Source organism: Streptomyces sp. NPDC048734 (assembly GCF_043198675.1).
Taxonomy (GTDB): Bacteria; Actinomycetota; Actinomycetes; order Streptomycetales; family Streptomycetaceae; genus Streptomyces.
Map to the genome: position 1 here is coordinate 53,651 of NZ_JBICUZ010000006.1, position 53,423 is coordinate 107,073.

Annotated in this window: 48 protein-coding genes and 11 pseudogenes; 23 read left to right on the plus strand and 36 right to left on the minus strand. The window is 70.3% G+C overall.

The annotated features are described in order from the left end of the window. Nucleotides 1-155: 155 nt before the first annotated feature. The 3 genes and pseudogenes from ACGFQC_RS17395 to ACGFQC_RS17405 form a co-directional block, all read left to right on the plus strand. Nucleotides 156-875 carry a hypothetical protein gene (locus ACGFQC_RS17395; RefSeq protein WP_363091624.1) on the plus strand — a complete coding sequence of 240 codons (720 nt, stop codon included), beginning with the start codon at nt 156-158 and terminating at the stop codon, nt 873-875. A gap of 160 nt (nt 876-1,035) precedes the next feature. After that, nucleotides 1,036-1,825, plus strand: a pseudogene (locus tag ACGFQC_RS17400) (IS481 family transposase); the annotation flags it as partial. Nucleotides 1,826-2,289: 464 nt separating this feature from the next. Further along, nucleotides 2,290-2,418, plus strand: a pseudogene (locus tag ACGFQC_RS17405) (IS5/IS1182 family transposase); the annotation flags it as partial. A 109-nt stretch (nt 2,419-2,527) separates the two neighbouring features. Here ACGFQC_RS17405 and ACGFQC_RS17410 read toward each other — a convergent pair. Both ACGFQC_RS17410 and istB read right to left on the minus strand, forming a co-directional pair. Then, on the minus strand, nt 2,528-3,262 hold the full coding sequence (locus tag ACGFQC_RS17410; RefSeq protein ID WP_363091623.1) for a leucine-rich repeat domain-containing protein: 735 nt from the start codon (nt 3,260-3,262) through the stop codon (nt 2,528-2,530). Nucleotides 3,263-3,323: 61 nt separating this feature from the next. Further along, nucleotides 3,324-4,121 carry an IS21-like element helper ATPase IstB gene (istB, locus tag ACGFQC_RS17415; RefSeq protein ID WP_363091622.1) on the minus strand — a complete coding sequence of 266 codons (798 nt, stop codon included), beginning with the start codon at nt 4,119-4,121 and terminating at the stop codon, nt 3,324-3,326. A gap of 386 nt (nt 4,122-4,507) precedes the next feature. Here istB and ACGFQC_RS17420 point away from each other — a divergent pair, with 386 nt between their 5' ends. Beyond that, nucleotides 4,508-4,810 (plus strand): hypothetical protein, encoded by a 303-nt coding sequence (locus ACGFQC_RS17420; RefSeq protein WP_363091621.1) that lies wholly within the window; start codon nt 4,508-4,510, stop codon nt 4,808-4,810. Between the two features lie 56 nt (nt 4,811-4,866). Here the strand turns inward: ACGFQC_RS17420 and ACGFQC_RS17425 are convergent, their stop codons facing one another. The 7 genes from ACGFQC_RS17425 to ACGFQC_RS17455 all read right to left on the minus strand — a co-directional run bounded on the left by ACGFQC_RS17425 (nt 4,867) and on the right by ACGFQC_RS17455 (nt 13,355). Beyond that, nucleotides 4,867-6,084, minus strand: a complete 1,218-nt coding sequence (locus ACGFQC_RS17425) for an FAD-dependent monooxygenase (protein ID WP_363091620.1) — start codon at nt 6,082-6,084, stop codon at nt 4,867-4,869. Further along, nucleotides 6,081-7,478, minus strand: a complete 1,398-nt coding sequence (locus ACGFQC_RS17430; protein ID WP_363091619.1) for an MFS transporter — start codon at nt 7,476-7,478, stop codon at nt 6,081-6,083. The genes ACGFQC_RS17425 and ACGFQC_RS17430 overlap by 4 nt, the downstream gene beginning before the upstream one ends. Then, nucleotides 7,475-7,957 (minus strand): DUF1275 family protein, encoded by a 483-nt coding sequence (locus ACGFQC_RS17435; protein WP_393288326.1) that lies wholly within the window; start codon nt 7,955-7,957, stop codon nt 7,475-7,477. Before ACGFQC_RS17435 ends, ACGFQC_RS17430 begins: the two co-directional genes overlap by 4 nt. 42 nt (nt 7,958-7,999) lie before the next feature. Next, the gene (locus tag ACGFQC_RS17440) at nt 8,000-10,516 is read right to left on the minus strand and encodes an FtsX-like permease family protein (RefSeq protein WP_363091618.1); all 2,517 of its coding nucleotides are present in this window, start codon (nt 10,514-10,516) and stop codon (nt 8,000-8,002) included. After that, nucleotides 10,513-11,334: an ABC transporter ATP-binding protein gene (locus tag ACGFQC_RS17445; protein WP_363091617.1), complete on the minus strand. Its 822-nt coding sequence runs from the start codon at nt 11,332-11,334 to the stop codon at nt 10,513-10,515. The genes ACGFQC_RS17440 and ACGFQC_RS17445 overlap by 4 nt, the downstream gene beginning before the upstream one ends. A gap of 132 nt (nt 11,335-11,466) precedes the next feature. Further along, entirely contained in the window at nt 11,467-12,141 is a 675-nt protein-coding gene (locus ACGFQC_RS17450; protein ID WP_189561692.1) for a response regulator transcription factor, read from the minus strand. Then, nucleotides 12,138-13,355 (minus strand): sensor histidine kinase, encoded by a 1,218-nt coding sequence (locus tag ACGFQC_RS17455; RefSeq protein WP_363091616.1) that lies wholly within the window; start codon nt 13,353-13,355, stop codon nt 12,138-12,140. The genes ACGFQC_RS17450 and ACGFQC_RS17455 overlap by 4 nt, the downstream gene beginning before the upstream one ends. Before the next feature lie 118 nt (nt 13,356-13,473). On the opposite strand from ACGFQC_RS17455, the pseudogene ACGFQC_RS17460 reads away from it, so the two are divergent. The 3 genes and pseudogenes from ACGFQC_RS17460 to ACGFQC_RS17470 all read left to right on the plus strand — a co-directional run. Then, a pseudogene (locus ACGFQC_RS17460) lies at nt 13,474-13,833 on the plus strand (hypothetical protein); the annotation flags it as partial. Between the two features lie 164 nt (nt 13,834-13,997). Beyond that, nucleotides 13,998-14,213, plus strand: coding sequence for a hypothetical protein (locus ACGFQC_RS17465; RefSeq protein ID WP_363091615.1), 216 nt, complete (start codon nt 13,998-14,000; stop codon nt 14,211-14,213). A gap of 440 nt (nt 14,214-14,653) precedes the next feature. After that, nucleotides 14,654-15,070, plus strand: a complete 417-nt coding sequence (locus ACGFQC_RS17470; RefSeq protein WP_363091614.1) for a hypothetical protein — start codon at nt 14,654-14,656, stop codon at nt 15,068-15,070. A 197-nt stretch (nt 15,071-15,267) separates the two neighbouring features. On the opposite strand, the gene ACGFQC_RS17475 is transcribed toward ACGFQC_RS17470, so the two are convergent. Together ACGFQC_RS17475 and ACGFQC_RS17480 are read right to left on the minus strand one after the other, a co-directional pair. Then, nucleotides 15,268-18,045 (minus strand): ADP-ribosylglycohydrolase family protein, encoded by a 2,778-nt coding sequence (locus ACGFQC_RS17475; protein ID WP_363091613.1) that lies wholly within the window; start codon nt 18,043-18,045, stop codon nt 15,268-15,270. 293 nt (nt 18,046-18,338) lie between these two features. Continuing rightward, complete coding sequence (locus ACGFQC_RS17480; protein ID WP_363091612.1) at nt 18,339-19,646, minus strand: hypothetical protein; 1,308 nt, start codon at nt 19,644-19,646, stop codon at nt 18,339-18,341. A gap of 498 nt (nt 19,647-20,144) precedes the next feature. On the opposite strand from ACGFQC_RS17480, the pseudogene ACGFQC_RS17485 reads away from it, so the two are divergent. Further along, nucleotides 20,145-20,591, plus strand: a pseudogene (locus ACGFQC_RS17485) (HNH endonuclease family protein); the annotation flags it as partial. A 175-nt stretch (nt 20,592-20,766) separates the two neighbouring features. On the opposite strand, the gene ACGFQC_RS17490 reads toward ACGFQC_RS17485, so the two are convergent. After that, nucleotides 20,767-21,642 carry a hypothetical protein gene (locus ACGFQC_RS17490; RefSeq protein ID WP_363091610.1) on the minus strand — a complete coding sequence of 292 codons (876 nt, stop codon included), beginning with the start codon at nt 21,640-21,642 and terminating at the stop codon, nt 20,767-20,769. 450 nt (nt 21,643-22,092) lie between these two features. Here ACGFQC_RS17490 and ACGFQC_RS17495 point away from each other — a divergent pair, with 450 nt between their 5' ends. Then, a complete protein-coding gene (locus ACGFQC_RS17495; protein WP_393288330.1) occupies nt 22,093-22,869 on the plus strand; it encodes a hypothetical protein in 777 nt (258 codons plus the stop codon). A gap of 70 nt (nt 22,870-22,939) precedes the next feature. Here the strand turns inward: ACGFQC_RS17495 and ACGFQC_RS17500 are convergent, their stop codons facing one another. Then, entirely contained in the window at nt 22,940-23,812 is an 873-nt protein-coding gene (locus ACGFQC_RS17500; protein WP_363091608.1) for an IS3 family transposase, read from the minus strand. Here ACGFQC_RS17500 and ACGFQC_RS17505 point away from each other — a divergent pair. Then, nucleotides 23,800-24,693, plus strand: coding sequence for a GMC family oxidoreductase (locus tag ACGFQC_RS17505; protein ID WP_363091607.1), 894 nt, complete (start codon nt 23,800-23,802; stop codon nt 24,691-24,693). The two genes, ACGFQC_RS17500 and ACGFQC_RS17505, sit on opposite strands and share 13 nt — an antisense overlap. 476 nt (nt 24,694-25,169) lie before the next feature. Here the strand turns inward: ACGFQC_RS17505 and ACGFQC_RS17510 are convergent, their stop codons facing one another. From ACGFQC_RS17510 to ACGFQC_RS17565, 12 genes and pseudogenes are all read right to left on the minus strand, one after another. Beyond that, nucleotides 25,170-25,952 (minus strand): aminoglycoside phosphotransferase family protein, encoded by a 783-nt coding sequence (locus ACGFQC_RS17510; RefSeq protein WP_363091606.1) that lies wholly within the window; start codon nt 25,950-25,952, stop codon nt 25,170-25,172. A 52-nt stretch (nt 25,953-26,004) separates the two neighbouring features. After that, on the minus strand, nt 26,005-26,217 hold the full coding sequence (locus tag ACGFQC_RS17515; protein WP_363091605.1) for a hypothetical protein: 213 nt from the start codon (nt 26,215-26,217) through the stop codon (nt 26,005-26,007). A gap of 173 nt (nt 26,218-26,390) precedes the next feature. Next, a complete protein-coding gene (locus ACGFQC_RS17520; RefSeq protein WP_363091604.1) occupies nt 26,391-26,927 on the minus strand; it encodes a hypothetical protein in 537 nt (178 codons plus the stop codon). 344 nt (nt 26,928-27,271) lie between these two features. After that, nucleotides 27,272-27,751, minus strand: a complete 480-nt coding sequence (locus tag ACGFQC_RS17525) for a hypothetical protein (protein WP_363091603.1) — start codon at nt 27,749-27,751, stop codon at nt 27,272-27,274. A gap of 419 nt (nt 27,752-28,170) precedes the next feature. Continuing rightward, nucleotides 28,171-28,404, minus strand: a complete 234-nt coding sequence (locus ACGFQC_RS17530) for a hypothetical protein (RefSeq protein ID WP_393288333.1) — start codon at nt 28,402-28,404, stop codon at nt 28,171-28,173. Continuing rightward, nucleotides 28,395-28,727: a DUF952 domain-containing protein gene (locus tag ACGFQC_RS17535; protein ID WP_363091601.1), complete on the minus strand. Its 333-nt coding sequence runs from the start codon at nt 28,725-28,727 to the stop codon at nt 28,395-28,397. The genes ACGFQC_RS17530 and ACGFQC_RS17535 overlap by 10 nt, the downstream gene beginning before the upstream one ends. A gap of 168 nt (nt 28,728-28,895) precedes the next feature. Then, nucleotides 28,896-29,042 carry a hypothetical protein gene (locus ACGFQC_RS17540; RefSeq protein WP_363091600.1) on the minus strand — a complete coding sequence of 49 codons (147 nt, stop codon included), beginning with the start codon at nt 29,040-29,042 and terminating at the stop codon, nt 28,896-28,898. 78 nt (nt 29,043-29,120) lie between these two features. After that, complete coding sequence (locus ACGFQC_RS17545; RefSeq protein WP_363091599.1) at nt 29,121-29,834, minus strand: VOC family protein; 714 nt, start codon at nt 29,832-29,834, stop codon at nt 29,121-29,123. Nucleotides 29,835-29,907: 73 nt separating this feature from the next. Next, nucleotides 29,908-30,705 carry a transposase gene (locus tag ACGFQC_RS17550; RefSeq protein ID WP_393288410.1) on the minus strand — a complete coding sequence of 266 codons (798 nt, stop codon included), beginning with the start codon at nt 30,703-30,705 and terminating at the stop codon, nt 29,908-29,910. 99 nt (nt 30,706-30,804) lie between these two features. After that, nucleotides 30,805-31,002 (minus strand): annotated as a pseudogene (locus ACGFQC_RS17555) (transposase); the annotation flags it as partial. Between the two features lie 26 nt (nt 31,003-31,028). Continuing rightward, nucleotides 31,029-31,823, minus strand: a pseudogene (locus ACGFQC_RS17560) (MFS transporter); the annotation flags it as partial. 237 nt (nt 31,824-32,060) lie between these two features. Further along, nucleotides 32,061-32,703: pseudogene (locus ACGFQC_RS17565) on the minus strand (IS5 family transposase); the annotation flags it as partial. A 487-nt stretch (nt 32,704-33,190) separates the two neighbouring features. Here ACGFQC_RS17565 and ACGFQC_RS17570 point away from each other — a divergent pair. Further along, complete coding sequence (locus ACGFQC_RS17570) at nt 33,191-33,631, plus strand: ALF repeat-containing protein (RefSeq protein WP_363091597.1); 441 nt, start codon at nt 33,191-33,193, stop codon at nt 33,629-33,631. Between the two features lie 227 nt (nt 33,632-33,858). Continuing rightward, nucleotides 33,859-34,635, plus strand: a complete 777-nt coding sequence (locus ACGFQC_RS17575) for a hypothetical protein (protein ID WP_363091596.1) — start codon at nt 33,859-33,861, stop codon at nt 34,633-34,635. A 48-nt stretch (nt 34,636-34,683) separates the two neighbouring features. Here ACGFQC_RS17575 and ACGFQC_RS17580 read toward each other — a convergent pair whose 3' ends face one another. Both ACGFQC_RS17580 and ACGFQC_RS17585 read right to left on the minus strand, forming a co-directional pair. After that, complete coding sequence (locus ACGFQC_RS17580) at nt 34,684-34,920, minus strand: transposase (RefSeq protein WP_393288336.1); 237 nt, start codon at nt 34,918-34,920, stop codon at nt 34,684-34,686. 561 nt (nt 34,921-35,481) lie between these two features. Next, nucleotides 35,482-36,117, minus strand: coding sequence for a VanZ family protein (locus tag ACGFQC_RS17585; protein ID WP_363091594.1), 636 nt, complete (start codon nt 36,115-36,117; stop codon nt 35,482-35,484). A gap of 156 nt (nt 36,118-36,273) precedes the next feature. On the opposite strand from ACGFQC_RS17585, the gene ACGFQC_RS17590 reads away from it, so the two are divergent. The 9 genes and pseudogenes from ACGFQC_RS17590 (at nt 36,274) to ACGFQC_RS17630 (ending at nt 43,056) form a co-directional block, all read left to right on the plus strand. Then, complete coding sequence (locus ACGFQC_RS17590) at nt 36,274-37,452, plus strand: histidine kinase (protein ID WP_363091593.1); 1,179 nt, start codon at nt 36,274-36,276, stop codon at nt 37,450-37,452. After that, the gene (locus tag ACGFQC_RS17595) at nt 37,449-38,096 is read left to right on the plus strand and encodes a response regulator transcription factor (protein ID WP_363091592.1); all 648 of its coding nucleotides are present in this window, start codon (nt 37,449-37,451) and stop codon (nt 38,094-38,096) included. Before ACGFQC_RS17590 ends, ACGFQC_RS17595 begins: the two co-directional genes overlap by 4 nt. Before the next feature lie 32 nt (nt 38,097-38,128). Further along, nucleotides 38,129-38,407: pseudogene (locus ACGFQC_RS17600) on the plus strand (DUF1062 domain-containing protein); the annotation flags it as partial. A 214-nt stretch (nt 38,408-38,621) separates the two neighbouring features. Further along, a complete protein-coding gene (locus ACGFQC_RS17605; protein WP_363091591.1) occupies nt 38,622-39,047 on the plus strand; it encodes a hypothetical protein in 426 nt (141 codons plus the stop codon). 66 nt (nt 39,048-39,113) lie between these two features. Continuing rightward, the gene (locus tag ACGFQC_RS17610) at nt 39,114-39,941 is read left to right on the plus strand and encodes a sugar nucleotide-binding protein (protein WP_363091590.1); all 828 of its coding nucleotides are present in this window, start codon (nt 39,114-39,116) and stop codon (nt 39,939-39,941) included. A gap of 165 nt (nt 39,942-40,106) precedes the next feature. Further along, entirely contained in the window at nt 40,107-40,553 is a 447-nt protein-coding gene (locus ACGFQC_RS17615) for a hypothetical protein (protein WP_363091589.1), read from the plus strand. Between the two features lie 86 nt (nt 40,554-40,639). Beyond that, a complete protein-coding gene (locus ACGFQC_RS17620; protein ID WP_363091588.1) occupies nt 40,640-41,176 on the plus strand; it encodes a methyltransferase in 537 nt (178 codons plus the stop codon). A 322-nt stretch (nt 41,177-41,498) separates the two neighbouring features. Continuing rightward, nucleotides 41,499-42,338 (plus strand): DUF4397 domain-containing protein, encoded by an 840-nt coding sequence (locus tag ACGFQC_RS17625; RefSeq protein WP_363091587.1) that lies wholly within the window; start codon nt 41,499-41,501, stop codon nt 42,336-42,338. A gap of 10 nt (nt 42,339-42,348) precedes the next feature. Then, nucleotides 42,349-43,056 (plus strand): class F sortase, encoded by a 708-nt coding sequence (locus ACGFQC_RS17630; protein ID WP_363091586.1) that lies wholly within the window; start codon nt 42,349-42,351, stop codon nt 43,054-43,056. Here the strand turns inward: ACGFQC_RS17630 and ACGFQC_RS17635 are convergent. The 7 genes and pseudogenes from ACGFQC_RS17635 to ACGFQC_RS17665 form a co-directional block, all read right to left on the minus strand. Beyond that, nucleotides 43,053-43,987, minus strand: a pseudogene (locus tag ACGFQC_RS17635) (IS630 family transposase); the annotation flags it as partial. The gene ACGFQC_RS17630 and the pseudogene ACGFQC_RS17635 sit on opposite strands and share 4 nt — an antisense overlap. 251 nt (nt 43,988-44,238) lie before the next feature. After that, nucleotides 44,239-44,835: an isochorismatase family protein gene (locus ACGFQC_RS17640; protein ID WP_363091661.1), complete on the minus strand. Its 597-nt coding sequence runs from the start codon at nt 44,833-44,835 to the stop codon at nt 44,239-44,241. 40 nt (nt 44,836-44,875) lie between these two features. Then, the gene (locus tag ACGFQC_RS17645) at nt 44,876-45,787 is read right to left on the minus strand and encodes an urease accessory protein UreD (RefSeq protein WP_363091585.1); all 912 of its coding nucleotides are present in this window, start codon (nt 45,785-45,787) and stop codon (nt 44,876-44,878) included. Next, a complete protein-coding gene (gene ureG / locus ACGFQC_RS17650) occupies nt 45,784-46,482 on the minus strand; it encodes an urease accessory protein UreG (protein WP_363091584.1) in 699 nt (232 codons plus the stop codon). The genes ACGFQC_RS17645 and ureG overlap by 4 nt, the downstream gene beginning before the upstream one ends. A gap of 38 nt (nt 46,483-46,520) precedes the next feature. Further along, nucleotides 46,521-47,195, minus strand: coding sequence for an urease accessory UreF family protein (locus ACGFQC_RS17655; protein ID WP_363091583.1), 675 nt, complete (start codon nt 47,193-47,195; stop codon nt 46,521-46,523). A gap of 76 nt (nt 47,196-47,271) precedes the next feature. Further along, nucleotides 47,272-49,119 (minus strand): urease subunit alpha, encoded by a 1,848-nt coding sequence (locus tag ACGFQC_RS17660; RefSeq protein WP_363091582.1) that lies wholly within the window; start codon nt 49,117-49,119, stop codon nt 47,272-47,274. Beyond that, nucleotides 49,103-49,765: an urease subunit gamma gene (locus ACGFQC_RS17665; protein WP_363091581.1), complete on the minus strand. Its 663-nt coding sequence runs from the start codon at nt 49,763-49,765 to the stop codon at nt 49,103-49,105. The genes ACGFQC_RS17660 and ACGFQC_RS17665 overlap by 17 nt, the downstream gene beginning before the upstream one ends. 368 nt (nt 49,766-50,133) lie before the next feature. Here ACGFQC_RS17665 and ACGFQC_RS17670 point away from each other — a divergent pair. Further along, a pseudogene (locus ACGFQC_RS17670) lies at nt 50,134-51,170 on the plus strand (IS3 family transposase). Nucleotides 51,171-51,330: 160 nt separating this feature from the next. Here the strand turns inward: ACGFQC_RS17670 and ACGFQC_RS17675 are convergent. Both ACGFQC_RS17675 and ACGFQC_RS17680 read right to left on the minus strand, forming a co-directional pair. Next, the gene (locus ACGFQC_RS17675) at nt 51,331-51,534 is read right to left on the minus strand and encodes a cold-shock protein (protein WP_030052720.1); all 204 of its coding nucleotides are present in this window, start codon (nt 51,532-51,534) and stop codon (nt 51,331-51,333) included. 243 nt (nt 51,535-51,777) lie between these two features. Next, nucleotides 51,778-52,110, minus strand: coding sequence for a MerR family transcriptional regulator (locus ACGFQC_RS17680; RefSeq protein WP_363091579.1), 333 nt, complete (start codon nt 52,108-52,110; stop codon nt 51,778-51,780). An 887-nt stretch (nt 52,111-52,997) separates the two neighbouring features. On the opposite strand from ACGFQC_RS17680, the pseudogene ACGFQC_RS17685 reads away from it, so the two are divergent. Then, nucleotides 52,998-53,262, plus strand: a pseudogene (locus ACGFQC_RS17685) (hypothetical protein); the annotation flags it as partial. Between the last annotated feature and the right edge of the window lie 161 nt (nt 53,263-53,423).

The window sequence follows — 53,423 nt, forward strand, 5'->3', positions numbered from 1 at the left end:
CGATCCCTCCACCCGGACGCTTTCGATCGCGAGAGCCTGCGTCCGGGGGCCCCGCCCCCCCCCCCCCCCCCGCCCCCCCCCCCCGCGCCGGGCGCCCCCCCCCCCCCCCCCCCCCCCCCCCCCGGCCTCCATCCCTGAAAGAGGAGGGGGACACGATGGATGATCGCCTGTCGAGAGCGTGCGTCAACCTGAGGGTTGCACCGGTGAAACTGCTGGACGCCTTGTGCTCCCTGTCGGGGCGCCCTGCACCGCCCTCCGGTCCTCATCCGGCACGGCGCGTCTACGGGCGCGTACTTCACGCAGCGACCTCGCTGCCGCTGGGCGCGCTGCAACCGGGCGACGTGAGCGCGGCCACCGAGGTGCGCGCCGGCCTCCTGAACGCCCACGTCCCGCCCCTGTCGGACGCGGTCGCCCGTTGCATCCAGCACACGGTCGACGACCTGGGGCCCGCCGACCTGTGGACGCTGGCACGCTGTACCGCCATGACCCGCGACGACCTCGCGCGGGGCGCCACCGCATCTCTGGCGCAAGAACGCCTCGAACAGCCGGACTCTCTGGACGACATCGCCGCGCAGGTCATCGTGGACGAAATCGCTGAACGGACCCCATGCCGGTGGGGCCGTCACCACAGCGACACGGCTCGTGCCGCGCTGTATCGGACTCCGGCCGACCTCGCCGATGTCCTCCTGGAAGTGTCGGAGTCCTCCCCGACGCCCCTGGCCTGGAGCACCGACGACAACGTGAGGCGTTCCTCTAGCGTGATTGGCGGAGTGGTCCACGACGTACTGGTCCAGAACGCGGAGAACCCACCCTCCTCCGCACAGCCCGTCTGGCACCACCCCTCACCCCCTCCCGCACACACTGCCTGGCAGTGACGCATCACGAACGGACCGACCGGCCGCGCTTCCCACGGTTGCGGGCCCTTCCCTTCCGCGCTCGCGGCACGGCACGCCGCCGAGTGCGCGATCACGGCCCTCGCCGCCGGGAAATGCAGCCTATGAGAGGCGTCGGCAGGTGAATCCGTGCCGATTCCGGACCACCCCACACCGCGCCCCCCCACGGCTGCCGAAGCACGGATCTGCGCGCTGCGGCACGAGCGGAAGCTCGGCCCAGCACGATCGCCCCGGTCTTGGGCATACCCGCCTCCACAGTGCACCGCGTCCTGACCCGCCACGGCCTGAACCGGCTGCGCTGGATGGACCGGCCCACCGGGCAGGTCATCCGCCCTTATGAACGCTTCCGCCCTGGCGAACTCGTCCACGTCGACATCAAGAAGCCCGGCAACATCCCCGACGGCGGTGGCCACCGCACCATGCCCCGACAACAGGCCATGGCCAACCGGCAGTCCACAACCGACGCGCGTAAAGGCGGAAGCCCGGTGATCGGTTACAGTTTCGTTCACACCGTCGTCGACGACCACTCCCGGCTCGCCTGCGCGAGGTCCTGACCGGACGAGCGCGAGGAGACCGCCGCCGCCTTCTGGCAGCGCGCGAACACCTTCTTCACCGAGCACGGCATCACCGTCGAACGCGTCCTGGCCGACAACGGCTCCTGCTACAGATCCACACTGTTCGGACAGACCCTGAGTGCCGCAAGCATCATCCACAAACGCACCCGGCCCTACCGTCCGCAAACGAACGGCAAGGTGGAGCGCCTGGATCGCACCCTGCTCGACGAATGGGCGTACGTGCGCCCGTACTCCAGCAACGCTGAACGCACCGAAGCCCTGGCGGTTTTCCTGCACGCCTACAACTATCACCGGTGCCACACCACGCTCGATGGCCAGCCACCCATCAGCAGCGTCAACAAGCCTGCGGGTCAATACGCCTGGGTCTCCTCGCCGCCTTGTAGACGCGTCCGGCGCGGCCGCCGGTCACTCAGCCAGCGTGGCCGCCCACTGGGTGAGGATCTTGACGTACCGCGCCGGGTCGAGCTGGTGCATCACGTGCAACGCGTCCGGCACGGCCTCGTAGTCGACCTTCACCCCCGCCGACTCCATCAACCGCCTGGCCTGCGCGGCCTGCTCGTCGGAGAGTGCCCCCGAGCCGGTCGCCGGTCTCCGGGTCGATGCCGCGCGTGTGGTGCATGAGGAGTACCGGCGTCTTGACCTGGCTCAGCATGCGCTCGTGCGGGCAGTTCAGTCCGACGGTCCTCTCCCAGAAGGTCCGCGCCCACTCCGGGTCGCACTCCTTGAGGTGCTGCGGGATCTCGTCTGCCACGAAGTGCCGCGCCATCGGCGACGACGCGGCGCCGGCCGCGCGGCGGTAGCCCTCCCAGTCGCCCACGCTCCACACGATGAAGGCCACCGTCATCGCCGACCACCGAGGCCGGACCCTGTGGGTCGATGGCCTGCGACCGGGGCCGATGCACGATGTGGCCGCGGCCCGCGCAGCAGGTATCACTGGTGGCTTTGTTCATCTCCAGCGACAGCGTTTGTTGACGAGTTTCAGCGGCGTTCAGTGATCAACTCGCTTGTGCTTGTTCATGAGAAATAGCGGCACTGTGGCGAGAGGTGGTGTCGTCTCTGTCACGTCAGGACGACGCACCCCCGCCGCTCCAGCTCGCTGAAGAGCGGTAGCGAGGGATCGACCTCGTTCCAACGCAGATCCAGCTTCTCCAGCGATGGCATCAGGGCGAGCCAGTCGGGCAGCTGGTCAAGGCGGTTGCTCCGCAGGTCGATCTGCCGCAGGCGCGGGAGGTCGGCCAGTGACTCTGGCACCCCAGTCAGAGAGTTCTCGCGTAGGTCCAGGTGGCGTAGTTCGCGCAGGCCGGCTACCGACATCGGCAAGTGCTCGATCTCGTTCCCCCGGAGCCATAGCTCACGCAGGTTGCGGAGCTGGCCGATGGCATCGGGCAAGGTGGTGAGCCGATTGTGCTGCGCCCTGAGCTCGATGAGGCCGCTCATCCCACCGATCATCTCCGGCAGGGTGGCGAGGGAGTTCTCGCCAACATTGAAGTAGCGCAACCGGGTCAGGCTTCCCAGAGAGTCCGGAAGCCGTGCCAGCTGGTTGTCGTGGAGGTAGAGGCAGCCGCTGAGCTCGGTCAGCTTGCCGAGTTCTTCGGGCACCGACGTCAGCGAGTTGTGTCCCAGGTCCAGGGTGTTCAGCTGGTGAAGCTGCCCGATGTCTGGAGGGATGGCCGTAAGTCCGTTGTCCGCGAGGATCAGCACGCGGAGCTCGGTCTGTCGCCAGACCGACTCGGGCACCTCTCCGAGCTCTTGACGCCACAAGTTCAGTGTGTGCCTCACGGCCATCTCCTTCATCAGTCCTCCTGGGCTCCGATTCTCGTCCGGATCTCGGGGCCAGCAGGCAGTTACGACAAGATCAGCCGGCCTTGGCCGACTCCTCGGCGCGTGCTCGGGTGCTGGCGAGGCGGTAGGAGTCGGTGCCGGTTTCGATGATGGTGCCGTTGAAGGTGAGGCGGTCGACGATGGCCGCGCAGAGGCGGGGGTCGGTGAACGTCTTTGTCCAGCCACCGAAGGACTCGTTGGAGGCGATGGCCACGCTGTTCTTCTCCTCCCGCTCGGTCAGAACCTGGAAGAGGAGTTCGGCGCCGCGGCGGTCGAGTTCCATGTAGCCGAGTTCGTCGATGCAGAGCAGGTCGACGCGGCCATAGCGGGCGATCGTCTTGGTCAGCTGCTTCTCGTCGGCGGCTTCGACGAGCTCGTTGACCAGCTTCGTGGCCAGCACGTACTTGACCCGGTAGCCGGCCATCGCCGCCTCGGTTCCCAGAGCGATCAGCATGTGGGACTTGCCGGTTCCGGAGTCGCCGATCAGGCAGAGCGGCTGACTCTTCTTGATCCATTCGCAGCTGGCGAGGGTGTGGATGGCGGCCGCGTCGATGTTGGGGTTCGCGTCGAAGTCGAAGGTCCGCAACGACTTGTCCCGGGGAAAGCCGGCCGCCTTGATCCGTCGTTCAGACCGACGCCGGGCCCGGTCGTCGCACTCGGCCATCAGCAGCTCGGCGAGGAAGCCTCGGTAGGTCATCTGGTCCTTCATCGCCCGGTCGGCGATGTCGGAGAACTCGTTCCTGATCGAAGGAAGCCGCAGCAGGCGGCAGGCGGTGTCGATGGCCGTGGTGGCGGCCTGCTCGGTCAGTCCTCGCTGGCGGGGCAGGGTCACCGTGCTTCTCCCTCGCGGTGTTCACCGCCGCTGGCGCGACGGCGTCGGAGCAGTTGGTCGTAGTGGCCACCATGGCGGCCGCTGCCAGTACGTCGTCGACGCGGCTGTGGGCGCTGCGTATTTGCCGCTCTGTGGGGAGCAGAGCCAGGAACGCGAGTGCCGTGACAGCGGCGAGCAGGACGCTGGGGTGACCGATGGCCGGGCTGGTGGCGAGTGTGGAGATCAGTGCTCCGAGGAGGAGGGCGAGGCCGACCTGGGCGAACAGTACGTAGCGGTCGACGTAGAGGGGTCGCCAGGTGAGTGAGACGGTGAGGAGCACCGCTTGCGGGAGGGTGCACAGCGGGACGGCCACAGCGGCCAGGCTCGGTTTCCCCGCCGGCGCCGGGATGTTCCGCATCACCGCCGGCTGCAAGAGGATGCTCTTCACTCTCGGCGAGCACCAGATCGCCCTCGGGCCCTACACCGAGATCTACACCATGGACAAGATCCTGAACATGAAAGAGGCCCGGCTCGACCGAGAGGAGCAAAAGGCCGAGCACTGGTCCGTCGCCGATGTGCTGACCTTGCTGCGCCGGACCGGAGCGCTGCCGAACCCGATGCGTGTTCGGACAGGCGGGTTCCGTGCGGGCCGGGCAGGGGATTTTGGCCCGCACGGGGGACTGACGGCCCCGGCCACCCTTGTGGGGTGAGACCGGGACGCTTCCGCTCGGGCAACGGCGCTTGTGAAACCGAGCGGAGCCCGGGGTCACGTCATGGGCGTGAACTCGGGCAGGGTGAGGGCCGAATGGGCCGGCCGTCCCTCCCCGGAGGGGATGGCGTCGAGTTTGCGCAGCCTGTCGTTGCGTTCCGCCAGGGCCTGGGGCGTGGTCGGGAAGAGGGTGGCACTGTCCTTGCCGACCAGAGCCTGGTTCGTGGTCACGAAGTCACGGGTGGAGTGTTCGTAGGCAGCGAAACTCGCGGCGTGGTCCCGGTTGGCCAGGGAACCGGCGAGCATGTACGCGCCGACGAGGGCGAGGCTGGTGCCCTGTCCGGTGAGGAACGACGGCGCCCATGCGGCGTCGCCCACCAGCGCGACCCTGCCGTTGGACCAGCGGGGCATGCGGATCTGGCTGACCGCGTCGAAGAACACGTCGTCCGCGTCACGCAGGGCGGCCAGCATGCCCGGGATCTCCCATCCGGCGTCGGCGAAGACCGTGGCGACCAGGTCACGCTGGGCTTGCGGATCCGGGAACGCGTCGAACGGCAGTTGCGGCTGGGCGAAGTTCAGGAAGGCGTGCACTTCGTCGTCGCCCACGGCGTAGAGGGCCGCGGCCCTGCCCGGAGAGTTCCACATCACGGTCTCGTGGGAGAGTCCCAAGGTGTTGCGCATGGTGAACACGGCGAAGCAGTAGCCGAGGTAGTGGTGGAACTGCTCTTCGGGGCCGAACACCATTTCCCGGGTACGCGAGTGCATGCCGTCCGCGCCGAAGACGAGGTCGAAGGTACGCCGGCCGCCCCCGCGGAAGGTGACGTCCACTCCGTGGCCGGACTGGTCGAGGGTGTCGATGGAATCGTTGAACACGAACTCCACGTCGTCACGGACCGCCGTGTAGAGAGCGTCGGTGAGGTCCCCGCGCCGCACCTCCAGGTCCCGCCCCTCTACACCGCCAGTGACGCTGTGCGGGTGGAGAGAGGCCACCTCCCTGCCGTCCCCTTCGAGGAAGGTGAGCCGGCGCAGGTCGATGTGCGCCTCCCGCAGCTGCGGCAGGATCCTCATCCTCCGGACGACTTCCAGCGCGGTGCCGCGCACGTCGATGGGGTAGCCACCACTGCGCGGCGCCCCCGCCTTCTCCACCACTGTGACCGCGTATCCGTAGCGGTTCAGCCAGAACGCGAGGACGGGACCGGCGATGCCGGCGCCAGGTATCAGGACCTTGGGCCTCGGTGTGGTACGAGCACCCGCCATCTGGTCGGTGAAGGTCATTCCTTGACTCCTTTGCTCATGGTTCGGACGACAAGCAGGGACAGCACCGCGACGACGCCGGCGATGAGGAAGCCGGTGCTGAAGGCCGATTCGGCCGGGACCTCGGACCCGGAGAGGGTTTCCGAGGTGAGGAGCGCGCCGCCGAGCATCCCGCCCACGGCGGAGCCCAGCACGCGCGTCACCAGGACCAGACTGGTGGCGATGCCGGTGTCGCCTTCATCGACGGAAGAGGCGATGCTGGTCACCATGGCCGTGACGCACAGGCCGTTGGCGAGCGCGATCAGCGCCTTGCCGACGGCGACGTGCCAGACCTCGGAGTGTGCGGCCGCCAGCGCGAGCAGGGCGGCGGCCATGAGCACGGCCGCGGTGGCGACCACGGCACGCGAGCCGAAGCGCCGCTCCCCGATTCCGCCGAGCGGCCCGGCCAGCGTCGCGGCGACGGCGCCGGGCAGAAGGACGAAGCCGATCTCGGTGGCGCCGAGCCCGAAACCGTATCCGTCGCCCGACACGTCGAGCAGCTGCGGAACGAGATAGACCCCCATCGCGGTGCCGAGGCATATCACGAACGTCACCACACACGACTTCCAGATCACCGGCCGTGCCAGCATGCGCAGATCGACCATCGGCGCGGCCGCACGACGTTCAACGGCTATCCATCCGGCCACGAAGGCGGCCAGCACCGCGATGAGGGCGACGAACACGAGTGGCTGCGAGCCTGCCTCGGGCGCGAGCGCGAACACGAGCAGGAGGGTGATCAGGATCCCGCTCAGGAGAAGCAGGCCGGGCCAGTCGAGCCCGGCGTCGTCCGACCGGCCCGGCGGATCGGACGGCATCAGCCTGTTCACCAGCAGGGTGAACCCGATGACCGCGAAGGTCGGCACCGCGAACATCCAGTGCCGGGAGAACGCTTCCGCCACGGGCCCGGCCGCCAGCAGGCCCACCATCGAGCCGCCCACGAACATTCCGCTGACCAGCCCGATGGCGGCCTTCGACGCTCCGGAGGGGAGGTGTTTACGCACCACGATGAACGACAGGGGCAGTGCGCCCACCATCGCCCCCTGAAGAATCTGGCCGAGCAGCAGGATCGGCAGGTTGGGCGCCAGGGCGGACACCAGGCCGCCGACCGACACCACGGCCATCAGCCGGATCAGGACGCGCTTTCCGCCGTAGCGGTCGCCGAACTTGCCCGCGAACGGTGTGATGAGCGTGCCGGTGATGGCGAGCACGATGTTGAGGAGCGCCCCTTCGGACGGACTCATGTCCAGCTCGCGTTGCAGGAGCGGGAGCGTCGGCGCCACGACCGACTCCAGGGCGCCGGTGGAGACCGCCAGCATGCCGAGGGCCGCGACAGCGGCTTTGCCCATGCGGATTGGAGAGGCCAGGGTTGTGGTCATGAGGGTCCTTTCCGTTGGTGCAGGACGAGTAGGGGTCCGGCCGCCCGGGTGGCGCTTCCGCCCGCCCCGGCCGTCGACGGCTCCGGCGGGGAACCGCTCTTCGGGGACATGTCCGGTCGGTCTGCCGCCGCGCGGTCGGCGGAGTGGGCGGACGCGTGGCCGAGGCCGCTCACGGCGAGCGCTGCCTCCGCCACCGCGAGACCTTGGTGCACCCTGCACAGCGCGGTGCCGGTGAGCGCTCCGGTGATGACGAGCGCGACGGCCGCCGTCCGCCGCCGGGCCCCTTGAGGGCGGGCCGCTCCCAGCCTGGAGTCCGCCGCGAGCCCGGTCAGGGTGGAGGTGACCACCACGGTGGTGACATCCCTGACTGCCAGGTGGCGGGCCGTCGCCGCCTGCACCTCCATGGCCAGGGCGAGTGACGACGCCATCAGGGCGCGGGCACCAGGGGTGGCCACCCCGACGGCGGCGAGTCCGAGCACCGTGGCAGCCGGGACGAGAGCGACGCCGCCCCTGTGCGGGTCCTACGACCTGCGCCGCAGCGCTGCCCGCGCCGGCAGCGTCACCGCGAGCAGGGCCAGACCTACGCCGACGGCCGCGAAGAAGCCGTACAGCAGCGGGGGCGCATAGGGCGCCTCGCCGGTCATGCCTCGCATCATCGGGATCAGCGTGGCCGCGGCGATCGCGGACCCGATGGCCATGCCCGCCGCGGAGACCAGCAGGCTCTCCCAGCCGAGCATCGTCAGGACCTGGCGCCGGGTCGAGCCGACCAGGCGCAGGGTGCCCAGTTCGCGGCGGCGGTCCAGGACCGTCATCACCAGGGTGTTGACGGCGGCGATGGCGGCGAAGCCGCCGAGGACCGCGGCCATGGTGTTGTTCATCCAGGCGCCCAGCCTCGCGTCCAGGCTCTTCTCGGTCGCGTAGCCGGAGGCGTCGGTGACCTTGCCCCATGCAGTGAGTGACTTCTCCGATCCGCCGCGTACCAGCAGCGTGCTGTCGAAGCCCGAGGTGACGTGGCCGGCAAGGGACTCCCGGTCCATGGTCACCGTGGCCAGGCCGAGGCCACGGCCGTAGACCGCGACAACCTCGGGGCGGGCCTCGGTGCCGTCCGGGAGGCAGAGCGGCAGCCGGTCGCCGACGCCGACGTCCGCCGAGTTCGCCAGGGTCTTGTCGATGGCGATACGACCCTCGCCGAGCCCACTGAGGCTGCCTTCGCGTACGTCCAGGTCCTGCACCTTCGCGAGTTCGGCACCCGAGCCGCTGACGCCCTGCGTCACCGCGCCCTGGAGCGACTTGAACTCGCCGGAGCCGATCGGCACCAGCACCTGGGTGTTCAGCAGGCCGACGGCCGCCTCCACGCCCGGCGCTCGGGCGGCCCGCGCCGCCGCGTCCACGGGAAGCCCGGCCGGGTCCGTGACCACGTGATCCGCGGTGATACCCGCGCGCAACTGCTTGTCGGCGGCGTGGGTCTCGCTCGTGTGCATGAAGACGAGGGTCGAGGCGAAGGCCACGGCGAGCACGATCGGGGTGATCGCGGAGGCGAGGCGGCGGGCGTTGGTACGGGAGTTGGCGGCCGCGAGCTGGGCGGTCGGGCCCGCGCCGCGCAGCGGGAGGCCGAAGAGCCCCGCGCACAGCCGCGCCACCAGCGGACCGAGCAGCGCGACGGCGAGCATGAAGAGCATGACGACGCCCAGAGCGGCCCCGGCCGCGTCGTCCCCCGAGGAGTTGGCGGAGACGCCGGTGAGGACTCCACCGCCGACGAGGGCGCCGATGCCCAGCATCGTACGGATCAGGCCGGGCCGCAGCCGCTCCACCGACGCCTCGGTGAGCGCCTGTCCCGGCTTGATCCTGGCGGGCCGCCGACCGGCCGCCCATCCCGCGCCGAGCGCGGTGAGCAGTCCGATGCCGACGGCGGCGAGGAGAGGCAGCGCGGACACGTGCAGGTCCACGGTCTGCGGGATGGCGCCGCGGTCCTGCAACTGCCCGAACCACCAGTGCGCGAGCCCGATACCGGGCAGGCAGCCGAGGATACCGGCGAGCGGAGCGATGAGCAGTGACTCGGAGGCGACCGCCCGTCGGACCTGCCGCGGGGTCGCGCCGACGGCACGCAGCAGCGCGAACTCGCGGGCTCGCTGAGACACGGACAGGGCCACGGTCCCTGCCGCGGTGAAGACCGCGACGATGGCGGCGATGCCGCCGAAGGAACCACCGATTCCGAACAGTGTGTCCTTGGCGTAGCCCAGGCCGGGGTCCTCGACAGCGCCGCGGTCGTCGCCGACGTGCACCTGGGCGCCGGAACCGGCGAGAACCTTCTTCACCGAGTCGGCGAGTGCGTCGGCATCGGTGCCGTCCTGCGCCAGCACGGCGATGGCATCGGCCTTGCCGGGGTGTCCGGCCAGCACGGGCGCCTGGGAGTCGGCGAACCAGACCGGGGGTCCGGCGCTGCGGGCGGTGTCCGCCGTTCCGGCCCGGGCGACGCCGACGATGCGAAAGGCCTGCTGACCTGCGGCGGTCTGCAGTACGACGGTGTCGCCGACCGCCGCCTTCGCGGCGCGGGCCGTACCCGCGTCGAGCACGACCTCGCCTCCGCGGGGCGCGGAGCCCGCGGTCAGCGCCGTACCGGTGAATGTGTGGGACCCCCATCCGTGCGCGGTGAGCAGATCACCGGGAAGGCGCAGTTCGCCTTCGTGCGCCACGCGCACCGGGAAGGTGAAGTCCGGGACGGCGGTGGCCGCGCCCGGTGCCTTCGCCGCCTCGGCCGCCAGGCCCGCGTCGAGCCGGGCGGTGTCCGGCAGTGGGGTGGCCTCCCTCTCCTGGTCCTCGCCGCTGCCCGTGACGACGTACTCGTACTGGTCTGCCGCCGCAACAACCGGCGCCTTCGCATACCGCTCCGCCGGCACTGACGCGCGCAGGCCGGTCTCCAACAGGGTTCCGCAGGCCGCAACGATCAGTGCGGACATCAAGAGTGCGAGGAAGGTCCCCGCGAAGGACGCGGACTTGAAGCGGACGGCCTCACGGGCGAGTCCATTGGGGCGCCTCATGCCGCGGCACCTGCCACCGCGCCCGTGCGGGAGGTGAGCACCGCCATCCGTGCCGCGATCTGTTCCGCCGAACCCCGTTCGAGGTGGTCGGTGAAGGCGCCGTTGGCGAGGAACAGCACGCGGTCCGCCCAGGCTGCCGCGACCGGATCGTGGGTGACCATGACGACGGTGGCGCCGAGGGCGTCCACCGCGTTCCGCAACAAGCCGAGGACCTCGGCGGCGGTGCCGGTGTCGAGGGCGCCGGTCGGCTCGTCGGCGAAGATCACGTCCGGGCTGGTGACCAGGGCGCGGGCGACCGCCACGCGCTGCTGCTGGCCGCCGGAGAGCTCGCCGGGCCGGCGCCGGGCCTTGTCGGCGAGCCCGACCTGCGCGAGGACCTCGGCCGCCCGGCGGTGGTCCTGGCGCCGTCCGGCCAGGCGCACGGGCAGCAGGACGTTCTGCTCCACGGTCAACGAGGGCAGCAGGTTGAACTCCTGGAAGACGAAGCCGAGGCGGCTGCAGCGCAGCTCGGTGAGCTCGTCCTCGCTCATGCCGGTGATCTCCGTACCGCCCAGGGCCACCAGCCCCGACGTGGGCCTGTCGAGCCCGGCGGCACACTGCAGGAAGGTGGATTTGCCGGACCCGGACGGGCCCATGACCGCGGTGAACGTTCCCCGGGCGAGGGCCAGGTCGACACCCGCGAGGGCGTGCACCGTCCCCGCGCGACGGCCGTACTGCCGGTGAACACCGCGCAGTTCGACGGCGAGACCGGATGTGGTGGTGGCCGGTGCCTCCGGTCGGTCTTCCGCCTTCTGTCGCCTGGCGCTGCGTAGCCTCATGTTCCGCCCTTTCGCGATCTCTTCGTACCGACGGACCAGAGAGTGCGGGGACGGCTGCGCGTCGGGCGTCATACCCGGGAGCCAAACTGGAGGTGCTACCCCGGTAGGGGGTGGAGGGGCAGACACGTCGGCCTACTCACCCGGGGTGACCAGGCCGGATTCGTAGGCGAAGACGACCGCCTGGGCGCGGTCGCGCAGGTCGAGTTTGGTGAGGACGCGGCTGACGTGCGTCTTCACCGTCTGTTCCGCCAGGACCAGTGTCTGCGCGATCTCGGTGTTGGACTGGCCGCGGGCGACGAGAGTGAGGACCTCCGTCTCACGTTCCGTCAGCGCCTTCAGCCTCAGCGCGGGCTTGCCCCGGGCGGCGGGGCGCTGGCGGGCGAAGTCGGCGATGAGGCGGCGCGTGACGGAGGGGGCGAGCAGTGCCTCGCCCGAGGCCACGACACGGACCGCGGCGATCAGGTCGGCCGGCGGGGCGTCCTTCAGCAGGAAGCCACTCGCGCCCGCCCGCAACGCCTCGTAGACGTAATCGTCGACGTCGAAGGTGGTGAGCATCAGCACGCGTGGCCGGTGGGTCACGCCCGGCGGGGGCGTGAGGAGGCGGCGGGCGGCTTCGAGGCCGTCCATCTCGGGCATGCGGACGTCCATCAGCACAACGTCGGGACGGGTGCGCCGGCTCAGCTCGACACCCTGCACGCCGTCGGGGGCCTCGCCCACCACGTCGATGTCGCTCTGCGCGGCCAGCAGCGCGGCGAAGCCGGCCCGCACCATGGCCTGGTCGTCGACGATGATGACGCGCGTCGTCACGTGACATCCCTTTCAGTCAGGGGGAGTTGGGCGGCGACCCGAAACCCGCCGCCCGGCAGCGGCCCCACGTCGAGGGTGCCGCCGATGATCCGAACCCGCTCACGCATCCCGACCAGACCATGCCCGGTCCCGCCCTCCTCCAGCGGCCCGGCAGGCGCCTGGGGCGGCGGACCGTTGACGACAAGCACGGTGAGCCGGTCCCCGTCCTGCGACACCGATACCTGGGTAGGGGCACCGGGTGCGTGCCGTACGACGTTCGCGAGTGCCTCCTGGACGATGCGGTACGCGGACAGCCCCACCGCCTCGGGCACCTCGGCGTCGCAGTCAGTGAACGTCACCGGCGTGCCCGCTCTTGCCGTCGCCTCCACGAGCTGTCCGATCCGGGTCAGGTCCGGCTGGGGCGCGAGCTCGCCGTGCGTCTCCTCGTTCCGCAGCACACCGAGGAGCCGGCGCATCTCACTCAGCGACTCACGCGCCGTCGCCGCGATCGACGTCAGTTCGTCCTGCGCGTCCGGCGGCAGCCGCTCAAGACGATACGCCGCCGTGTCCGCCTGCACCGTGATCACGGACATGTGGTGCGCCACCACATCATGCAGCTCACGCGCAATGCGGGCGCGTTCCTCCAGCAGCGTCCGACGCTCACGCTCCGCCTCACTGATCGTCTCCTGCTCGGCCAGCCTGCGCTGCACCTCGTAACGCTCTCGGAGCGCACCGCCGAGCAAAAGCGTGACGCCACCGAGAATGGTGAGCAGAACACTCATCGCGTCCGTGCCGTGCGGCGCGGCGAACCCCAGCCCGACGTTCACGCCCGCCGTCGCCAGCCACACCAGCAGCAGCGTCCGGCGCGACTCACGCAGGCCGAGGGCGAGGCAGAGGCCGACGTACCCGACGATCTCCATGGGCGGGAACGGCCACAAAAGCCGCTCCTCGAAGTCCACACCGAGCAGAACCAGCGCCCCCGCCACATCCGCCGCGAAGATCACGAACCAGGCTCGCAGCGGCCGGACGACAGCAAGCAACAGCGGCGCCGCCTGCGCAACGGCCAGCGCACTCGCCACGGCACCGTTCAGGCCGTAATCGGCGGTGAGGACCACGATGGTCGTGGGCAGCAGGGCGACACACAGCACGAACGCCACCCCCCACGGCAACAGCCGCACCCACCGACGCGACGCCCCCGCGAGCAGCGCACGTGGACGTTCTTCCGCTGAGATCATGAGCCCCACTTTCTTGTGTGCGACGAGAGGGCGACAGGAGACGAGCAGTCATCAGACGGACCAACGCAACCGTAGTCACCTCTCACCAGTTGCGTCGGTGCTCAGATGTCGGCGTGGAGCGGTTCGCACCCACCGGATCATCCGGATCTGCGAGCGCCAGGGCGTTCCCATCGTGGCCGATCTCGCCCACCAGGGCGCCGGTCCGTGGCTGAGCACGGGCGTCAAACGCAGGCCCCTGAAGGAGCTGACCCCCGCCGAGAAGCCCCGCAACCGTGCCCTGGCCGCAGCACGCGCACCCGTCGAACCCTCCCTCACACCCTCCTGGTACCAGGGCGAGGAGCGGGAACGACGCTGGCGCGACGAGTACCGCACCGCCCCCATCCGCCTGTGGGCGAAGTGCACCGCCCCGGGCCACAAGCCCTGGGAACTCGCCTTCGCGGTGCCGCAGAACGGTAACTGGGCGCTGGGCGGCGCCTGAGCAGGCGGCGGTCGGCCGGAGCGGGACGTCGGTGACGGCGAGCGGGTACGGACGCCGGTCGCTCCCAGCAGCCGGCAGGCTTCGACAACACCTTCAGTGTCGGCTGCCGGCTTCGCCCAGAAGGTGGCCGGTTCGCCCAGGAGCGTGGGGCCGTCCAGGAGGGCGTGCGCGAGGTGTTCGGCAGCGCCGGGAGTCCCGGTGCGCAGCGCGGCAAGGAATTCGGCGCGGTCGAGGGCGGTGAGCAACTGTCGGTCGGGCTCGTCCCGGCGCGGCCAGGCGACAGCCGGGGACGGCCGGCCGAGCAGGAGGCCTTGCAGGCCGGTACGGCGGGCGAAGGCGGGGGCGAACCTGTCGCGGCGGGGGCCACCCTCAACCTGTAGCAGCCGGCGAACAGCGTTGCCCCGGAGGAACGCCGGCGGGCGGTTGCCGGTGGCGTTGAGCGACGTGGCGTGCCCAGGCCCGTTACCGGGCGGTGTCATACGCCGAACTCGTACTCCCTTCCTGGCCACCGCCCACAACCCTGAGGACTGTGCTGGGGCGGGTCTGCAGCACGCAGCGGCAGACCCGTCCGAACGGCGGGCACGGGCGAACTCTCTCGGGTACGCGCTGCGGACGGTGACCGGTCGGCGGCCAGGCCCGGGGTCTTTCGCCAAGGCCGGGGGCATTCTTCACAGAATTGCCCGCCCGGCACCAGAAGCAGCTTCTGTGACCAGCCGTCTCGGGGCGCGGAGGCCGTGGCCGGGGCGTCCGCCTGGCACCTCGGCCCAGCACACCACTCCACCCATTGCGATCATCGCAAATTTTTGAGATGATCGCATGCATGTATCCGATCGAAGAGCTGGCCGCCCTGCGCAACCCGATGCCCGAACCGGGCTCCGTCACCCCCGAGGACTGCTACGACGACGCCTGCGAGCAGGTGACCGAGCAGCGCAAGAAGGACGTCCTACACCTGGAGGGCGCGAGCGACGGCCTGGAGGTGGACCCGCTGCTGCTGGCACTCGAAGACCTCAAGGCACACAAGGAGGTCGTCGACGCCCAGATCCGCCAACTGCTCGCCTATGGGCGGGAGTTCCACGGCAGCCGCCCCTACGGGCTGGAGGACCTCGCCCGCCGCGCCGGATACAGCATCTCCGGCGTGCGCACCGCCTACGGCGAGACGGAGATCAGGCAGGTCGCCGCGCAGATCGGCCGGGAACCCAACCGTCCCCACCGTGCCCCCGCCACAGGAGGCCGGTGAGCACGGCGGCGCGACGGCCCAGGCCGGGGCCGCCGCGCCGCCGACCGCGCTTCAGCCACGCACGCCGCCCGTGCAGGCTTCACGGCAGGCGGCTGCGAGGCGCTGCACCTTGTCTTTCGCGTGGCCGCTGAGTTCAGTGATGATCTGGCGCCGGTGGACAGTCCTCCGCAGACGTGGTGGGGGGCGGATCCGTCAGGTCATGAGCCGGGGTAGCGGTTCCACCAGTGCGGGTCCCAGCCGCTGTTGTATTCGCCGCCGCTGGGGGAGTCGGTGAGCTGGGTGATGAGGTCGCGGGCCAGGGTGTCGAGGACCCAGGCCAGTTCGTGGCGGCTGACCAGGTCGATGGGCAGTGCCTCGACGCCGTGTGCCGCTCCGAGCAGCGCGCCGGTCATGCAGGCGACCGAGTCGCCGTCCGGCGCCCCGGCGGCGAAGCGCAGCGCGTCGTGTATCTGAGCCGGCTCGGGGAAGGAGGCGGCGGTGTACAGGCCACCGAGCAGCGCCGAGGGTGCGGTGGCGTCCGGGGCGAGCTTCGCGAGCAGTCCCGCGTCCGCGGGCTGGTCCTCGGCCTGCCGCAGCGCCGCGCGAAGTCGATCGCGTTCAGTATCGCTCAGGCCGCGGTCGGCGTCAGGGAGGGCGTGAAGACCATCCAGCAAGGCTTGCTGTACCTGCGACTGCCCGCCCAGCAGGTCTGCCTGCATCTGCGGAGTGCCGGTCAGGCAGTGGTCGACCAGCACGGCCGCATGGGCTGCCGCGGATTGCGCGGCCGGGTCGCCGTGGGTGAAGGCAGCGATCTCCCGGGCCAACCGGGCGGACTGGGCCGAGCCTTGTGCAGCGCCGACCACGGCGACGGGAAGGGCGCGGGTGAGCGCGTGGCAGCCGCGGCTGGTCGTCGGCTTTCCCATGTTGTTGTGCTCGGTCTTGGACAGGGCTGTCACGGTCGCCGGTGCTGAACCGCGCCGCTGTGCCAGTACGGGCACCTGGGCGAGCCAGCCGTCCGGCCACACCTCGTCTCCGTGGGCCCAGCGCTGCCGCATCCGTTCGACCTCGATCCCCTGCAGGGCGGCCCACCGGCAGTAGGCGTGCCACACCACCGACGGCGGATGGCAGATGCCCTTGTGGTTGCCGCGTACCCATGCGCGGATCGTGCCCTCGGCGGTGAAGCAGGCCAGCTGGGTGCTGACTCCGGCCCGCAGCGGGCCGTCCGCCGGCAGTTCGCCCCGGGCGGCACCCAGGGTGTCTCCCAGTGCCAGGCCCAGCATCATCCCGCGTACCCGGGACGCCGCCCCCTTCTCCTTCAGGACCTCCCTTTGCCGCTCCGGCTCCTCGTCAGGGCCCAGGTGCAGCTCCTCCTGCCGCTCCTCGGCAGGCGCCCGGTCCCGCTCCCGCGGCGCGGTGCGGTGGACCGGTGCCGGCCCGTCCGCGGTCGGGTCGGTCGCCGCAACGCCTGGACCGGCCGGTTGCCCGCTCCCGGCGCGTCCGGTGGTCAGCTCGTGCACCGCGTCGTGCATTTCCGGGTGCGCGTCTAGATGCCAGCCGCCGGTCAGTACCCGGCGCAGGTCGTTCAGGGCGGTCCTGGAGTCGGTGCCGGTGGCCAGGTGGCTGTAGACCGCGGCGACGGCCGGGGTGCGGCTCTGCCCGGCAAGGCAGTGGAGCAGGACCCGCTTGCCCTCCTGGCGCAGCCGCAGCACCTGACGGGCGGCCTGGTCCAGAACGTAGTGGAGGTTGGCGTTCGCTCCCTCGCTGTCCACCAGCCACACGCGGACGTGCTCGACGTCGGTGCCAGGCAGGATCGGGTCCGTGCCGGTGCGGCACAGCGAGACCACGGCGTCGACGGGAACCGGCCCGGTGCCCTGGGTCAGCGCCAGATTGCCCAGCACCACTCCGGGGTCGTGCGGGTGGGGTGTGGCGAAGCCGCGGTGGCCGCCGACGGACATGTGGGGCGCCGAGGGCCAGCCCTGGGCGTCGTCGCTCCCGCCCCGCGCGGTGCGCACGGCCAGCCGGACCAGGTCGGCTCCGGTGAGGCCGGGCCAGCCGTGCACGGCCTGCTGCCACGCCAGCGGGATGCCGGAGCAGCCCCAGCGCGCGCCGAGGAGGGCGCCCGCGATCGCCGCGACGGTGTCGGTGTCCGTACCGGCCCGCACCGCCGCCTCCAGAGCGAGACCGAAGTGCTGCGCGGGGAACCTGCGCTCGGCGGGACTCAACTCGGGTACGGCGGTGCGGGTGATCGCCGACCAGGCGGCCTGGAGCGCGTGGACGGCCCAGCCGTTGTTGGCGAAGTGGTGCGGCGGATTGGCCTCCGCCTCCTCCAGCCGCTTCGCCCAGACGCCGCGGCGGTCGGCGGGGAGCAGGTCCAGGCCGGCGCGCACGCCGTCGAAGGTTCCGTGCAGCACTGCGGTGCGGATGCCGGAGCACCACAACACGCAGGCATCGGCGCAGTCGGGGTCCGGGTGGGTGAGCGCGCTGACAGCGACGGCGGCCTCGGCCATCGCGGCGGCGTCACCGAGATGTCCGAGGGCGACCACACCGGTGCGCATCAACGAGCCGTTGCCTGCACTTCGGTCGTTGCCCGCGGTGAAGCTGCGGGCGGCAGCCAGCATCGCCGCGCCCGGCGCTCCGGAAGCGCTGCGGGCGGCACCCAGAACGGCGCGGGTCTGGGAGCCGACGTCACTGGCGCCACCGCTCAGCCAACCCTGGAAGTTGGTGGCGATCGCGTCGAGTGCCTCCGGTGCGCGCAGGTCCGCTCCGTCGGCCGCGACCTCGGCGATGCAGACCTGCATCTGGGTGTCGTCGGAGTACTCGCCGGGCTCGTACGGCCCCAGACCGCCGCCGATCATGCACGGCTGCTCGTCGTCGCGCAGCGTCGCCTCGAACTCGTAAGGCACACCCAACGCGTCGCCCACGGCCGCACCGAGCAGTACACCGGCGGCCCGGTCGATGGCCCGCGCATCCAGGCGGGGCTGCGGAACATGGGCCATGCGAACTCCAGACACGTGACGAACGGGCGGTGGCCTGCAGCACCCCAGGAAGAAGCAACCAGAACAACGCAGGCACGACAGAATGCTGATCAGCACATTGACGCTCCGCCAGCTTGGCAGGACATCCCACTTATCGTCAACAAGACGATAGAAGGAGCTCGCCAAGCCGGGCACCCCGATCCGTCCGATCATGGACGGACGAGCGGAGCGGTCACAGCTATCAGTCGCCCGACAAGGCAGCAGGAAGCCACCATTGACGGGAATCGCTCTACAGCGCCTCCTCCGGTGGCGGTCTACTCCCCCATCCCCTCGGCGCACGCCGACCGGACCTCTTCCAGCAGTTCCGGGTAGTGCTCGCCATAGGTGTTCAGGGCATGCCACACCGCGTCCAGTGCCGCCTTGAGCGGGACGGGCTCGGCTGCGGCGAGTACGGCGGGGAGGGCGAAGTGCGGCTGTGAGATCCGCGAGGGTTCGCGCGGGGTGCCGTAGGTGTGGACCACCACGGCGGCATCGTGTCCCGTGCCTGCGGTCGGTGTCGTGCTCCGGTCGGCGGACGCCGTCGGTTCCAGCTTGCCCAGTGCCCGGCCGAGGCCCGGCCGACTCGGTGCGTCCTGGCCCGATTCCATGGCCGAGACCCACTTCCTCTTTCTTCCGGCCATCGCCGCCGGAGGGGCCTGCTGCTGGTGCAGCGGTCGGTCCGCAGAAGTCGGCGACCGGTACGGCGCTCGCTCCGGAGGTATCGCCTCGAGCACCGACCGGTCCGGTACGCGCGGATCGGAGCGAAGGGTCTGCGACAGCAGGGCCCGGTCGTCGAACGGCGGCGGCAGCGGACGCTTGTGCGCCAGTGCGGTGAGCGCCTCGGTGACCCACGGCACATCGGTCAAACCGGCCGCCTCGCAGGCCCGCCGGGCAGCCAGCAGTGCCACCGCACGCTGGACGCCTGGACCCGCCGCGTCAAGGGCGTGCACCAGGTCGCTGTCGAAGCGGAGCAGACCGAGGACATTGCTCTCGCGGGCATCACGCAGTGCCCGGCTCGGCAGCCGTCCACCCCACTGCCAGCGCTCGTAGTGCACTCGCCGCTCCTCGGCGGCCCGCTCCTGCGCCCGGCGGGCCAGGCGCTCGGTCTCGGCGCGCTGCCCGGGTGTGGGCGGGGGCGGAAGGTGGCTGGCGTAGCGGTGCCAGTACGCGGCGATCTGCGAGGTCTGGCGGATCACCCGGTCCGGACGGGGCGGCGCGGGCCAGAACTGCAGGAGGTAGCTGTCCGCCTGCGGCTCCCCGCTCACTCTGGTGTCGCGTTCGCGTCCCTCGTCCATCCCCCGGGCGCAGTACCGCACCCGGTAGTCGGTCCGAGTGAGATCCAGGTCCCACGCGGCCTCGCCCGCCCACTGCACCAGGCTGGTGCGCTCCGACACCGGCCGGAAGGACACCTCCACCACCTCCTCCCAGTCCGGATCCAGTGCCGGGGGTACGTCGTGGACCTCCACGACGAAGCCGACGTCGCCCGTGTGCAGTCCGGTGCTCAGCCAGAGCGCGCCCGGGACCGCGGCCCCGCACAACCCCCCGCTCTGGCCCGCGAACGCCTCCCGGAGGCCCGGGGTCATGCCCGCAGGATCGCTCTCGACGTAGATCTGACCGTAGTGAACATGCACCTCGCCCGTGACCGGCCTGCGCACAGCACCCCCTCGTCCAGGACGGCCTCGAAAGCCCCTGTCGGGCAGGCCGTCACCTGCCCCGCATCATGCCGCAGACCACTGACAACAGAGCCGACGAAGCCGTGAAGCCGGCGAGGATGTCGGCCGCCGGCCGAGGAGGGGCAGCCGGCCGGACACGTCGCGCACCGGCACAGCGATGCTCCGGCCCGACTCGCGCACAGCGACGACGGCCACGACCGGGGCAGGGTGGGCGGTGGCGGGGAGGAGCAGGGCCGCGAGCACAGCGTCGGCGACCGCGGTTCGGGGCGGCGCACGGCTAGGTCCTCACCAGATCATGCACAGTGGCACGCCTGGCCGTGGAGGTGGCCGGACGCGCCGCTGCTTCATGCATACACGCGGGTGGGGCGGTCAGCCGTCACCAGTGCGATGTGGGGCAGTCAGTGGCGCGAAGTCCTCCTGGCCGAAGCCGTCACCGCCCCCGCCGTCGGCGCCCGCTGCGCCCTGACCGGCGGTAGCTGATTCTCCTACTACGACGAGGTCACCGTCACCGACGCCTCCGGTCTCGGCATCGACCACATGGTGCCCCTCGCCAAGGCCTGGGACTCCGGCGCCTCCGCATGGACCGCCGCCCGGCGCGAGGCCTACGCCAACGACCTCGGCCAGGAGACCGGTCTCCTCGCCGTCACCGCCCGCTCCAACCGCAGCAAGGCCGACCACCAGGACCCGGCCCAGTGGTTGCCCCCGGCCGCGGGCGCGGTGTGCCGGCATGTCTCCGAATGGACCGTGACGAAACTGCGCTGGGACCTCACCGTCGACCAGGTGGAGCGCGACCGGCTCGCCGGGCTCGCCGAGAGCTGCGGCGACACCACGGTCACCTGCACCCCCGCGGCGTAGAGTGCCGGCTCGCGTGGTGCGCTCGGTGCTTGGAGTGTGTGGCGGGTTTTGCGGATGCTCCTCGCGGCACCGCGAGAATCACCCCGCCGGGCATCGCTGTCGCTCTCCTGGCCGGACTGCCGCCCCGCCCCCGTCGCCGCGGTCCCACCGGCTCGTCTCGGAAAGCGAAAAGGCGTCAGAAGTGTTCGCCGCGGCGCGGGTGCACGTCGACTCCGATGCCGGGCACCCACAGCTTGCCGTTGTCGCCGGCGCTGATGTCCCAGGCGGTCACTTCGTGCGAGGACACGGTGCCGCGGGCGCGCAGATCGGTGACGATCAGACGTGCGAGTGTGGCGGGCGCGGTCGGGTCCGTCTCGGGCAGTCTGGTGTACCAGCGCCCGGCGTCGTCCAGGTCCTGCCAGCCCCGCGCGCGCATCTGCGCCGCACGTTCGGGTGTCTGTTCGTGGTCACGGTCGTCGATGGAGGCGTAGAACTCGCGGTTCGTCCGCGCCGGCTCGAAGGACACGATCATGGTGCGTCCCCAGTCGCGTGATGCCCAGAGCTTGAAGCTCACCCAGTCGCCGGGGGCCTGCAGGGGCATGTGCTCCGCCCAGGAGGCGAGCATCCGCGCCAGGTGCTCCTCGGTCTGTGCCCAGCCGTTGGCGGCCGCGTGTCCGTTGAAGGTCCAGCCGTGGTCGTGGCGGTCCAGCTGCCAGGTGTAGGGCAGGCCGTCGGAGTCGAAGCGGGAGTACTCCTCCTGGACGAAGGCTTTCGCCTCGTGGACGCAGAGCACCGCCTTGCTGTGGTCGCCGGACAGCAGCAGGATCCGCTCGCTGCCGTTCCAGCGCACGCTGGGCCCGTGTGCGGTGCCGCCCAGCAGGGTGGGCCGGCCGATGCGCGCGACAATGGCCTCGTAGAGGGGCCGCAGGGCCTCACGGCGTTCGATGAGGCTGCTTGTCTGGCGGTGGGTCAGGATCGTGAACGGCCGGTCCAGGTCGACATCGTCGTGGGTGAGGAGGCTTTCCGCGAGATCCGCCGCATCGTGGCGGACCATCCCCGTGGTGTCGGTCATGACGGTCATCCTGGCAGCCACCGCTGACATCGCCTTCGCCCCACGCACGGTCTCCGGCAGGCCGGAGAAACGACGAGGCGCTGGCGGTGTCCGGGCAGGCGATCTCACCGGATCAGGGCCGACGATCTCGATATTCACGTCCACCGACAGCACCGCGACGTCCGCGATCGACGGGAACAACAGCTCCTTCAGCCGGAGCACGACCTCTTCCACGGCCCGGACTTTGAGCCCAGCCGCCTCGATGGCGGCTCATTTTCGGGCGACTTCGATACCACCCTGAGAGACTCAATCGTCACTCGGAGTGGCCGTTGCACGGAAGCTGTGCCAGAACCCGAGAACGAGAGGCACCCGGTTCGTTGCACCCAGGCTTTCCAATGGCGATGCCCGTGGCAAGGTGGAGCGCCCTGAGCGCTCCTTGGGTGAAGGTGAGTACCAGTACCCATACGGTCAGTGATCAGTTTCCTGCATGTTGTGTGCATGCGATCGACATCCCTCTCGAAGCCCGTTCTGGTGGCCGGACTTGGCTGCATGCTCCTGTCCGGCTGCGGCACTCAGCACGTCGCCACCGATCAGACCCCCGCAGGCAGCGCCGTCTCGGCGACCACCCTGCTGGATGCTCCGCACAATGATCCGGAGACGCGGTTCCTTGAGCTGATCACCCGCATCACGCTGGGCTGCAGCCCGGACGTCCCCGACGGCAAGGGCGATGATGTCGTGCCCGAGCCGGAGGACCTGCCCGGTTGGGAGGAAGCGCCCACACCGGGATACGGGCCTGGCGAGACCCCGCCGGGTGTCCAGAACGGCGACGGCGACATACCGGTTCCCCTTCCTTCGGATGCCCCCGAGCCGCCGGAGTCGACCCCTTCCACCGCCAAGCCCGAGTCGCTCAAGGAAGTGCCGCTGACCGACATCGAGAAGTGCAGCGGCAGCGAGCACGCACAGCGCGTCGGAGAAGGGTTCAAGAACACGAGGACGACCAGCTACCAGGCGATGCACAAGAAGCTGACGGACCTGGACTACCCGGCATCGCGGATTCACCAGATGCCGAACCATGCGGGTGCGCCACGGGCAAGGCTCGACCTGCGCTTCATCGACAGCCACTTGGCTTTGGAAGTCACCGGCACCAGCAGCGGAGTGATCATCGAAGCGTTCGGGGCCCCGGAGACGGAGGACGTGAAGATCACCGACGCGAAACGGAGGCCGACGCTGGACGCGCCCACGTCCTGACCGGATCGCACGGGACGTACGCGAGAAGGGACGGACCTCCATGTGAATCGTTCCGGGTTCGGCAGAGATCTCAGACGTTGGGTGTGACCTGGGGTTTCGTGGTTGCGAGGTAGTGGTTTTTCTCGTGTTCGACCGGCGGGACGTGGCCTATCTCACCGTGGAGTCGCCGGTGGTTGTACCAGTCGACGTACTCGGCGGTGGCGAGCTCGACGTCGGGCAGCGTCTTCCACGGCCGCCGGGGCTTGATCGGTTCGGTCTTGAACAGGCCGATCGTGCTCTCCATCAGGGCGTTGTCGTAGGCGTCGTCCACCGATCCGGTGGAGGCGGCGATGCCGGTGGCCTCCAGATGCTCGGCGAGCCGGAAACTCGTGCACTGCGACCCGACATCCGAGCGATGTATCAACTCGCCGGGCCACAAGGGGTGTTGGTCGCGGTCGCGTTGCCACAGCGCCATCTCCAGGGCGTCCAGCACGAAGACGGTTTCCTTCACGGTGGCCGCGGACCAGCCGACGATCCGGCGGGAGAAGGTGTCCACGACGAAGACGACGTAGACGACACCCGTCCAGGTCCTCACGTGGGTGAAGTCCGCGACCCAGCACCGGTTCGGGGCGCCGGCGACGAAGTCGCGGTCGACGAGGTCCAGGGCCCGGTCGGTCTGACCGCCGGGCAGCGTGGTGATCACGCGCCGGCCGCGGACGGCGCCGGTGATGCCGAGCTCGCGCATCAGGCGTTCGACGGTGCAGCGGGCCACCGCGTGGCCCGGCCGGTTCAGCTCCCGCCAGACCTTCCTCGCGCCGTAGACACGGTAGGCGGCCTCGAAGACCTCGCTGATGTGCTCCTTCAGCTCGGCGTCCCGCACGGTCCTGGCGGACGGCGTGACCTGTCGTTTGTGGTGGGCGTAGTAGGTGGCAGGGGCGATCTTGCAGTCGTGTGCGCTCAACACGCGACAGACTGGACGGGGACACCGCCACCGGGGTCGTCCTGCGCGACCTCGTCACCGGCGAGGAGAGGACCGTTGCCGCGCGGGCGGTCGTCGTGGCGGCGGATGCCCTGCGCACGCCGCAACTGCTGCACGCCTCCGGCATACGCCCGCCCGCGCTGGGCCGCTACCTGAACGACCAGCCGCAGATCGTCTACGCCGTCCGACTGCCCGACGACGTGGTCGCCGCCCACCGCGCCGTCACCGGCCGCACCCGCGACGAGGACGGCGCCATCGTCCCCCAGAGCGGCGTCAGCTGGGTGCCGTACACCGACGCGCACCCCTTCCACGGCCAGGTGATGCAACTCGACGCCTCCCCCGTCCCGCTCGCCGACGACACCGACGTCGAGCCCGGCGCTGTCGTAGGCCTGGGCTGGTTCTGCGCCAAGGACGTCTCCCCCGACGACCGCGTCGAGTTCACCGACAGCGAGTCCGACGCCTACGGGCTGCCCGCCCCGCGCATCCACTACCACTACAGCGACCGCGACCTGGCCACCATCGAGCAGGCCAAGAAGGCCGTCACCGAGGCGGGGGCCACCCTCGGCATCCCTCTCGACGACAGCCCCGTCCTCCTGCCCGCGGGCAGCTCACTGCACTACCAGGGCACCACCCGCATGGGCCCCACCGACGACGGCACCAGCGTCTGCGACAGTCACAGCCGCGTCTGGAACACCCGCGGACTGTGGATCGCCGGCAACAACGTCATCCCGACGGCCACTGCCTGCAACCCCACACTGATCTCCGTCGCCCTCGCCGTCCGGGGCGCCGGCGCACTCCTGGACCACCTGAACACGACGGCCGGGCGGAGCACGCCGACCGCACAGGCGGGCCTCTGCATCGCCTGAGCCGTTCCCCACCGAGCAGGAGCGCGAAGCGCCGCCCTGTGGCCGGACCGGAGGCCCGGCCACAGGGCCAGGTGAGCCGTCCTCACGGCAGTCGGCCAGGTTGGCGCGCAGGTTCGCCTCAGCGGTTCCGTCGGCGCCCGGCCGCGCCGTGCGGCAGCCGCCCTGCCGGGTTCACCGGGTTCGGCATCTCGTTCGCCGCGACCTGGGGCGGTCAAGACCAGCAAGGGGACGGGTGTCCGGACATTGCGATGACGGCGGAGGGAGACCGAGGGGACCGCCGCGCACGCGACCGCTGTGTACGCGTTGACGGGTCGGCCACCAGGCAGAGAAGAGGGGATGTCGGACCGCTGTGACAGGGTGGGTCCCGGACGGAGGATTCGTCCGGAACAGATCCCGGAGAGACCCCAGGGAGCAGCACGTGAACAGCCCCGACACCGCCCCGCCCGGGCACCGTTCGGCGCGGCGGCACTGATGCCTCAGCCAGCGAGCAGAGCCCGCATCCACTGCTCTTCGCGTCGCTCGATGTATTCGGCGTCGTTTCGCCAGGCGTCGCCATGCCCTTCAGCCCACAGCCTTGCCCAGGGCTGGGCTCCCTGGGCTGCCTGGTCGCGCAGGAAGTCGTGCATGGAACGCGTACGGCGCCCCAGCACAGGGACCAACCGACGACGCTCGGACTCAGCGAGACCGTAGGCGTCGGCGAAGACTCGCAGTCGGTCCGCCGCGTCCGGGCTCTGCCAGTCCGGATGCGCGGACAGCGGGATGAACCCGTGAATGGCGTATGCGACATCCCACAGACGCGAGCCGGGACCTGCAGCGTCCCAGTCGATGAAGGCCCACCGCGCCTCACCTGCGACCACGAGGTTCCAGGGGGCCAGGTCGTTGTGGGCGATGATGCCACTGCCCTCAGCGGGGATCAGCGTCTGCCACTGCGCATCGGACGGCGGCGTGAAGTCCTGCACGGCGTCGTGGAAGTCCCGGATCAGCCGTGCCACGCGAGCCAGTTGCCGAGCGGGTTCCATCAGCGAGAACCGGTCGGGCCAGACCACATCTCCCGGCATGAAGGACAGGACCTCACGCCCCTGATCGTCAATGCCGAGGGGGCGAGGCGCCGCGCCGAATCCCACCTCGTGCAGGTGGGCAAGCAGGGCATGCACAGCGGGAGTCCATGGTCCGGCCGGACGGCGAACGGTGTCCCCGACGCGAACGACACCATCACTGACGTTGCCGCCGGACAAAGGCTCTTCATCATCGTGCCGCATCGAACCAGTGTGTCGGATCAGCCCGTCATGATCACCCCGTTAAGGGGGAGCGTCAGAGTCGGGACGGGAGGTTAAAGGACGAGCTGGCGGTGAGCGCGGCCAGGAGACGGCCCCGGCCGGCGGAAAACGCGTCAGGGTGGCGCACGGCACTCGCCGCGGCGGCGAGGTAGAACGCGCCGAGCTCCGGCCGGGCCAGGACGTCGAGCACCTGGGGGGCGTCGGCGGTCCAGGCGCCGGGGGCCGCCCACACGAGGCGCTGCAGCACGACCGCATGGTCGGCGGCGGCCCGTCACCGCCACGGCTCCATCCGCACGACCGCGTCCACCGGAATCGGGCCGTACGCCTGCGGGAACTCCTCGGCCTCAACGTCCCGCGCAGGGCCCTGGCGTGGTGAAGGACGGGGCCCTGGGCGGAGGGCAGCGCTGAAGGCCGGCGTGGTCACTCCTGGGTGAAGTGCCACATCTGTGAGGTGGTTGCCGAGTCGGGGTGGGGAAGCTCGCGCAGCGGTGCGTAGTTGTCGTCCCCGTACAGGCCGGTGACAGCGAGGTCCTCGTTCAGGAAGGGCGACAGGACCCATCGTGCGGGGTTTTCGTCGGTGGACCTGAGGATCCACCATTGGGATTTGTTCGTCGTGCACGCGGCCAGGTACACCGAGGCCCCTGCCTCGCCTGTCCTGGCGTCGGCGCAGTTCCCGGTGCGGGCGCTCTTCCAGTGGAAGATTCCGGGACGGCCGTTCACCTGCTCGAACTGGAATGTGCGGGGGAAGGGATGGTCCTGCCGGTAGTAGACCTGCAGGAACGTGCCGGCGTTGCCGACCGTGTCGTCGGGGACCAGGTAGTTGGTATGGGCGTCGTTGGTGATGACGACAGGCCCCGAAGGGACGGGTGCGGCGGAGGGTGCGGCTTGAGCGGGCTCGGTCAGAACAGCGGCGGAAAGAACGGCGGCCGCGGCAGCGGCCCAGCGTCGGATGTTCATGAAGGTGATCATGACGGGCCGGATTCGTGACGAATCGTTCCTTCGGGAGAAGACCACCCGATCGAGTAGAGTCAGCCGTCCGGAAGGGACCGGGCCCGGTGTCCGGCTCGAGGGCCTTTCCACGGCGCGGAGGCCCTGGCTGAGTGAGGGCGGTACGGTCCCTGGGGTGCTGTCGGAAGGCCGGGGCAGGTGGCGCATACGCAGGCGTGGTCGAGCGGCCTCGGGCGTTTTCACCGCGTCAGGGTTGAAGCTGCCACGGCCGTGTCGAGTTTCGTCGGGGGCGGGGCGGGGTGGGCTGCGATCTCGGTCGAGAGGACCGTGTATGCGTCGGTTCGAACGGCTGATCACCGCGCACGCGCTGCATCTGTCGGGTTTGGCACCTCGGGGCCGCGATCTGCGACGCCTACAAGTCGATCGAGGTGTCGCACGGACCTCCTCGACCACGCCTTGACCGGTCGGCCGCCCAGTCGGTGAGGTACTGGCAGCGTCCAGTCTTCTTCGAAGAGCGCGGCGACCAGATGTGCGTGTGCTTCGGGGAGCCGGCCGGAGCGGTGTTTGGTGCGGGCCTTGGCGAGCCAGGCGCCGCTCTTGACGGTGTCGCCGGCGACGCAGATCGCCTCGCGGGCGGCGGGAGCGCGGCCTTCGCGGTGCAGGAACAGCTCCAGCAGCTGCACGGTCTGCCCTAAGGTGTGCCGGGTACGGCGGGCGAGAGCGAGCGGGTTGCCGGCGGGGGTGAGGTGCAGGGCGGTCGGCAGAGCCTGCCGACCGGGGTCGAGGGCAGGCCAGGTAGCCAGTTGGCGGGCGAGCCAGGAACCGATCTCCACACCGGTGAGCCGGGTGTCGCGGTGAGTGCGGCCGGGTCGGTGCCGGAGGCGAGGTGGGCGCGCAGCAGGTGGTATTTGCGGTGCCAGTCCGCACCGCGGGGCAGGCGCCAGTCGGGGGCCAGCGCGGCGAGGGCGGTGGCGCCATGCGGTGCGTCGACCCACCCCCGGGCATGGGGGAACGGCCGCACCACGCCGCTGCCTGAAACCGTACCGCTGCCGCTCCCAGGCGGCCTGCTGGTTTTGCCGTCTCCGGACCGCACGTTGAGCGTACATTCCGCGTACGAACCGCATGCAGAAGGCGTTCCGCCCGGCCACTCCCCCACCCCGCTCGCTGCAGCAATCCACAGCCCGCCTGGTGAGGATGCGCAAGGTCGGTCTTCGGCCTCGTATGGCGCCGTACTCGGGGCGGGTGGTGCGGCTCAACGGGTCCTGATGAAGCAGGCCACCCCGCCGTCCTCGTCGGGCGTGACGTGCGCGCACGCCGTCTCCCACCCCTCGGGGAGCGACGGCGTCGGACCGGACTTCTCCCAGGTGGGCCGCTGCGGCTCTTCCGGGTCCTGCCACCACAGGGTCAGCCCGCCCGCCACGGCCACCAGGACCAGCCACACCGCCACCGCCCACCGCCACAACCTGCGGCGGCCCGTCACCGCCACGGCTCCATCCGCACGACCGCGTCCACCGGAATCGGGCCGTGCACCTGTGGGAACTCCTCAGCCCCGGCCTCCCGGGCTTCGTACGTCACCGGCACCTCCAGCCGCGCGGGGTCCACGACGAGCACCGCCAGGTCGTCGGGGCCCTCGTAAGAGCCGTACAGGAAGGCCGCCACGGCGGGGAGCTGGGCGCGCGTCGAGCCGTGGACGAAGCCCTCCTGCTCGAGGGTGCGGCCGCGCGTCGACATCCGGTACACGCCGTGTGCGCGAGCCGCGTCCCACAGGGAGCGCTCGGTGAGGTGGAGGATGCGCGTGCGGTCGGGCATGGGTCCACGCTACGGCCTCCGTCGTCACCGCCTGGACAATTCCGGCCCCTGCAGGCGCTGTTGCGGTGCTGTACGCCGTCTTCGCCGGCGGGGCCCCCTCCGTGGCGTACGGCAGGTGCTCCTCCCGGGTGGGGAGGGCTCGCACGTTGAGCGGAGCCTGGCCGTGCGCTAGGACGGGCGGTGGGCGCTCACCAGCACGGTGTCGGCGGTGCGTGGCCCGCCGGTGGCGGGCAGCACGTCGGTGGTGATGCGGGTGAATGCGGCCTCGTCGAGCAGCTTGGCCCACACGTGCTCCTGAAGGACCCGACGGCGCATCTTCGGCATTTCGCCGTGCGGCGTCTTTGCCGGAATGTCGGACTCTGCTGCGCAATTTGGCTGGGTGTCGGTCCGGCTTCACCGGCGCGTGAGCACGCGGAACTCGTTGCCGTCGGGGTCGGCCAGTAGCACCGCGCCGTCCCCGCCGTGGGCTGAGTCGAGACGCTTCGCCCCGAGGGAGAGCAGGCGCTCGACCTCCGCTTGCTGATCGTCGTCCGGCGCGAGGTCGAGGTGCAGGTCCTTGCCGGGGTCCGGCATTGGCGGCGGACCGCCCCACGTGATCTTCGTACCGCCGTTCGGTGACTGGATGGCGGTCTCCTCATCCTGGTCCCAGACCAGCGGCCAGCCCAGAGCCTCGCTCCAGAAGTAGCCCACGGCCTGCGAACCATCGCAGGCGAGCGCTCCAACGAAGCCGCAGCCGGCGAGGAAATTGTTGCCCGGCTCGAGGACACAGAACTCGTTGCCCTCGGGGTCGGCGAGCACCACATGGGACGCGTCCGGCCCCTGGCCGACGTCGGCGTGCTGCGCGCCGAGGTCGAGCGCCCTGGCCACGGTCTCCTGCTGGTCCTCCAGGGAGGAGCTGGTCAGGTCGAAGTGCAGCCGGTTCTGGGCGACTTTCTGCGCCTGGGAGGGACGAAAGCCGAGGCGGTAGCCAGCGTCGTTCCCGGACAGCAGGGTGACGCCGTCGTAAGAATCGTCGGCTCTCTCCAAGCCCAGGACGCCGGACCAGAAATGGGCTAGGCGCTCGGGCTGGTGCGCGTCGAAGGAGATTGCGAAGAGTCGGCTGCTCATTGCGCCACGCATCCTCGGTCCGTTGAGTGCCAACTGTCGGCAGGGCGCCATGTCAGCGCCTCGAACGAGGATCCTATGGGCGGGCCAGCCTCAGTTGCAGCCGAGTATTCCGTGGCCCCAGAGCCGGAGCTACACCCTTCGGGGTTCGGACTGCGAGTTGGTGACTGAGGCGGGTGAGTCTGCTGGTCCGGGGCGTGAAGGATGGTTGGCGGGGGTTCCAGTGGGCGTCGAGGCGGATGACGTTGACAGCGGTGGCGGAGAAGGCATGTTGGAGGCGGACCTTGGGCAGGCCGCGGTAGCGGGCCCGGCGGAGGCCGGTGACGTCGAGGGCCTGGTTGATGGTGCCCTCGATCCCGGCGCGGAGGGCGTACTTGGTCTTCCAGGTCTTGCTGGCCTGCTCGGCCCGGGCACCGGTCAGGGTCTCGTGGAGTTCCCTGGGGCGGAGGCTGAGGATGCGGGTGCCTCGCGCCGAGGTGGTGCACTTGTCCTGGGCGGGGCAGGCGTGGCAGTCGGTGCGGGCGAACTGGACGACGATGGCGTCGCGGCCGTGCTGCCGAGCGGGGAACCAGCCGGTGCTGGTGCGGCCCTGCGGGCAGCGGGCCTGGCGGGCCTTCCAGTCGATGCGGAAGGCGCTCTTCTGGAAGCCGGCATCGGCCTTGGCCTGCGGTGAGTGGTCGCGGAGGGCCGGGGTGACCATGGTGATGCCCCGGGCGGCGGCGTCATGGATGAGGTCGGTGGACGGGTAGCCGGCGTCGAGGTAGTGCTCACCAGGGGTGAGGCCGCGGTCGGCGAGGTTCTGCTGGACCGGCCGGGTGGCCTTCGCGTCCGGGACGCTCGCCTCGGTGGTGAGGACGTCCGTGATCAGCCGCAACGGCAGGGCTTCGGCTTCGGCTTCGGCTTCGGCTTCGGCTTCGGCTTCGGCTTCGGCTTCGGCTTCGGCGGGAGTGTCGCAGGTTTCGGTGAGGTGGACCTTGTAGCCGAGCCAGAACAGGTCGTCGCCCTTGGCCGCGCGGACCCCGATGAGCACCAGGACGCAGGCTTTGGCCTCCTCCAGGCGGACGTTGAGGTGGATGCCGTCGGCCCACAGGTACCCGTAGTCGACCTCGGACAGATCCCGGTCCGTGAATGCGGTGTGATCGGCCTGCCACTGCTGGGTCAGCCAGGTGATGGCGACCGTTTCGCCATCCTTGTCCTTCAGCTCGTGGCGTGCGCTTGTTCTGGCTCGTGGGTCTGGGGAAGGTCGCGCTCACGGCGCATCGGGCTCGTGGCGAGGATGAGCCAGCAGGGCGCGACGACGCCGGTCATGATCCACATAGCCGGCCGGTACCCGACCGCGTCGCCGAGAACGCCGCCGAGCAGGGACCCGAGCGGGATGGTGCTGTGGTTGATCATCATGGCCGTCGCCACGACCCGGCCGAGCATGTGCGGCGGACAGTAGGTTTGCCGGAAGCTGCCGACCACGATGTTGGCCACGGAAACGCCGATCCCGACGAGGAAAGCTCCCATCGCGAACAGCAGCAGCCCCGGCCCCGCCGTGGTCATCGGCAGAAGCAGCACGAACGGCGCGGTGGCGACCTGCAGGAGAAGAAGCCCGCGCGCGGTGCCGAACCGCCGGCTGACCCTGGTGACCACCAGCGCACCCACGACGACGCCGGTGCTGCCGCTGGTCAGAAGCAGCCCGGCCATGGCCGAATTCAGCCCGACCGTGCGGACCAGGAACACGACCTGAACCGCCTGGTAGCCCATCAGCGCCATATTGATCACGGCGCCCCAGGTGACCATCGGCCGCAGGTACCGGTCCCGGCCCACGAAACGGAGGCCTTCTCTGACCTGCCGTCGGAGGGGGACGCGTTCCTCATCCAGAGCGCGGTCCGGCTCGACCACGCTGATCCGCTTCAGACAGACCGCGGATACCAGGAACGTCACCGCGTCGGCCACGAGCGCGGTGACCGCGCCGAACGTCTGGGAAAGCAACCCCGCCACCCCCGGCCCGGCGACCTGGGTGGTGGCCTCGCTGCCCTACAGTTTGGCGTTGCCCTCCAGGAGGTCGCGGCCGTCGAGCACGATCCGGATGTACGAGTGGTATGCGGTGTTGAAGCACACCGCCGCGGTGCCGCAGATCAGCGCGACGACGACCAGGTGCTGAAAGGTGAGGGCGTCGAGCCACGCCGCCAGTGGAAGGCTCAAGAGCGCCGTGCCTGCCATCGGATCACATGCGATCATCAGTGGCCGTTTGCGTATCCGGTCCACCCAAATGCCAAGAACGGCGGCATGTTCGACGAGGTGCTGTCGGTAGCCGCCGCCGACCCACAACCTTACGGATACCGGGATGGTCGGCGGCGACCTGGTCCAGGAGCCGGGTGCCGGCGGCGGAGTCCTGCTGCTTGCCGCGGCGACCAGCACGGCAAGCAGCAGTCCGAGGGTGTCGGTGACGATGTTCCGCTTCCTGCCGACGATCTTCTTCCCCGCGTCGCTGCCCTGGCCGGCGGCGGGAACGCTGGTGGAGGTCTTGACGCTCTGTGCGTCGATCACACAGGCCGACGGCTCGGCGTCCCGTCCTTCCTCCTCCCGTAGCAGTTGCCGGAGCAGGCCGTTGAGCTGGGCGAACACGCCGTCCTGCTGCCACTTGGCGAAGGAGTCCGTAGAGCGTGTTCCAGTGCGGGAAGTCGTGTGGCAGGTAGCGCCACTGGACTCCGGTGCGGTCCACGTACAAGATCGCGTCCATGATGTCGCGCAGGTCGTGTTCCGGCGGTCGGCCGAAGTCCAGGGCCCTGCCGCGGCGCTCGAGGCGCCAGGCAGAGAGCACCGGCTCGATCAACTCCAAGCGGGCATCGGACAGATCACTCGGATACGGGCCTCGCGTCGGCATGCCTCCGGCTTACCGCCGCGGACCGAGTGCGCCCAGGCGCACAGCGACACCAACGGATGCACGCGTCCGCGAAGACCGGACGTCCTGGGATGAGACAGACACAAGACACTTCCCGCCTCACCTGTCACCCCATCTGAACAGCAAGAACCAACCCGCATCTCCAGCAGCACGACCGGCTCCCCCGGCCCGCCCCGGTCCCGGCAGACAAGCCGAACCCCGTCGCGCACCACCACACGCTCGGACCACACCACGACCGCCCCCAGGAATCGTCTCGCCCCGATCATGCCCCGACATCCACGAGCCGCGCTCAAGGCCGCCCCTCTCGAAGGCGCGCCGCCATGAAACACCTGCCACGTCCGTGGCGACGGTGCCCTGCGACCGCAGCGGGGCAACTGCCACTGTCAGACCCAGGTGGCAGCATCACCGAAGTGAACGCCCTGAGGCGTCCTCAACTCACCTCCGTAGCAAACGAAGAGGAGCATTCCCCTTGCGACTGCGTCGCGTAGCGCCCGGCATTGCCGCGGGCATCCTCGCCCCGGCCCTCCTGCTCGCCACCCCGTCCTTCGCCGCCACGGCGGCACCGACCGCGGTGACGGTGCCCGCGGTGTCCTCGTCCGCGGACGAGCCGGACGCCGACGACCTGAGGGTGGCCATAGTCCGGATCCTCGCCGACCCGGGCAGCGGCCGGCGTGTGACACGAGAAGCCAACGCCCTCCTGGACGCCAACGACCCCGAGGCGATGCGCGCCTGGCTGGAGACCGGCTACCGGATCGCCCAGGCCGAGGACGACCTCGTCGCCATCGCCCGCGTCCTCGCCGACCCGTCCATCAGCCTGGCTCTGCGCGCGGCAGCCAACGCCGCCCTCGACGACAACACACCCGAAGCACTGCGTCACTTCCTGGAAGTCGGCAGGTACCAGGTCGCCTGACCGGCACGGCGCCGCACCACAGCGCGTCGCCCGGGTAGCACCCCCTGCCGCACGCCCGGTCGCCGGAACGCCGAGAATCCGGGCGGGGCGGCCTGCACCTCTGTGTGCCGGCGGCCCCGCCCGGCAGGTCCTGTGCCGGCTCGGCGCCCTCCGCAGGGCTCTGTGGTCTCGCCGCCCGGTGCGGCATGGGCCACTGACACCTCCGACAGCAGAAAGCACATTCCTCGATGACCACACACCCCCTACGCCCCGAGCGCAGCGGTCCGCGGACAGCTTCCGTCGTGACCGACCTGCCGTTCAAGCCTCAGCTCGTCAAAGCGGTGTTCAGGGACGTGACCTCGTTGCACGTCTCCCGGCCGGCCGCGTGGACCGCCGCGTCGGTGACGCGGACCGTGCTGACGGAGATCATCGACGGCGCGAGAAGCGCGGCGGCCGAGGAGGCCAGGAAGAGGCTGATTCCCAAGGACCTCATCTCGGCGATCGACCGGAACGTCGAGGTGGAGGTGGGATCGGCGTGGTACCTGCACAGCCCGACCTTCCACGGCCTGATGGGCGAGGTGCGCAACGCCGATGGTGCGCTCGTGTCTCTTCGTGAGCGCCGCGGGGCGCGTACACCGAGCGGTGTGGCTGGCGCCCACCGGTTCGAGGCCGGGGTGAGAAGGCTGCTGGGGAGCCGGGGGGTGAGGGCGGTCCCGGCGATGGTCCACGACCTGGACGGAATCGCGAGCGTGTTCCTGACGGACCTGGCCCGGGACGCGGCCAAGGTCGTCCGCGAGGGCGGGGTCAAGCGGTTCGGGACGGTCAGTCTGGTGGTGCCGGGAGAGCCAGCCCCGGCCCCGCTGCTCAAGGACCCCCTCCTCGCCCTGTCCACCCGCCGCGGGGACGGGCGCACTGTTGGCGGGGACGACGTCCTGGCCGCCGTCACGATGCAGCTGTTCGGCGATCTCAGACAACGTGCCATCACCGAGGCAGCCGAGATGACACGGAACACGTCGGCCAACTGATCGGGCCCGCCCCTGCGCTCTGCCCACTGCGCACGCCCGCGCCGTCCGTCACAGCCAGCTCGCGCCAGGCGTCCACAGGGTCGCCGGGCAGGTTGTGCCGGCCCTCCGGCAGGAGCGCGAACGCGACGCGTGTAGCCGCGCCGCGCATGTTCGCGCACACCGTGGCCAGGGCGGGAAGTCCGAGGGCATCGACCGCCACTTGATGCCGTTGTCGACGAGGTAGCGGATCGCGTCGAGCATCCGTCGGTGGCAGTAGCCCTCCGGCCGTCCGTCCCGGCCGGCCATTCCGGAACCGGCAGCAGGTCCCGCACCACGGCCCACTCGTCATCGCTCATGTCCGAGTCGTACCGGGGTCGGCACCCTGGCCGGTCGGCTGCGTCTCCGAACCTGTGGGCGAGGCAGTCACACCCAGGAGTGGACCAGCTGGACCCGGCAACCGTGACCACGCGACGCTTCGACAACAGGGCCTCTTGCTTCTCGCCGGACTCGACATCCGCGAGCCACCAAGAGGCCCTTCTTCCACGCGTCCGCACCTGCAGACTCACCCAGACCAGGCCCCTGTTCGAACCCCACCGACCACCCGAGCGGATAGAGAACAGCCAGTGAGACCTACACGCATCCGTAGTCTCACCGGCACCACGCCGGCCGACCGCAGAAAGCCAGTGACAACCACACACTGAAGATGAAAACGACCTCTCATGGCCCGCCGCTTCACCGGCGAGAGCGCCCTCTCCCGGCGCGACCCCGCAAAGATGCATCAACCGCGGATTCCGGGATGAAACAACGGGAGAAAACGACCTGTAAGGCGTGGCAGTCCGTCGTGGCATCCGCCGGTGGCGGGCGGGGTCAGGAACGGACGACAGGGTCCGTGGTCGGGGCTGACTGGGAGCCGTCGGCGGCCGCCGTCCCCCGGCGGTCGTCCTGCAGCGCCGCGGAGCGGGGCAGCGAGACCGCGAGGAGGGGCCGACTCAGGACCGGCGCGCGCAGGGCGAGGGTCACCAGGGCGTAGCCGACGAGTCCACCGAGCGTGTTGGAAAGCAGGTCGTTGACGTCCACGGAACGACCGTTGTTCAGGATGATGTATGACAGCAGCTGGGCGGCTTCTATGGACAGGCTGGTCGCCGCCGTCATCAGGGCCGCTCGAGGCGCTGAGGTGGCGTGGCGGAACAGCAGGGGCAGCAGGAAGCCGGCCGGCACCATCATGATGACGTTGGGGACGATGGTGATGTCCGCGGTGAGCAGCGGGACGAAGTTGATCTGGCCGATCCAGGGAGCCTGGTTGGCGTACTCACCCCACGTCACGTCCAGTGGAAAAACTGTCAGGGACAGCACGGCGGCGGTGTAGACGGCGGCGGTCAACCGCAGCAGACCGCGGCGTCTGTCCCACGCCCCGCGCTTCACCTGGATGACGGTGCCGGCCGCGAACAGGACGAGCAGGGGGCCGAGAACGGGTGCGGAGTCCACCTGGAACCGGATGTCCATGAGGGTGATCCTTCGGTCGGGTCGAGCGGTGCTGACGTCGTTCAGCTTCCTTCCGGTACCAGGCCCGGCGGATCTTCCGAAGGACCTATTCCTCGGCGCACGGCTACGACTTTCGGCAGAGGAGGCCAGGTGGCGGGCGCGGCTAGGGTTCTCACCATGCTCAGACACCTGCGCGCGGCGCCTGCCGGGCGGCTCGCCGGCAGCGCCCTGCTGGTCTGCGTCCTCGGAGCGGCCCTGCTGATCGACGTCGACACCGGCGCCCTCGAAAGCCAGGGCGCCGGAATCCTGCTGTTCCTGTCGACGGCCGCGGCGGCGGTCGGCGGCTTTTCCGCCGGGGGGATCAGGCTGCCCCCCGCGGCGCTGGCGTGGGCGGCGTGCGGCGTAGCCCTGGTGTCGCTGGCCTGCTCGGTCGGGCTGCGGGTGGCGGCAGGCAGCGGGCAGCTGGACCAGGCCTCCGACGTCTATACCCTGTCCGAGCCGACCGCCCTGATGGTGCTGCTGCACGTGACGGCGCGGCGGGGTCCCTCGGCGGGCACCGCCGTCGCCCTGCCGCTGCTCATGACCGCCCTCATCCTGCGTCCGTTGGTGATCAAGGTCGACGAGGCCAGCAGCATCGTCGCGCTCATCCTGACGCTGGTGGCCAGCGGCGCCCTGGCCTCCGGCCTCACCGTCCGTCTGGTCGTCGCCTCCCGCCGACAGCGCGAGGAGCAGATCAGATTCGAACAGCGCCTCGGGTTCGCCCGTGACCTGCACGACTTCGTCGCCCACCACATATCGGGCATCGTGGTCCAGGCGCAGGGCGCCCGTGCCATCGCGGCCAGGAACCCCCAGGCAGTGGGCGACGCCCTCGAACTCATCGAGACCACCGGAGCCGAGGCGCTGACCGCGATGCGCAAGATGGTCGGAGCCCTGCGCGAGGACACCGTCCCGAACACACGGGCGCCGGGCACGGACGCCGTCCGCGCCCTCGTCGCCGACTGCCGACTGCCCGGGGCCCGGGTCGGCCTCACCGAGACCGGCCCGGTCGACAGCCTCCCTGCGGACGCCGCCCACCTTGTGGAACGCGTGGTCATGGAGGCACTGACGAACATCCGCAAGCACGCCCACGGCTGCACCACCGCGCAGGTGCACCTGGACGTCCTCCGCCGCCGGTTGACCGCCCGGATTACCAATGACGGACACCACCGCCCGTCCGACGGCACCGGCTACGGATTGCGCGGCCTGCGCGAGGTCATCGACGCCGCTGGGGGCACATTGTCCGCAGGACCCGGCCCCGAGACCGGCTGGCGCGTTGAACTCGAACTCCCCCTCCCCCTGCGGCAGGTGTCCCGATGACCGTCCGTGTCCTTCTCGCGGACGACCAGACGATCGTCCGCACCGGCATGGCCATGATCCTGGCGGCCGAGGACGACATCGAGGTCGTCGCTCAGGCCGCGGACGGAGTCGCCGCGATCCAGCAGGTCGAGCGGCACCGCCCCGACGTCGTCCTCATGGACATTCGCATGCCGCGGCTGAACGGCATCGAGGCGTTGCGGCACCTGCGCCGTCCCGGAGCCGCGCACACCCCGAGGGTCGTCATGGTGACGACCTTCGACGACGACGAGTACGTCCACCAGGCCCTGCGCGACGGTGCCTGCGGCTTCCTCCTCAAGGACGCGGGCCCTCGCCTGCTGGCCGAGGCCGTCCGCTCCGCCGCCTCCGGCGAGGCCCTCATCAGCCCCTCCATCACCGTCCGCCTGCTCCAGCAGTTCGCCCGCCCCGCCGCTGCCGTCCCGGCCCGTCCCTCACCCCTGTCCCAGCGCGAGAACGAGGTCGCCACCCTCGTCTCCCGCGGGCACACCAACATGGAGATCGCCGCCGCCCTGCACATCAGTGCGGGCACGGTGAAGACCCATCTCACCAACATCCAGAGCAAACTCTGTGTCCGCAACCGCGTCGAGATAGCGGCCTGGGTCTGGGAGTCGGGACTCGCCCGCTGACCGGCCCGCGAGCGGACGGCCTGACCCGCTGGCGGGATCCGGTCGTGCGGCGCCGTAACCGCATCGTCCTCGACCGGGACAACGCCTGGCGCCTCGACACCGGCGGATCGGATCACCTCGACCGCGAGGTGATCGACGTCTCCGTCCGCTTTGCGGCACGGGTCCCTGTCCGGCCGGTGCGACTGATCGCTGAAGGATGCGGTCTGTCATGGGCCGAGGTCGAGGGACTGATCACGGAGGGGAGACTCGTCTCGGCGGTCCGGCTGAGCGGCAGGCTCTCCGGCGACTTCACCTTCACGCTGAAGCGCTGAGCCTTCCTCGGGACCGGGGCCTGTCCGGCGAGATCCGCCGGGCAGACCCCGCGATCCCCCGCCGGGGAGCGCGGACGCCGTGCATTACCCCAGGAGTAATCGACCCGCCCCCTCCACGGACGGGATCGTGGTGGCGACGGTTCCGGGCCGGTGCACTCCGGTCCGGAACCCGTCGCCCAGGCCGCGTCCCTACCTCGACGGAGGGTGATTCCTCATGTCCGCCACCCAGCCCACCACGCTCACCGCCCTTGCCCGCACCGCCGAGCCGCACACCGCGCTGCGCCGCTTCCTCGCCTTGGACGCCGTGGTCACCGGCGCCAACGGCCTGGCCTACCTCGCCGCCTCCGGCCCGCTCGGCCGTCTCCTCGGCGTCGACCCGGGCCTGCTGCTCGCCCTCGGCGCGTTCCTCGCGGCGTACGCGGCCGGCGTCGGCCTGCTCGCCTCCCGTGCCCGCCCGGCCGCCCTGCCCGTGCGCGTGGTGATCGAGGCCAACCTCGCCTGGGCGGGTGTCAGTTGCCTTGCTCTCGCCCTCTGGCTGTCGCCGACCGCGGCGGGCGCCGTGTGGACGGTGCTGCAGGCGCTGACGGTGGCCGGCTTCGCGGCGCTCCAGCACCTGGCGCTGAAGGCCCGACAGCACTGACGTACGTCAACCCACCAGTCCACGCAGGTACTCGACCGTCGTCGGGACGGTGTCCCGTGTCGCGTCATGACGGTCTTGGTCATCGGCGGGAGCGGCTTCCTGGGCACTGAGTCGATCCGGCAGCCGGCAAGGGCCGGGCACGCAACGGTCGCGACCTACGCGACCAGGCCCGGTACCGCTTCCCACGCCGCGTGGTACCCACTTGACCTGCGGGATCCAGGACGCATGGATGCCGTCATGGCCGAAGTCGGCACGGATCTCGTCGTCGACGCATCGAGCGGCAACGCCGACCGGGCGGTGACGGCTCAGGGGCCCGTCCGGCTGGCGATGGCGGCGGCGAAGTACGGAAGCCGCCTGGTCCACGTGTCCAGCGACGCGGTGTTCTCCGGCGCCCGAGTCCATTACGGCGAGTCGTGCCTGCCTGACCCCGTCACCCCATATGGGGCGGCGAAGGCGGCAGCGGAGACCGGGATCCTCCTCGTGCATCCGCAGGCCGCCGTCGCCCGCACGTCGCTGATCATCGGCGATGGGGGTTCCGTGCATGAGCGCGTCGTGCATGAACTGGCCGCCGGTACCCGCGACGGCGCCCTGTTCACCGATGGCATCCGCTGCCCGGCGCACGTCGCCGACCTGGCCGCCGCCCTCCTGGAACTGGCGTGCGGCGACGCGGCCGGCGTCCGCCGTCTCGCAGGACCCGCCCCTGTGAGCCGTCACGAGCTCGGCATCCTCATCGTCAGGCGTGACGGCCTGGATGCCTCCCGGTTGCCCACGGGCCTGCGGGCCCACAGCACACTTCCCGGCGCCCTCGACGTACGCCTCGACAGCCGGGCCACCCAGCGGAATCTACGCACTACGCTGCGCGGTGCCCGCCAGTTCTGTACCACACCAGCGTGAGCACCCAGCCCGGCACCGAGCTGCGGGCTCGGGCCGGGGCGCAGGTGGAGGTGGAGGTGGCCGGGCAAGCTGGACGCGTGGACCGCGCACTTCTCGGTCGGTTCGCCGGTCGACTTCCGCGCCGACCTCGAACCGCCCGTCCTCCCCGACGAGGTCGGCACCTATGTGGCCACGGTCCCCACCCGCGTCCGGTACGAGCCGGGCGGGTCGCTGTGGCCCATGGCCCGGACCGTCAGCCAGGACCTGGTGCGGCGCCGGAAGCGGCAGGACCACCTGGCCACGATCAGCCTGCCGCGCGTGGCGGGTCCCGAATCGCCGCTGGCGGACGGCGAGTCGTTCATGCGGTTCATGGACGAGGAAGGGCCGATCAACCTGTGCCTGTCCAACGTCGGCCGCTACGACTTCCCCGAACAGGCCGGCTCCTGGCGGATCAACGGCGCCCAGTTCCTCACGGGCGTCTCGGTGATGGGTGCCGTCGTAGCGACGGCGACCACCGTTCACGGCCGGCTCGCGTGGAACTTCGGCTATGTCGAGGGCCTGGTTCCGCAGTCACGCGCGCGGCGCATCGCCGACGACTCCGTACGCATCGTGCTGTCCGCCCTCGCCAAGTGACCGGCCAGACCGGACACACGCCGGTCGCGGCGAACCCCGTGGTCCCCTCCCGCCCCTCCCTCTGAAAGGTTCCGTTCCGAGGACCAGTGCCCCCCGACCGCACACCGATACGACGCCGTGTCCTGCCCGCCGGCGAGAGCGGTTCGCTGTGGGAGGCCCGGCCCTCGTGCGGAATCTTCGAGTTCCGCGGCACACGTCTGCGGCTCATGGTGGAAGACCCCTCGGAGGTCCTGTTCCCGACCGACTGCGGACTGAGCCTGCTCAGCGCGCTCAACGGCACCGGCGCTCCCGTACTGGAGGGCGTCGACGCCCTGGACATCGGCGCCGGTTCCGGTCTCTACAGCGTTGCCCTGCTCGCGGCCGGTGCCGAGCGGGTGACCTCCCTGGACATCAACCCCGCCTCCGTCGCCCAGACCGTGGCCAACGTGAGGGCCAACGGGCTCGACGGCTCACGGCTGACGTGTGTCACGTCGCCGCTGGAGGAGTACGCGCCGGACGAGCGGTTCGACCTGGTGATCATCAACCCGCCGCACCGCCCAGAGCGCGGGTTATCCGCAGGGCCCGAGCCAGCCGGGGCCGACCAGGTCGGTGCGCCGCCCCCGCATGAGGAATACATGACATAAACGACGAAAGTGGCGAAATATCCACAGGGCGTGCAAAGTGGATCAGGCTTGGCGAGAACAGTCCGCTCGATGAAGAGCGTCCGCCTCGCACCGGCCAGGCTCGACGTGCTGTGCTCGGTTCAGGGCACCAGGAGCCACCCCCCTCTCGCCACAGGCAGCACCCGCCACGTTGTGCCGAGCGACAGCGCGACGGACGCCGGTACGGGGCCGGTGAAAGGCCCACCTGGCATCCGACCCACGACCTCATCCGTGCATCGAAAGCCGCTCCACCGGCAGTCGGGCCCGATGTGCGCCCGGGTCCCCCACGAAGGGAATTCCGCTGATGAACTCACGCAGCAGGAAAACAGCAGCCGCTACCGCCAGCGCCTGTGCACTGTCCCTAGCCATAGCCGTTCCCGCCTCCGCGGAAGGTACGGCGCAGGAGAACGGAAAGGCGTCCGTGTCCGTCTTCCATGGTGTTCCGGGCCTCACCGTCGACGTGTACGCCAACGGGAACGAACTGATCCCCGACTTCAAGCCCGGCACCGTGACCGAGTCCCAGCCACTGGACGCGGGCACCTACGACATCGAGATCTTCGCCGACGGCGAGGGCCCCGACGGCAAACCCGCCATCCAGAAGAGCGTCGACGTCCCGGCCGGGGCGAACGCCACGCTCGCGGCCCACCTCGACGCGAAGGGCAACCCCACGCTCACCGCGTTCGTCAACGACACCGCCAAGGTCCCGGCCGGTCAGTCGCGGCTGACCGTCCGGCACGTGGCCGCGGCACCCGCCGTGGACGTCCGCGCGGACGGCAAGCCGATCATCGAGGGTCTGACCAATCCGAACGAGAAGTCGCTCGAGGTGCCCGCCGGCACGGTCAGCGCCGATGTCGTCCTGGCCGGGACCAGCACCGTGGCCATCGGCCCCGCCGACCTCGACCTGGCCGAGGGCAGGAGCACGGTCGTCTACGCCTGGGGCAGCGCCGAGGACAAGAACCTCGCGCTGGCGACACAGACGATCAGCGGCACGGACTCCGCGCCGAACGGGGTGAACGCCGGTGAGAGCGGCGCGATGGCCGCCGACAACGACTCCGCCACCGCCTGGCTCGCCTGGGGCACCGCGGGCGCCGTCGCGGTCGCCGGTCTGCTGGCCGCCCGTCGCCTGCACAGCCGGAGAGACTGACGGCCTGTCCATGCGTTCCTCGCGCAGGGGCGGGCGATCCTCCGCGGCGGCCGTAGCGGCCGCCGCGGTCGTCGCCGTCGTCATGGCGGCGCTGCTGGTCTGGTCGCTGTGGCCGTCCGGAGACTCGGTGCCGTCGGACTTCGGGTCCCGGCCGCGGGCCCAGGAACCCACGGCCGGGCACGCGTCCGGGACCTACGACGGCGGACCGGGTAAGGCGGAGGACGCGTCCGGCCCCGCGCCCGAGCCGACGGCGCTGCGCGTCCCACGGGTCTCCCTGGACGCCCACGTCCTGGGCGTCGGCGTCGAGGACGACGGCACCGTGGAGATCCCCGGCGACGCCGGACAGGCCGGCTGGTACCGATACGGCCCCGCGCCGGGCGCGCGGGCCGGATCCGCCGTCCTCATCGGCCATGTGGACGACCGCACCGGCCGCCTGGGCGCCTTCGCCAAGCTGTACGAGGTCCGCAAGGGGGACGCCGTCACCATCGCTCGCCGAGACGCGCCCCCCGTGCGGTACGAGGTGGCAGCACGCGAGGTGGTCGACAGGGACAACCTCCCCAAGGAGGTGTTCCGGCGTCACGGACGGCCGGTCCTCACCCTGGTCACCTGCGCCCCCCCGTACGACCGCGAACACGGCGGTTACCAGCGGAACCTGCTGGTATACGCCCTCCCCGTCCAGGAGCCGGAACCCACCCGCGACTCACCAGCCCAGAGCTAGTGACCTGAGTCGGAGATTCGTCGGCAGTAGGCGGCTACTTTGTCGAGGATCTCGTCGGTGGTCTTCGTCCAGACGACCAGACGAACGGTCTGGGGTGCTCGTTCCAGTCGGCCAGCCAGGAACGGATGTCGCGTTCGAGGGCCTGGACGGAGCGGTGGACGCCTCGCTTGAGTTTCTTCTGTGTGAGCTCGGCGAACCACCGTTCCACCAGGTTCGGCCAGGACGAACTCGTCGGCGTGAAGTGCAGGTGGAAACGCGGATGCGCCACCAGCCACTGCTTGACGGCGGGCGTCTTGTGGGTGACGTAGTTGTCCAGGATCAGATGGACCTCGAGCTCGGCGGGCACCTCCCTGTCCAGCCTGGCCAGGAACTTCTTGAACTCCACGGCCCGATGCCTGCGGTGCACAGAGCCGATCACTTTGCCGGTGGCGACCTCCAGGGCCGCGAACAGAGTGGTGGTGCCGGCCCTGACGTAGTCGTGACTGCGACGCTCGGGAACCCCGGGCATCATCGGCAACACCGGCTGGGACCGGTCCAGGGCCGGCACCTGAGACTTCTCGTCCACGCACAAGACCAGGGCCTTCTCCGGCGGGTCGAGATACAGGCCGACGACGTCACGGACCTTGTCGATGAACAACGGGTCCGTGGACAGCTTGAACGTCTGCGAGCGGTGCGGGGCCAACGCGAACGCCCGCCAGATCCGCGAGATCGCCGACTGCGACATGCCGGTGGCCGCCGCCATCGACCTCGTCGACCAGTGGGTGGCGCTCTTCGGCCTCTCCTCCAGCGTCTTGACGATGACCCGCTCGACGTCCGCGTCGGTGATCTTCCGCGGGACACCGGGCCGCGGCTCGTCGGACAGGCCGTCCAGGCCACGTTCGATGAAACGCCGCCGCCAGGTGCGGTAGATGGTCGCGGTCTTCTCGTAGCGGGTTTGATTGAGTTCGTCGCCGAGGTCGATCTTGAGTATGGCCCCCGGTTCGACTCCAGGCGCTTTGCCTGCCTCCATAAGAGGATGCGTCCGCGCTCAATCGCTCCGTCCAGGCGTCGTATGTAGGTCGGCTCCACGCCGTCCATGTGCAGCATCCGGCCGTCGCCTGCTCGGCGGGCGAGGATCTGGGGTGGTTCCACAATCTGGTCGACACTCACGCCAACTCCTTCTTTTTGAGGGGAGTTGGAGGTCTAGGCCTCCGCGACCACGGGTGTGCCGGCCAGTTCCACGCCTGCTTGGCTAAGTTCGTCGCGGGCTTGCTGGATCGTGTCGTGGTGCACGCCGGTGGTCAGGTCAAGCAGGACTCGCGTGGTGAATCCAGCTGCGGCGGCGTCCAGGGCGGTGGCTTTCACGCAGTGGTCGGTGGCGATGCCAACGACGTCCACGGTGGTGATGCCGTGCTCATGCAGCCACGTGGTCATCGTCGTCCCGTTTTCGTCAGCGCCTTCGAAACCGCTGTAGGCGGCCTCGTAGGCCCCCTTGTAGAAGACGGCGTCGATGGCCCCGGCGTGTACGGCGGGGAGAAAGTCCGGGTGGAAGTCGGAGCCTTGCGTGCCGGCCACGCAGTGCACTGGCCAGGAGGTCTTGAAGTCGGGGGTGTCGGAGAAATGGTCCCCGGGGTCGATGTGGTGGTCGCGGGTCGCCACGACGTGCTGATACCCGGCCTCCGCCGCGCGTCCGACCAGGTCGCGGACTTTCACGGCGACCTCGGCTCCGCCTGCCACGGGGACACTGCCGCCTTCGCAGAAGTCGTTCTGCACGTCCACCACGATCAGTGCTCGTCCCATGTTTTTGCCCTTCGGTTCGGCCTTCAGGTCGTTCACGGATCTAATGCTCGCCCTGGACCTCCAGCTTCGTCGCCTTGCAGACGTACGCGAAGGCGGTGTCCAGGAGGTGGCGCAGGCGGGCCGGTGTCGGTGCGACTGCGGTGGCGATGAGGGCCTGGGGGTCTGAGAGGGGGACCAGTACCGCCTGTCCCTCGGCCGGGTCGTCGCCGATGACATGCGGCTCCTGGGGCGCGTCCAGCCTCGGGTCGACCAGGAGGAGTTGTCCGGTGGCGCGGTGGGTTCCAAGGACGGCGGGGCCGTCCCATGCCGGTGCCGGGTCGCCGTAGGCGGTGTGCTGGTCGAGGAGCGCTCGTCCGCCGCGGTGTACGGCCAGGCGGGTGGTGAGGTGGCCCGGCGCCTCGCCCGAGCGGCCCAGGAGCTGTTCCTCCCGCATCAGAAGGCGGGAGGTGGCAGCGAGGTCTACGGTGAACGTCTGGTGCAGGGTGCTGCCCCGGGTACTGATCAAGGGCTCGGGCAGCCAGTGCAGGAACGCGTCGTCGTCCACCCTGATCCGTACGTCGTACGTGGCCGGGGCGGTGGTGGGGCCGCGCAGGGCGATGGTGGCGGCTGCGCTGGTCACCTCCAGCCGGGTGCGTGTCTCGGCGGTGATGTCGAGGGTGAGCCGGTCTCCGCCGAGCGGCGCGCTCATCGCGCCGAGTACACAGACACGCGCCTGTTCCCCGTGGGCCCTTAGCCGGCGCAGGTGGAAGGGGCCGTCGCTGTGCAGGAGCGGAACCGTCGTGGTGCGGCCGTTGTGGGTGGCCCGGATCCGGGCGGTGGCGGCGACGCCGGACGGGTGCGCCGGGGCGGGTTCGGCGGAGCGCCGGCCGTGTGGCCCACCGTCGGTTCGGAAAGGTTCGCCGGTCCGCGCCGGGGTCAGGACCGACGTCTTCTTCGCGGTGGTGGCGTTCACCGGGTGGACCCGGTGGCGTGCCAGGCGGCGAGGCAGCCGTTGACCCAGTCGGCGACCGGTTGGACGCCGTCGGGCGTGGTGAGGCTGGTGAAGGCGTAGGGCAGGTCCTTGCGCTGCTTGCGGGTGTCGGCCCTCATGGTGTCCAGGTCGACGCCGACGTGGGGGGCGAGGTCGGTCTTGTTGACGACGAGGAGGTCGGCGGTGGTGATGCCTGGGCCGCCCTTGCGGGGGATGTCGTCGCCGCTGGCCACGTCGATGACGAAGACCTGGGTGTCGACGAGTCCGCGGGAGAAGGTCGCGGTGAGGTTGTCGCCGCCGGACTCGATGAGAATCAGGTCGAGCGGGTGCAGGGTCTGTTCGAGGTGCTCGACCGCTTCGAGGTTGGCGGAGATGTCGTCGCGGATGGCGGTGTGCGGGCAGGCTCCGGTCTCCACGGCGGTGATCCGCTCCGGTGGCAGGACGGCCTCGCGGCGGAGGAAGGCGGCGTCCTCCTGGGTGTAGATGTCGTTGGTGACCACGGCGAGGGAGAGCCGGTCACGCAGGGTGCGGCACAGTGCGGCGACGATCGCGGTCTTGCCCGATCCGACGGGCCCGCCGAAGCCGATGCGCAGGGCGCGGCGGCTGCCGTCGGCGAGTAGGGGCTCGGCGCTGTGGGTGTGGCGGTGCGGCATGGTAACGGGGTGGTCGAGATGCACAGGGATGCTCCAGGCAGTGGTCAGGCTGGTCAGGCTGGTCAGGAAGCGAAGAGCCGGACGCTCCAGGCGGCGTGCTGCTCGCCGGTGATGTCCAGCAGGGGAGCCGAGGCGGCGGGCAGGACGCTGACGCCCTCGGCAGTGACGCGGCGCGCCGCGTCGGCCGCGGCGTCGGCGACGGTGTCGAGTTCGCCGGCGAGCCGCGCCAGGACGGCGGTGGCGTCGAACGGGTCCAGGCTCAGCAGGCGCACCGCGGCGGTCGCCGGACCGCCCACGCTCTCGTAGGCGGCGGCTTGGGCGGCGTCGAGCGGGGTGAGTCCGGCGGCGCGTGCGGTGACGCCGAGCACGACCGGCTGGTGGGCGCCCTGGGGCCGGTGCCGGGCGAGGAGGTCGAGGTCGGCGCTGGGCCAGGTGGCCCGGGCCGCACGCATCAGTTGCCGGCCCAGACGGCGGGCGATGCGGCGCAGCGACGGTACCGGGGTGCGGGTGTCGGCGGCCTCGTCCAGGGCGAGGGCGTCGTACCCTCCGGCAGCCGCTGCGGCTAGGCCGGCCGCGACCAGACCGGCGGTGTGCAACCGCCCCCGGCAGAACGCCTCCAGACTCGCGATGTCGTGGACCCGGCCGGAGACGACGGCGGCCTCCATCCCGCCGGAGTGGGCGTGCCCGCCGGCGGGGAAGCGGCCGTCGGCCAGGAGGAGCAGGGCAGTGCGGCTCATGGGGTGGCGGGACCGCCTTTCGCGAAGAGGTGCCGGGGCCGGCCGCGCGGGCGCGCCCCGGACCCGGCCGAGATGGTCAGAACAGGAAGTAGCGCTGCGCCAGAGGCAGCTCGGTGGCGTAGTTGCGTCCGACTTCCTGTCCGTCGACCGTGGTGCGGACGTCGGAGGTGGTGGCGCCGCCGATGGTGACGTCGAAGGTGTCAGGGTCGATGTCGATGTCCGGCACTCCGTCGTTGTGGACCATGTCGGCCTTGGTGACCCCCCGGGTGGAGCGGATCGCACGCAGGGGCTTGAGCAGCCCGGTCCGGGGGAGGTCGCCGTCGAGGGCGGCCTCGGCAACGAAGTTGAGGGAGTTCGACGCCGGGGCGCGGCCCTTGAAGCCCCAGACGGGGCGCGGCAGGTAGGGCTGCGGGGTGGGGATGGAGGCGTTGGCGTCACCGATCTGGGCGTAGGCGATCTGACCACCCTTGATGACCATGTGCGGCTTGACGCCGAAGAACTTCGGCTCCCACAGGACCAGGTCGGCGAGTTTCCCGGCCTCGACGGAGCCGACCTCGTGGTCGATGCCATGAGTGATGGCGGGGTTGATGGTGTACTTGGCGATGTAGCGCCGGGCGCGGAAGTTGTCCGCGTCGGCGTCGTCCTCGCGCAGGTGGCCGTAGCGGGACTTCATGACGTGCGCGGTCTGCCAGGTCCGCATGATCATCTCGCCGATGCGTCCCATGGCCTGGGCATCGGAGGACATCATCGAGATGGCCCCCATGTCGTGCAGCAGGTCCTCGGCGGCCATGGTGGAGGGCCGGATCCGGGAGTCGGCGAACTTCATGTCCGCCTCGACCTCCGGGTTGAGGTGGTGGCAGACGATCATCATGTCGACGTGTTCCTTCACCGTGTTGACCGTGAAGGGCCGGGTGGGGTTGGTCGACGCGGGCAGCACGTTCGGCTTGCTCGCGAGGCTGATCATGTCGGGGGCGTGACCGCCGCCGGCGCCCTCGATGTGGAAGATGTGCAGGCCGCGGTAGTCGGCGGTGTCCTTGGTCCGGCGGTTCTTCTTGGTCGCGGCGAAGGTGTGGTGCACGAAGCCGGACTCGTTCAGGGAGTCGGCGTGCAGGGCAACCTGGACCCCGGTCTCCTCGCACACGTTCAGGGCCGCGTCGATCACGGCCGGGGTCGCGCCCCAGTCCTCGTGGATCTTGAAGCCGAGGGCGCCGGCCACGACCTGGTCGTGCAGCGCCTTCTCGGAGACGGTGCTGCCCTTGGCGAGCAGGCCGATGTTGACCGGGAAGGCGTCGAGCGCCTCGAACATCCGCTGGATGTGCCACTTGCCGGGCGTCACGGTGGTGGCCGTACTGCCCTCGGCGGGCCCGGTGCCGCCGCCGATCAACGTCGTCACCCCTGAGGCAACCGCTTCGTGGATCTGCTCCGGGCACAGGAAATGCACATGGGTGTCCACGCCACCCGCGGTCAGGATGCGGCCCTGGCCGGAGATCACCTCCGTCTCGGGTCCCACGACGAAGGCCGACGCGCGTGGGTCGCGGTTGGCCGGCGGCGTCATGGTCTCGGGGTTGTACGCCTTGCCGATGGCCCGGATGCGGCCGTCGCGCAGCCCGACGTCGGCTTTGACCACGCCCCAGTGGTCCAGGACCAGCGCACCGGTGATCACGGTGTCCACCGGCTCGCGGGGGTCATCGCGGGGGATGTGCGACTGGCCCATCGACTCACGGATCACCTTGCCGCCACCGAAGACCATTTCATCGCCGCTGCGCCCCGGGCCGCCGCACCAGTCGGCGTCGATGCGCAGGACGAGGTTGGTGTCGGCGAGCCGGACCCGGTCGCCGGCAGTCGGCCCGTACAGGTCGGCGTAGCGGGAACGCAACAGCGGGTCCCAGGGCTTGTCCTTCTCAGTCTCAGTCCTGTCCGGCATCGAGGTGCTTCTCCTCTTCGCTCTTGTCGGCCTGGAGCCCGTGGACGATCCGCTCGCCGGCGATCGGCACCAGCATCACGGTGCGCGCGTCGCCGGGCTCGAACCGCTCGGAGGTACCTGACGGAATGTGCAGCCGCATCCCATGGGCCGCCTCACGGGGGAAGTCCAGTCCTTCGTTGGCCTCGGCGAAATGAAAGTGGGATCCCACCTGGATCGGGCGGTCCTTGGGGTTGCGCACAACCAGCGCCACCGGCGTCGCGCCCTTGTTGAACGCCACCCGGTGCTCGTCCTCGTCCGGCAGCAGCTCCCGCTTGCCGGGATGGACGTCCACCTCTGTGGACGCCTCGTCGAACGGATTGTGGATGGTCACCAGCTTCGTGCCGTCCGGGAACGTCGCCTCGACTTGGACGTTGTCGATCATCTCCGGCACGCCGTCCATGACCTCGCTGCGCCGCAGCACATGGCGCCCGGACTCCATCACCGCGTCGACCGTCGCCCCGCCCCGCGCCTCCTCATAGACATGCGCCGTCAACAACGCCATGACCTCGGGATAGTTCAGCAGCAGACCGCGCTCACGCCGCCGCTGGGCGACGTCGGCCGCCACGTGGATCAACAGACGTTCCTGCTCATGTGGAGTCAGATGCACGCCGGTCCCCCTTCTCCTGTTCCGTCGCTTCGCCCGCGCGGCAAGCACCACGAAGCGGAAAGAGAGGCGCCGCCCGTTGTGCCTGCCGCAGACCGATCCTGAGAGAGGGAGGGAACCAATGGACAGTGAAACGGTCTGGTCGGCCCGGATGGAGTGAAACGGGATCAAAAGGCGTGTGCGGGGCGCAATACCCGCGTGCGGGGCGGAGAGGCATCGGCGGCTTCCGCCAGTACACCCCAGGGTCTTCCGCTCGGCGGGAGCAGACGGGAAAGGACGGTGGGAGCGACCTGCTGTCGGGCGTTGCCCCTTGATCCTGGAGACACGAGACACGAGACACTGGATCCTGAGGATCTGAGAACGGACATCTCGTGGTCATGAAGCACTATCCGCCGGAGTTCAAGGCGGAGACGGTCGCGCTGTGCCATTCACGGCCCGAGGCGACGATCCGGTAGGGCGCTGCCGATCTGGGCATCAACCCCGAAACTCTGCGGAACTGGGTCCGGGCGGCCGGGGCGAGCCGGCCCCGGGGACGCCGCGCGGAAACACCCGCCGAGCCGTCCACGCCTTGGGAGGCGGAGAACGCCGCCCTGCGCAAGAAGGTCCGCGAGGTGCAGGAGGAACGCGAGATCCTGCGGAAGACCGCGAAGTGTTTCGCCGGGGAGACGCGCTGGTGAACCGCTTCCAGTGCGTCGCCGACCACCAGCGCCGCTACGGCGTGAAGCGGCTGTGCACCATCCTCGGCCTCGCCCGCTCGAGCTTCTACTTACTGGCGCAGGACAGCGGCCGTGAGGGCGGCCCGCCAGGACGCCGACGCGCGGCTCGCTGCCCGGATACGCACGCTTCACCGGGCCTCGGACGGCATCTACGGCGTCCCCAGGATCACCGCCGCGCTCCGGGAGAACGGCGAGGTGGTGAATCACAAGCGCGTCGCCCGGATCATGCGGATGATCGGGCCGGCCGGACTCCGCCTGCTCCGCAGGCACCGCACCACCGTCCCCGGCCCGGCCGCGACGAAGGCCCCGGGCCTGATCGGCCGCGACTTCACCGCGGGCCAGGCGAACACCAGGTACGTCGGCGACATCACCTTGAAACTTCCCCTGGCCGACGGGAAGTTCCGTTACCTTGCGACCGTGATCGACCTCGCCTCGCGGCGCCTGGCGGGGTGGGCGGTCGCCGACCACATGCGGGCCGACCTCGTCATCGACGCCCTGCATGCGGCCGAACGGACCCGCGGCAGCCTCGCCGGCGCCGTTTTCCACAGCGATCACGGGGCCAGCTTGACCTCTTCCGCTGGCTGCACCGCTACAACACCATCCGACGCCACTCCCGCCTCGGCCACCACAGCCCGATCACCTATGAACGGGCGCTCCAGACAACATCAACTACGCTGACCGAAGCCGCATAACCCGCGTTCAGGATCAAAGGTCAAAGCCCCTGGCTGCGCGGCCCCTGATCCTGTGCACGCCCGGCACGAGAGCGGGCGCTTCGCCCGGCGGGCGGCAAAGCCCGCACGGACGGCGCTCACCGGACGCAGTATGCGCGATCCCTCGGGCAGGTCTGCGAGATCAGGCCAGGTTGATGTTCTCGGCCTGCGGACCCTTCTGGCCCTGGGTGACGTCGAACGTCACGGCCTGGCCTTCCTGGAGCTCACGAAATCCCGTGGAGTTGATCGCGGAGTAGTGCGCGAAGACATCCGGGCCGCCACCGTCCTGGGCGATGAAACCGAAGCCCTTCTCGGCGTTGAACCACTTCACAGTTCCCGTTGCCATGTCTGATGCCTTCCAGTCGATGAACGCCTCCCACTCCATGTGGAAGGCAGAGGTAATCGCCCTGGTCCCTGCGGCACAGCACAGCACAACGTCCACGCCGGAGGCGTGGGCAAGGGGGAATTCCGAACCACGACAGCTGACGCAGACGCTACACGCCCACACGCCGCGTGACCACAGGAAACGATCACATCGCACGGCAGACCATGCGTGCGGTGCCCGCCGACGCAGGCGGGCACGCTCCTCTCACGCTGCTGCGGTCGGGTTCGCCGATTCTGCGGCGCGGCGATATTCGGCGTTGAGGCGCTGGGCTTCCTCGAGCTGGTCTTCGAGGATGATGATGCGACAGGCGGCCTCGATGGGAGTGCCGTGGTCGACGAGTTCGCGGGCGGCGATGCGCAGCTGGTAGCGGGAGTAACGGCGGTGTCCGCCTGTGGAACGCAGCGGGGTGATGAGGCGGGCTTCGCCGATGGCGCGGAGGAAGCTCTGTGCGGTGCCGAGCATCTCGGCGGCCCGGCCCATGGTATAGGCGGGGTAGTCGTCGTCATCGAGACGGCCGAACGAGTCGTCTGCTGTCATTGCACCTCTCTGTGGAACGCGTGAAGGGGCCCTGGCACCGCACTGGCACCAGGGCCCCGAAGGAACTGCCACACCATCCGCCGGCCGTGATACTGCACCGGCCCTCTGTTTCCGCAGACCCGACCGAGATGCTGTCGGGAGCGCGGGGATCGCGGTTGCCTGACCGAAGACCACCTCATTATCGATGTCCTGCGGTACCCGGGTCCAAGACTTCCCTCCGGGCGATCCTGATGGCGCTCGGCTCCTCCGTTCTTCCCTCTTGATCAGCTATTCACCAACGGGAACTGCGCACTACTGGTACTGCGAACCACTGGCGGCCTCGAACAGCGCCACTCTTCGGCAACCGGCCCCGTCGCCCGTCCTACGACCGCTCTGGCTTCGGGACTCCACCACACCGTCCTGCGAACCGCAACTGCGTACTGTTGCCCGGCAGTTCATCTCTGCCGGGCCTTGCTCGATCTCGGCTACGAGAGAAACCATAACCACACCACCGACGAATGTCTACTTCGGTCGGCACAGATTTCCGCATGCTCGAAGATGAGGTAGTCCGTCTCGGCCAGTCTGCCTCGACCGGCCCATGGATGGTTCAAGCAGCTTCGGGCTCAGCCCGGCGCGCAGGGATCCCCCGCCGCGCGGCATGTCGGGCTGAGCGTGACGTCGCCGACTGCGCCGCGCCCACCGTCGGCGGGCACCGGCCAACGCTGCGTCTCGTGGAGAACTCCACCGGCCGGGGCGGACGTTTCCAGCCGTGACGCCCCCTAGATCGGCCGTTGACGAGCGTGGCAGGGGGCCCTGCGCCGCCCTCGACGATCCCGGAATGAGCGTCTTCCTTGCCCGGGAGCGTCACCGCTCAGGCAGCCGGATGGCCGGCGAACACGGTCCGCCTCATGTCGCAGCCTGGCGAGTTGCTGGTTGACTTTGCCGCCTTGGTGGAGTCCGGCCAGAGCAACCGGATGTCCCTGACCGTGGCCACCGGTGGCAATGTCATCACCGGTCGGCTGGCTGCCGAAGCAGTGTGGAGGCAGAGGGGGTCGGATGTGCTGAGGAATTCCGCCTACCTGGGTGAGTTCGCCCGCCGTCTTCGGCGCCCCCGTGAAGGAGGACGGGCCGCCCACGCGTCCGTACTTCCATGTCGCCCGGATCCTTGCAGGGCAACGACGACGGGAACCCGCTGCACGCAGTGTGGGGGCGCCCCGCGGGCCGGGGGGGGCCCCCCCGGGGGGGGGGGGCCGGGGGGGGGGGGGTTTACCGGGCCGGCCGGGGCGGGGGGGGCGCGCCGCGCGGGGGCGGGGGGGCGCGGGGGGGGGCCGCCC

Coding starts and splice junctions, on each gene's coding strand:
- ACGFQC_RS17395 (WP_363091624.1), top strand. CDS start 156: ATGGATGATCGCCTGTCGAGAGCGTGCGTCAACCTGAGGGTTGCACCG.
- ACGFQC_RS17410 (WP_363091623.1), bottom strand. CDS start 3,262: ATGAAGGAGATGGCCGTGAGGCACACACTGAACTTGTGGCGTCAAGAG.
- ACGFQC_RS17420 (WP_363091621.1), top strand. CDS start 4,508: ATGTTCCGCATCACCGCCGGCTGCAAGAGGATGCTCTTCACTCTCGGC.
- ACGFQC_RS17425 (WP_363091620.1), bottom strand. CDS start 6,084: ATGACCTTCACCGACCAGATGGCGGGTGCTCGTACCACACCGAGGCCC.
- ACGFQC_RS17430 (WP_363091619.1), bottom strand. CDS start 7,478: ATGACCACAACCCTGGCCTCTCCAATCCGCATGGGCAAAGCCGCTGTC.
- ACGFQC_RS17440 (WP_363091618.1), bottom strand. CDS start 10,516: ATGAGGCGCCCCAATGGACTCGCCCGTGAGGCCGTCCGCTTCAAGTCC.
- ACGFQC_RS17445 (WP_363091617.1), bottom strand. CDS start 11,334: ATGAGGCTACGCAGCGCCAGGCGACAGAAGGCGGAAGACCGACCGGAG.
- ACGFQC_RS17455 (WP_363091616.1), bottom strand. CDS start 13,355: ATGATCTCAGCGGAAGAACGTCCACGTGCGCTGCTCGCGGGGGCGTCG.
- ACGFQC_RS17470 (WP_363091614.1), top strand. CDS start 14,654: ATGTATCCGATCGAAGAGCTGGCCGCCCTGCGCAACCCGATGCCCGAA.
- ACGFQC_RS17475 (WP_363091613.1), bottom strand. CDS start 18,045: ATGGCCCATGTTCCGCAGCCCCGCCTGGATGCGCGGGCCATCGACCGG.
- ACGFQC_RS17480 (WP_363091612.1), bottom strand. CDS start 19,646: ATGACCCCGGGCCTCCGGGAGGCGTTCGCGGGCCAGAGCGGGGGGTTG.
- ACGFQC_RS17490 (WP_363091610.1), bottom strand. CDS start 21,642: ATGACCGACACCACGGGGATGGTCCGCCACGATGCGGCGGATCTCGCG.
- ACGFQC_RS17510 (WP_363091606.1), bottom strand. CDS start 25,952: ATGCGGCACGATGATGAAGAGCCTTTGTCCGGCGGCAACGTCAGTGAT.
- ACGFQC_RS17520 (WP_363091604.1), bottom strand. CDS start 26,927: ATGAACATCCGACGCTGGGCCGCTGCCGCGGCCGCCGTTCTTTCCGCC.
- ACGFQC_RS17535 (WP_363091601.1), bottom strand. CDS start 28,727: ATGCCCGACCGCACGCGCATCCTCCACCTCACCGAGCGCTCCCTGTGG.
- ACGFQC_RS17540 (WP_363091600.1), bottom strand. CDS start 29,042: ATGCGCCGTCGGGTCCTTCAGGAGCACGTGTGGGCCAAGCTGCTCGAC.
- ACGFQC_RS17545 (WP_363091599.1), bottom strand. CDS start 29,834: ATGAGCAGCCGACTCTTCGCAATCTCCTTCGACGCGCACCAGCCCGAG.
- ACGFQC_RS17575 (WP_363091596.1), top strand. CDS start 33,859: ATGACCACACACCCCCTACGCCCCGAGCGCAGCGGTCCGCGGACAGCT.
- ACGFQC_RS17580 (WP_393288336.1), bottom strand. CDS start 34,920: ATGGCCGGCCGGGACGGACGGCCGGAGGGCTACTGCCACCGACGGATG.
- ACGFQC_RS17585 (WP_363091594.1), bottom strand. CDS start 36,117: ATGGACATCCGGTTCCAGGTGGACTCCGCACCCGTTCTCGGCCCCCTG.
- ACGFQC_RS17590 (WP_363091593.1), top strand. CDS start 36,274: ATGCTCAGACACCTGCGCGCGGCGCCTGCCGGGCGGCTCGCCGGCAGC.
- ACGFQC_RS17595 (WP_363091592.1), top strand. CDS start 37,449: ATGACCGTCCGTGTCCTTCTCGCGGACGACCAGACGATCGTCCGCACC.
- ACGFQC_RS17605 (WP_363091591.1), top strand. CDS start 38,622: ATGTCCGCCACCCAGCCCACCACGCTCACCGCCCTTGCCCGCACCGCC.
- ACGFQC_RS17610 (WP_363091590.1), top strand. CDS start 39,114: ATGACGGTCTTGGTCATCGGCGGGAGCGGCTTCCTGGGCACTGAGTCG.
- ACGFQC_RS17625 (WP_363091587.1), top strand. CDS start 41,499: ATGAACTCACGCAGCAGGAAAACAGCAGCCGCTACCGCCAGCGCCTGT.
- ACGFQC_RS17630 (WP_363091586.1), top strand. CDS start 42,349: ATGCGTTCCTCGCGCAGGGGCGGGCGATCCTCCGCGGCGGCCGTAGCG.
- ACGFQC_RS17640 (WP_363091661.1), bottom strand. CDS start 44,835: ATGGGACGAGCACTGATCGTGGTGGACGTGCAGAACGACTTCTGCGAA.
- ACGFQC_RS17655 (WP_363091583.1), bottom strand. CDS start 47,195: ATGAGCCGCACTGCCCTGCTCCTCCTGGCCGACGGCCGCTTCCCCGCC.
- ACGFQC_RS17660 (WP_363091582.1), bottom strand. CDS start 49,119: ATGCCGGACAGGACTGAGACTGAGAAGGACAAGCCCTGGGACCCGCTG.
- ACGFQC_RS17675 (WP_030052720.1), bottom strand. CDS start 51,534: ATGGCAACGGGAACTGTGAAGTGGTTCAACGCCGAGAAGGGCTTCGGT.
- ACGFQC_RS17680 (WP_363091579.1), bottom strand. CDS start 52,110: ATGACAGCAGACGACTCGTTCGGCCGTCTCGATGACGACGACTACCCC.